Origin of the sequence: Moraxella sp. FZFQ2102, assembly GCF_024137865.1 — a bacterium.
Taxonomy (GTDB): Bacteria; Pseudomonadota; Gammaproteobacteria; order Pseudomonadales; family Moraxellaceae; genus Moraxella.
On record NZ_CP099960.1, the window covers coordinates 749,729 to 807,399 of the forward strand.

Sequence of the window (57,671 nt, forward strand, 5' to 3'; positions counted from 1 at the left end):
TGAGAGCATCGATGCGGTGGCTGCCAAGATGGATGCCGAACTTGAAGCACAGTTTTCGCAAGCCTTTCAAGAAATTGACGCACTTGGTGATGACAGCACCGATGCAATGAGCGTACCAACCTTGCCATCACAGCCTGTGACTTATCAGACCATCAGTACAATGGATCAGCTTGATGAATTATTAGCCAAACTTCATAGCGTACCGTATTTTGCCATCGATACTGAGACCACAAGCATCAACTGGCAACACGCTGAATTGGTCGGCATCAGCATCGCTTACCAGAACTTTGACGCTTATTATATCCCTGTCGGTCATGTCGATGATTTGGGCGTATTACTCGATGGTCAACTACCCAGAGATATGGTGCTTGCCAAATTTAAGCCACTCTTAGAAAACCCAAACATCAGCAAAATCGGTCAGCACATCAAATATGATGCGCATATCTTTGCCAATTATGGCATTGATTTGATTGGAGATATTCACAGCACGCCGAATAATTGGGCATTTGAGACCATGCTTGCCAGCTATGTGATCAACAACACCGCGACGCGTCATAATATGGACGACTTGGCAAGTCACTATCTGGGCGTGACGACCACCACATTTGAAGACATCGCAGGCAAAGGTGCAAAACAGCTCACCTTTGATAGAATCGACATCGACACCGCTGCCCACTATGCTTGCGAAGATGCTGATATTACCTTTAGACTATTTAGTATATTTTCACAATATCTATCCAAAGATAGCACAGCACATCGCCTATTGCACGAGCTTGAGATCCCAACGGCTCAGATTCTAGCACAGATGGAGCATGATGGGATTTTGATTGCGACCGATTTTCTTGGTACACTATCGCACCGCTTTGATACTGAGATTTTGGGGCTTGAACAGCGTGCTGAAGTGCTTGCCGGTGAGCAGTTTAACCTAGCAAGCCCAAAACAGCTTGGCGAGATTTTGTTTGATAAGCTTGGCATACAAGGTGGCAAAAAAACCAAAACTGGGCAATACTCGACATCCGAAGCCATCCTTGCCAAAATCGATCATCCGCTGGTCGATGTCGTGCTTGAGCATCGTAGTCTATCCAAGCTCAAAAGCACCTACACGGATGCACTGGCTCGTGCTGCCGATAAAGATAGCCGAGTGCACACCAGTTACCATCAGGCACTGACCACCACAGGTCGCTTATCATCATCAGATCCAAACTTACAAAATATCCCGATTCGCACCGACACAGGGCGTCTGATCCGTGAAGCCTTTATTGCGCCAAAAGGTCGTGTCATCCTAGCGGCGGACTACTCACAGATTGAGCTGCGTTTGATGGCACATTTTAGCGGTGATGAACGCCTGATTGATGCCTTTCACCGTGGGCTTGACATTCACACCGCCACCGCCAGTGAAATCATGAATAAGCCACTTGATGAAGTGACATCGAACGAACGCCGAGCGGCTAAAGCAGTGAATTTTGGGCTGTTGTACGGCATGAGTGCCTTTGGGCTTGCCAAGCAGCTTGGCGTGGATCGTGCGGTGGCACAGGATTATATCAAACGCTACTTTGCTCGCTACCCTGCCATCCATGACTATATGGAGAACACCAAAGCCCATGCCAAACTACACGGCTATGTACAGACGCTACTGGGTCGTAAGCTATATTCGCCTGACATCAACAGCAGCAATCGTATGATCAAAGAAGCTGCCGAGCGTGCCGCCATCAACGCACCGCTACAAGGCTCAGCCGCTGAGATCATCAAGCTTGCGATGATTGCCGTCGATCAAGTATTGCCAAAAGATCATGCCAAACTGCTACTGCAAGTGCATGATGAGCTGGTGTTTGAAGTGGATCAAGACAAAGCCGATGACATTGCTGCCATCATCAAAGATGCCATGCAATCGGTGCTGGACGACTTTGCAGCAGTGCGTGGCTGGCAGGTGGACTTTGCCGTGCCGCTTGTCGTCGAAGTCGGTATCGGTGACAACTGGGATCAGGCGCATTGATACGCCAATTCTAAATCCATCCCAAAACCGTTCATGTGGTGCATGAGCGGTTTTTTGGCTTGTGACCAGCTGTTATTTCAGACAAAAACAGACAAAAACAGACAAAAAACAACGGGCGATGCCATCAGACACCGCCCGTTGTTTTCCCTGATTTTACCACCGTAAAATCCGTATCCTTACCAACCTTCCTTGAATAGCATGTCATCCTTGCCCTGCTCCATCAGGGTTCTCCGTTGCTATGTGTGTATTATGCATGATTTTTTGCATAATACAAATACGCAAAATGCGTCAATCGTTGTAAGAAATCTCTTACAAACATTGACGCATCCACACGACTTAGCCGCGATTAACGCATCCGCGCGATCAGATTATCCTTGACCACAAACTGATGATACAGCGCGCCAGCGATATGTGCCACGATCAGCGCAAGCAATGCTGTCCACACCACATCTTTGTGCAGCGCTATCATCTGATCTGCCAAATCATAATTCACCGTCGCAAAACCTGCAATCTCAAACAAGCCAAACACGCTCAGCGCCTGCCCTTCTGCCAAAGTGCCAAGCAAACCCGTCACAGGCATGGCAATCATCACCACATACAGCGCCAAATGCACAAGGCTTGCCACCATCGTCTGCAGCTTCGACATCGGCACAGGTGGCGGCGCTTTGGTGATCACACGATTCACAATACGCAAAATCGTCCAAATCAAAAAGCTAAATCCCACCGCCTTATGCAGACCGATGAACGATTCACCCTGCTCAATCAACACCCATGCCGCCACGATTAATAGCGCACCAATCCAGTGAAAAATGCGCGCACCAAGGCTATATTTTTCGACCACAGTCGTCATACTTCAAGCTCCAATCTCTTCAATCATTTCAAGTATATTTGCAAAATTATCAATAAATCGCATTATAACAAAGCATCCTTGATGAAATATACCAATTATGTGATATTTTGTATCTTGGCTACAGACAGACATGATACCAAATTATCAGTTTTGTGCCATTTGCGCCGAAAGCTGGTCAAATTTGATGAAAATGTCATCATTTACTCTTGTAATTTTAGCCCAAAAACATCATCAAGTGATTGTTACTGACAGTTTGCCACCGCGGCATTATTGTGAGTATTGAGTCAAACTTTTTAAAAATAACTACAAATTTATGCTTGCCAAGCTGTGTAAATCTTGGCAAGATATGCTACAAATCATTTGATAGTATTAACATTAGTTTTATAAGGAAAATTTATCATGGTGAATAATAAACAAATCCTACTGATTGAAGACGATCCAGACCTAGCCGAGCTGATCAGCGACTATCTGTCGATGAACTATTATGAAGTGCATCATGCGCCGACAGGTCAAGGTGGTCTTGACATCCTAGAAGCCAAAGAGCGCGACATCAGCCTGATTGTCCTTGATCTGATGCTGCCTGATATGGACGGTATGCAAGTCTGCCAAAAGGTACGCTCATCGAAAAACGCCATGATCAATAAAGTGCCTATCGTCATGCTGACCGCTAAAGGCGACACCACCGACCGTGTGCTTGGTCTTGAGATGGGTGCAGATGACTATATTTCTAAGCCATTTGAGCCGCGTGAACTATTGGCGCGTATTCGTGCGGTCCTGCGCCGTCATGAGACACCGAACCAAGCTGACACCAATTCAGGCAGCTTAACTTTCGGTCGCTTGACTGTTTATCCTGACAGCCACGAAGTCACCATCGACGAAAAACCTGTACGCCTGACCACGCATCAGTTCCAGCTTTTGCACTACTTTGCTACCCATGCTGGTAAAGTATTAAACCGCGAACAGCTGTGGCAAGCGATGCCAAATGACGACAGCTCAGAGAACATTGATCGTGCCATCGATGTGCATATCTCACGCTTGCGTGCTTTGATCGAAGACAATCCACGCCAGCCTAAGCGCATCATCACCGTGCGCGGTGTCGGTTATCAATTCGCCACCGATCAAGTGTAAGTGTTCAAAATTATCCAAAACCATCAAGCGGCTTGTTTGATGGTTTTTGCTGTTTTAGTGACTGATTGGCTTTTATTGACCGATTATTAAACTTATTAACAATCCACCATCAAGATTCATCGTCGTTTACGGAAATTTTATGCATTCGGCTCATCACGGCAAATTTGGCTTTCGTTCGATCTCAGCGCGATTATTCATCAGCGTCTTTTTGGCATTGGTGGGCTTTGCCATTGCTTTTGCTTTGTTATCACAGTTTGCGCACAATAATTCTGACTCAGCGCGCAATCGTGCGGTCGCAAGCCAAATCATGACGCAGATTGAGCCTTTTTTGGCTGAAGCAGAAAATCTTAGCGCACAAAATAATCTATTGCAAGCACGCTTTTCACTGGTGGTAATCAAAAAAAGCTTTGATATTTTTGATGAAAGCTTAAACGCCAAAATCGGTCTGTACGACCCACAAGGCCGCCTAGTATTACAAACCGAAAACACCGAACTGCCGACCGTGCTGCTGCCTGAACCGCCGTGGATCAGTGAGATTTTCTCGCCTGCGCCGCCACACACCATCATCGAAAGCACGCTTGGCTATTCGCTGTGGTACGAAAACCGCACGCCGACACCAGAGCGACCGCTGATGGCGTGGTTCAACTTATTCTCAGGCACAATTTTGCTGCTTGCGATTATGTCGGCGGTACTGTGGTGGATTTCGCACAGCATCACTTGGCGGATTAACCAGATGAGCCGTCAGATGAGTCGTCTTGGCGAAGGGGATTTTAGCGTGCGCGTGTCCGAAGATGGCAATGATGAGATTGCAGTCTTGGCGCATGGTTTTAACCAATCGGCACAAAAAATCGAGCAGCTGATCAATGCCAACAGCCTACTGCTTGCGCACGCATCGCATGAGTTTCGCACACCGATCACGCGCATTCGCCTACAGATTGAGATGATGGATATGCTTGCAGCTCGCCTAGATGATGACACCAAGGCGAAGTTTGACAAGCGAGCGGCTGCGGTGAATCGGGATTTGACTGGGCTTAATGACTTGGTTGAGAGCATTTTGTTGGTTTCACGCCTTGATGCAGGTCATGCCCTACAGGCTGCCGAGCAGGTTGATTTGTACGAACTGACTCGCCAAGAATGTCAGCACTATCCTGAAGCAACACTGATGGCAGAGCCGATTAGCCTGCTTGCTCAGCCTAAGCTATTGACCCATTTGGTGCGAAATCTACTCAACAACGCCATGATTCATGGTGTGCCACCGATTGAAGTATATCTCTACGGTGTGGCTGATGCCAAAGATGCCACCACCATTCCCCAAAGTCTGCTTGATGGCGTCTGCTGCATCGATGAGACTGATGCAGAGATGACTCAGCCGACAGAGATGCTGGATGCCAAAAGCCCCAAAAAGACCAGCGATTTTCTCAAGCGTCTGACTCGCACCAAAGAAAAAGAAAAGGCCAAACCGCAGCCAAATTTTGCTGTGCTTGCCTTTATTGACCAAGGCCTAGGTATTCCTGAAGATAAGCGAGAAGATATTTTTAGCCCCTTTGTCCGCCTAAAACAAGAGAAAAAAGGTTCAGGACTTGGCTTGTCGCTCGTCTCCCAAATTGTCGAAGCACACCAAGGTAAAATCAGCACCGACACTTGGCAGGGTCATACTCGCTTTTTGGTCGTGCTACCACTAAAGCCAAAGGCTGTGGTGAATGCTGATGATAAGGATAAGGACAAAGCCAAAACATAAGTATTAGCACTGCATATTTTCATGATATAATAATCAGTTAATTTGACGATTTGACCGATTTATCATGAATACTCACGCCCCATCCAAAGCGATGATTGAGCTGCATGGCGTCAAGAAGCAGTTCACCATCGAAAAAGACGGCAAGACCAGCACCTTTACCGCTGTACAGCCCACTGATTTGACCATCAATCAAGGTGAAATCTACGGCATCATCGGCTCATCAGGTGCTGGCAAATCCACACTCATCCGCTGTGTCAATCTGCTTGAGCGACCAACCACTGGCCGCGTCATCATCGACGGCATTGAGCTCACTGCATTATCCGAGCAAGATTTGATCATCGAGCGACGCAACATTGGCATGATTTTTCAGCATTTTAACCTGCTACATTCTCGCACGGCATTTGATAATATCGCTTTGCCCCTAGAATTATCAGGCACTCCAAAATCTGTCATCACCACCAAAGTCAATGGACTGCTTGAGCTGGTTGGGCTATCTGACAAAAAAGACGCCTACCCTGCCAACCTATCTGGTGGTCAAAAACAGCGTGTCGCCATCGCTCGTGCTCTAGCTTCTGACCCAAAGGTGTTGCTATGCGACGAAGCCACATCTGCACTAGATCCTGCCACTACGCAGTCGATTCTTAAGCTATTAAAACAAATCAACCAACAGCTTGGCATCACCATCCTGCTCATCACCCATGAGATGGATGTGGTCAAACGCATCTGCGATAAAGTCGCCGTCATTGACCAAGGCGTGCTGATTGAGCAAGGTACGGTCAGTGAGATTTTTGCCAATCCGCAGACTGAGCTTGCCAAAGAATTTATCCGCTCAACTTTCCACATCGGTCTGCCTGATGATTATTTATCAAAGCTACATTCAGAACCATCAGCAGGCTTGCATCCGCTGGTGAAGTTTGAGTTTACGGGCAATTCGGTGGATATGCCATTATTTTCACAAGCCACCAAGCAATTTGGCGTGGAGTTTAGCATTCTGACATCTCAGATGGATTATGCAGGCGGTGTGAAGTTTGGTTTTACCATCGCTGAAGTCATCGGTGATGCAGACAGTCAAAACCATGCAATGGCATACTTAACCGATCATCATGTCAATGTGGAGGTACTCGGCTATGTGGGATAAATTGATCACCGATTTTATGAGTGAAATGCACCCAAAAATGTGGGCAATGGTCGCTCAATCCACTTGGGAAACCATCTACATGGGGCTGGCTGCCACTCTGATTGCTGTGCTGATTGGCTTGCCGATGGGATTTTTGGCATTTTTGACCGACAAAGGTCGTATTCTTGAGCATCGCACCGCCTTTAGCGTGCTTGATGTCATCATCAATATCGGTCGCTCTGTGCCGTTTATTATCCTACTGATTATTTTGATGCCAGTGACGCGTTTTTTGGTGGGGACGACGCTTGGCACAACAGCAGCGATTGTACCTTTGAGCGTGGCGGCGATTCCGTTTTTTGCTCGCTTGACCGCCAATGCCCTGCTTGAAGTACCTACTGGTCTGACCGAAGCAGCCAAATCGATGGGGGCGACGCATTGGCAAGTGGTGAGTAAATATTATTTACCCGAAAGCCTGCCTATTCTCATCAATGCCGTGACGCTCACCTTGGTGTCACTCATCGGCTATTCGGCGATGGCAGGTGTCGTCGGTGGTGGCGGTCTGGGCAATCTTGCCATCAGCTATGGCGAGCACCGCAACATGGTCTATGTCAAATGGATCTCCACCATCATCATCGTGGCGATTGTGATGATTTGCCAAAAAGCTGGTGATGTCTTGGCGGCTAGAGTTGATCACCGCTGATTGCTACAGCCTGAAAGATTAGCGAATACTGCATCAGACGTTTGGCATTATTCGCTTTTTTCACAAGCTTTTGCCCAGATTAACTCGCCCAAACGCTTGTCCTAGCAAGGGTTTTGTGATTTAATATAACAGTTGTAAGACAGTTTTTTATAAGTTTTTGTACCTATTCTAAGGATGAATTATGAATCTTGGTAAATTTTTTGGCATCTGTGCCATCGCATCAGGCATCGCCCTAGCTGGCTGTGGTCAAGACAAAAAAGCAGAACAAGCTGCCGCCCCTGCAGGCGACGCCCCTGCTGCCCAAACCATCAAGGTTGGCGTAATGGCAGGCCCTGAGCAAGCAGTTGCTGAAGTCGCAAGTAAAATCGCGAAAGAAAAATACAACCTAACTGTTGAGCTGGTTGAATTTAACGACTACGCACTGCCAAACACCGCTGTCTCAAAAGGCGATCTAGATGCCAACGCCATGCAACACAAGCCATATCTTGACACTGACAGCAAAGAGAAAAAGCTTGATAATCTTGTGATCGTGGGCAATACTTTTGTCTATCCGCTAGCTGGCTACTCAAAGACCATCAAATCAGTGGAAGAGCTCAAAGATGGCGCAACCATCGCTGTGCCAAACGACCCATCAAACCTAGCTCGTGCGCTAATTTTGCTTGAAAAACAAGGTCTAATCAAGCTAAAAGACAACACCAACCTACTATCAACTTCACTAGATATCGTTGAAAATCCAAAAAATCTAGTGATTAAAGAAGTCGATACTTCAGTTGCTGCTCGTGCGATTGATGATGTGGATCTAGCCGTTGTGAACAACAACTATGCAGGTCAAGCAGGTCTAACCGCTGCCGAAAACGGTGTATTTGTTGAAGACAAAGACTCACCATATGTCAATATCATCGTTGCCCGTACTGACAACAAAGACTCTGAAGCTATCCAAAACTTCGTCAAAGCTTATCAAACTGATGAAGTAGAAGCCAAAGCCAAAGAAGAATTCAAAGGCGCCGTGGTCAAAGGTTGGTAATCTAACCGAACTTCAAATCCCTGTCATCGCTTGATGATGGGGATTTTGCTTTGGAGCAGTCTTTATGAGTCAAGTATCGTTTGCCAAAAAAGTGTTGGTGCTGTTGTTTGCCTTTAACTTAATTCGATTTATCATAAGTCATTGAACTTTAAACAGAGATATGAAATACCGACCAATGACGAGTGCGCAATAAGCTGCAGCACCCAAATCCAATACACCAACAATCGTCATGAGCACTACACCAAACCATCTTTGAGTTTTTAATAGCTCATAGCACAACTTAACACTAAACCCTGCAAACACCAAAGCAATGAGCGTCATTAGTGCCATCAATATCACCATCATAAACTTCCTTTAAAAAAAGCGCATCCATCGATACGCTTTTATGATATTGATCACTTCTGCTCAGTCTGCTCCTGCTCAGCTTCTTTGGCGTTACGCTCATCGATCTCACTCATCGATGTCGCAGGGACAAACTGCCCATTATTGACATCTGTGCCACGAGCGGCGTGCTCGGTCTTGAGCGATTTGGCGACTTCAGGTGGCATATAGTTTTCGTCATGCTTAGCAAGTACTTCACTTGCGACAAATGTACCGTTTTGTAGTTCGCCCGTTGCCACGACGCCTGAATTTTCGGCGAATAAATCAGGTAATACACCACGATAGCTGACTGGCACGGTCGATTTAAAGTCAGTAATCTCAAACTGCACATTGAGCTGATCAGCCGGATCACGCTTGACACTACCTGCCACGACCATGCCGCCAGCACGGATACGCTTGGCTTCAGGTGCTTGACCTGCCGCGATGGCTGTCGGGTCAAAATAATAATCGGTCTGATTGCGGATGGCATACAAAATCAAACTCACCGCCACCACCGCACCGAGTAGCACGGCAATGACCCACATCAGCTTTTTTTGTCTGACTGCATTCATGATGTCACCCTTATCGTTAATAATTCATCAATTAAGATTGTTTGCGTTGTTTATTGGTTAGGCGAGATTGCGCTTGCTGTCTGCCAAGTTTATCTAGCGTCTGTTTGCGTTCATTTTTGGCATAAATAATCAAGCCGATGACTGCCAAAAAAGTCATCGCATAGCACAGCCATACATAAAAGCCATGCCCACCCATCGCCAAAAAATCACCAAAAGTCTTAAAATACGGTGTCATCGCTCGCCCTATTTATCCGAATTAACCAATCGAGTTACCCATGCTTTGTTGGCTTCACGGCTTAAAATCAAAGAATTGGTGCGATAAATCGCCAATGCCGCCACCAAAAAATACATCCCAAGCATCATAATCAGTAATGGCACCCACATCGACGCGCTCATTTTGGGCGCATTGGTCACGGTAAAGGTCGCCCCTTGATGCAAAGTATTCCACCACTCGACCGAATATTTGATGATGGGCAAATTCACCGCACCGACGATGGACAAAATCGCCGCCGCCTTGCCACGATTACTGCTATGCTCAAACGCCGCAAACAACGCCATCACCCCTGCGTACAAAAACGCCAAAATCAGCATCGATGTCAGGCGCGCATCCCACACCCAATAAGTCCCCCAAGTCGGCCGTGCCCAAATTGACCCTGTCAAAAGACTCAGCACACAAAAGATAAAGCCAATCGGTGCAATGGCTTGGGCGACGATGTTGGCGGTCTTGATTTTCCATACCAAAAAAATCACCCCAAGCACACTCATCGCAAAATAAATACTCATCGCAAGGCTTGCCGCTGGCACATGGATAAAGATGATGCGATAGCTGTTACCCTGCAAATAATCAGGCGGTGCAAAACCCAAGCCCCACACCGTGCCAACACCAAGCAAAATCGCTGCGATGGCGGCAAGATATTTTACCCAAGGTGAGAAAATCTGAAAAAATCGCTCGGTGCCGACTGTGGTCAAAAATCCTTGCCAAAGTCGTCCAAAAAAACTGGCTTGGCTCGTGCTATTGGTGGCTTGGCTATTTTTTGGCATTTTTCTACCTAGCTCAAAAGGCTTCTATAAGTTGTAAAAAAAGTTTTGAAGGAAAATCACGCGAATCACTTTGCCAAAATCAGTGGCAAATCTTGATTATTATAGCACAATTCGCCCCACTCTATACAAAATTTGGCAGGCTATCTGGACAATTTTCATCAACAATCCGCCTGCCATCCCTTGTAAAATCGTTGATTTGACTGCATAATGATAGGATAATCGTTGTAAATTCATTACCAAACTGGATACATTGATGACTCAATTGACAAAACCTTCAAAAGCATCTCGCCAAATCTCACTAGTACTGCTCGGTGCAACAGGTCTAGGACTGACTGCCTGCTCGCCTGCCGAAGCACCGCAAACAACCGCACCTGCACCGCAAGAGCAGACACAGCAGTACACCAGTGCTGAAGCACAAGCCCTGCAAGAACAAGCCGCCGCCCTACAAGCCCAAGCTGCTGAGCTTGAAGCGCAGGCTCAAGCTGAACAACAAGCCATTTCACAAGCCGAAAATGGCGAAGCCACCGCTGAAAATGGCAGTGGCGTCGGTACTATGCTGGGTGCCGCCGCCGCTGGTGCTGCCGCAGGTTACTTAGCAAGTAAAGCTGCCAGTGCAGGCAAAGCGCAGACAGCTGCCGCTTCACAAACCGCCCAAACGCCAACCACCACTCAGCAGCCTGTCCAAAACACCCAGCAACAAGCTGCCAACCAAAACCGCCAATCACTAGCACAGGCAACAGCAGATAATAAGACTGGCACAACTCGCCAAGGCTTTGGGGCAACTGGCGGTAGCACGAGCGCCGCATCGTGAGACGCATCAAGGTCGCGCCACGCCCTGATTGGCAAGGTGAGATGGCTCGCATTGGCTTTGATTATCACAGTATCGATGGTAATTATTGGCAAGAAGATGCGTGCTATGTGTTCGATGAACGCCAAATCGATGTCATCGAAACTGCCACCGAAGCACTGCACCAGATGTATCTACAAGCCGTCGCCCATGTCGTCAAAACAGGCGACTATGCACGGCTTGGGCTGTCAGACACTGCTGCACGACTGATTGAGCAAAGCTTCAAAAACCGTGAGCCAAGTCTGTACGGTCGCTTTGATTTGTGCTTTGATGGCACAACTGAGCCTAAGCTGTATGAATACAATGCTGATACACCGACATCACTGTTTGAAGCCAGTGTCGCCCAGTGGTATTGGCTACAGGCTCAAGGCGGTGAGCTGAGTGGTGCTGACCAGTTTAATAGCATTCATGAGCGATTATTGGTAGAGTTTGGGGCGATGAAGCCTGTGATTGGCCAAGATAAGCTGTATTTTACCGCAGTCTCTGCCAGTGTCGAAGACTACACCACCACTCGCTACCTACAAGATGTCGCCATCCAAGCAGGACTTGCCACCGATTATATTGATATCGGTGCGATTGGTCATCGTGCGACCGATGGGCGATTTACGGATCTAAAAGACCATGCCATCAGCCATCTGTTCAAGCTGTATCCATGGGAGTGGCTACTGTCCGAAGCTTTTGGCAGTCATATCGAGCATAGTGGCACGCAGTTTATCGAGCCTGCCTATAAGCTGTTGATGAGCAACAAAGCACTGCTTGCTGTGCTATGGGAGCTGTTCCCAAATCACCCAAACCTACTGCCAGCGAGCCTAAACGCATCTGCCATCGCCTCTGATGTGGTCAAAAAGCCATTTTTCTCTCGAGAAGGGGCGAACATCAGCCTGCATCAAGGCGATATGCACATCGCAACCGATGGCATCTATGGTCAAGAAGGTTATGTTTATCAAGCACTTAAACCGCTGCCAAAGTTCACCAATCATCAAGGTCAAGCCGTCTATACGGTCATCGGTAGCTGGATGATTGGTCATAGCCCTGCAGGGATTGGCGTGCGTGAAGACAGTACGCTGATTACCAAGGACACCAGTCTTTTTGTACCGCACGCCTTTATGTGATGTAGTACATACGCTTATTTTTATAAGCTTTTCAAAGAAAAACCGTTCGCAACGCTAATAAAAGCACGAACGGTTTTTTGTTGGCAAAAAGTTGGATACGCTGAAGTACATAGCAATCCAAATCCATCATACTCGCCCTTTGAGCAGTCGATGCCATGTTTGATAATCAGGCATGACAGCTTGTACACTTGCCCAAAACTCACGGCTGTGATTGGCATGAATCAGATGGCACAATTCATGCACCAAGACATAGTCAGTGCAAGCTTTGGGATAGCTGACCAAATGTGTGGAGAGTGCGATTTTTGCCGTACGGACATTACAACTCCCCCAACGGCTACTCATCGGCTTGATACTGATGTGGCTTGCTGACTTACCCACTTTGGCTTGCCATACTGCCAAAATCTCATCGACATAATTTGCCAATTCATAGCGGTCAATCCAAGCTTTGCAGTCATCAGGTGCAAGCATCGTTAGTCGCTTGAATGTGCGTGCGTGGATTTGCTGCTGATGGCTTGCCAGCCACGCTGCCAAATCAAACGGCTCACCCCACAGATAATGCATCGCTGTCGGCTTTTGCTCATTGGCTTGGATAAGTTTTTGGTGTGCAGATACCGCCCAATCAAAGCGAGCACGAATCACGCCAAGCAATCGAGTATCGCTGATATGCATAGGACAGCTGACCAAAAATTCACCCAGCTTTACTCGAAAGTTGATGTTTTTGATGCGTTTTTTGGTGATGCATAGTCGGATACCTGCTTGAGCAAAGTCATCATGCAAGCTTGCCAATGTGTCTGTTTGATTCATCAAAATTGTCGTGGTTCGTTCTGGTATCAGTGAAAAAACCCAGTAATTGTACCATGCTTGGGCAAATTTAGACCAACAAAAAACGAGCCATCAGCTGATGACTCGTCTTGTAATCAATCGTTGATTACAGGCTTTGTGGTGCGTTGATGGTTAGCTCAACACGACGGTTTTGGGCACGGCCTGCATCGGTAGTGTTTGATGCAACAGGTTGTGCTTCACCATAACCCACAGTACGGATACGGCTTGCATCAACACCTTGACGGATTAGGTAGTTTGCCACAGACGCTGCGCGTTGCTGTGATAGGTTGTAGTTATAAGCATCAGAACCGTTTGAATCCGTGTGACCTGCCACGACGATGGTGGTTTGGTTGTACTCTTTCATGGTTTGTGCCAATTGGTTTAGGCTACCTGTGAACGATGGGTTTAGCGTCGCATCGTCATAAGCAAAAGTGATGTTGCCTGGCATAACTAGGTTGATGTTACCTGTGGTTGGGTCTTGTTGAACTTCAACGCCAGTGCCAGCCATTTGAGTTTCGATTTGCTTAGCTTGCTTTTGCATATAAGCACCCACTGCACCGCCAACGACTGCACCGATTGCTGCATCACGGCCAGTTTTTTCACCGCCAGTCGCTTTTGAGATTGCTGCGCCACCTAGAGCGCCAGCCACAGCACCGATGACTGCTTTATTGATGCCCGTGCCAGTGGTGGTTGTACCTGTGGTACCTGAAGTTGATGCACAGCCTGCCAATGCAACGCTTGCTGCCAATACTGATACGCCTAGAACTTTCATATTTTTCATCGTTATCTCCTTAAATGAGAGCATTGAGTGAGTTTTTGAGCAATTTTCCATAAATCTTAAAAAAGTCCATTACCCAAAAAGTGGTTTTGCTTGAGAGCTATTATGAACCAAAATACTTACCTAATTGTAGCAAGTCTGTATCTTGTTAGTGTAGTTTCTATTATTTTATTCAGGGCAGTTTGCTTGTTTGTCTTGCAAATTGATTAAAATTTGTACAAATTGACCGAAAAATCAGCGAATTTTGTATAATTTTTAGGCAAATTCACCCCATCGGCGCATTTGCTCACAGCTGCTCAGCAACATTTGATGAGCAATATTGTTTCAAAATTTGTCAAACATAAGCCAGATTTATGCATTATTTTGTCATTTTGCACAACCATCCTGTATCAGTCGTGTAAAATTTCACTGCAAGACGCGGTTTTTTGATAAAATAACGATTATTGTGAACACTTGTCGGATATTTGACATATTCTGTAACATTTTTGGCAACCTAGGAAACCACCATGAGCCATGCTGATCGCCCTACGCGCAGAACTTTGCCATTTTTTCAAAAATTGCATGACAACAATCCCAAACTTGCCCAAAAATTATCTTTGGTCGCAAGCACAGGCACGATTGCGGTCAATAGCCTTGCACTTGGCGTGCCAGTGATCAGCGCAGGCGTCACCAAGATGCTGACCAAATCCAAGCTTGCGGACAAGGCGGTGCTTGGCATTACCAATCATTGGCTACATACCAATAATCTGTTGATCGACAAGGTTCTGCCCGAAAAAGACTGGCGCATCACCCTGCCTGACGACCTAAACCCTAATGGCAGATACTTACTCATCTGCAACCATCAGTCATGGGTCGATACCAGTATCATTCAGTACATCAGCGAAAATCGCTTGCCGATTACCCGATTTTTTGCCAAGCATGAGCTGATTTACATTCCTATCGTCGGTCAGACCTTTTATTTTCTTGACTTTCCGATGATGAAACGCCATTCAAAAGAAGCGCTCGCCAAAAATCCTGCACTTGCTGGCCGTGATATCGAAGAAGCCCGCCGCGCTTGTCGGCTATTGACTGGCAAGCCTTTTGTGTTGCTCAACTATCTTGAAGGTACCCGTTTTACCCCTGTCAAACACCAAAAACAAGCGTCACCATATCGACACCTGCTCAAGCCCAAAGCTGGTGGTTTTGCGCTTGCGATTTCAAGCCTTGGCGAAGAGATTGATGGCATCTTGGATATGACCATTGTCTATCCTGATGGCACGCCTGAATATAGCGATTTGTGGTCGGGTAAGCTGACTCGATTGGGTGTCAATATTGAGCATATCAAGCTTGATGATGCGTTATTTGATGCACTCAAGCGTGGCGAGTATCACAGCAATGATGCCATCAAAGCCGAGCTATTTACGGCACTTGATGCGATATGGCAAGCCAAAGATGCCAAGATTGATGAGATGTTGGCTGACTTTGGTGTCAATACTCAGGACAACCAAGCGACTGGCGAACACTGATTTTTACTGCGTGCCTTGCACCTTTTAAGCGATGATTATGCGACAAACCCCTGATTTAGATGATTTTAAACTACCACAGCAACACGAACTACCTGATGATGTGATCCCCATCTATGGCACAGAAAAAGACGAGACACGAGAAGTCAGCACTGCCAAGCTTGCCTATGACATCTTGATGCTGATTTTACTTGTCATTGATTTGACCCTGATTGCGGTGGATAATATTTTGATGAGTGAATTTGCAGGTAGCATCGCAAGCTATCTGGGCGCGCCTGATGCACTGAGTGCTTATCAAAATACGCACCATCTGTCGGTGGCGACGGTGGCAGGCTTTTTCACCATCTTTTGGGTGGCGGATTTGAGCATTCGTTGGTTGATTGCCATCAAAAAACGCACTTATTATCGCTGGTTCTTTTTTCCATTTGTGCATTGGTATGAAGTGCTGGGCTGTTTTCCTGCCTTGCGTGCGTTTCGACTGCTGCGTGCGGTCGTCATCATTCAGCGACTGCACCGTCTGGGCATTCAGGTTATCCCTGCACAGTGGCTAAAATCCGCCAAGTTTTATTATCATGTGCTGCTAGAAGAGCTGTCAGATCGTGTGATTTTAACCGCGATTGATAATTTTCGAGCACAGCTTAGCCATAGTCAAAATCATGGCGAGCTACTGCACCGCACCGTCAGCCAAAACCGCCATGAAATCGAAACGGCACTCTTGACCATGCTACGCACCGAATTAACCCCACGCCTGCAAGCAGCGCTACTTGCCGAACAAGGTGCTAAGCTGTCTGCCGATATCGGTCGCGCTGTCGAAAAAGCACTCATCGACACACCAGAATTGCGTAAATATCTAAAGCTTATCCCGATTGCTGGCGGTATGATTGAATCACAAATCACCAATGTCGGCAAGCATATCGGCGAGAATGTCACCACCGCCATCAATGCCCACCTATTCAATGATGAGACGCTTGACGGGCTGATGCAGTCGGTGGCACATGGTGTAGCGCAGATTGATACTTCACGCCCAGAGGTGCAGATGCTGGTCACTGACATCGTCGAAGATGTGCTGACCGCCTTTGAACAGCAGGTCAAAGAACAGCAGTGGAAACACACTCAGCAGCTGCCGTTATAACCCTTAATATCAAGCCCAAAGCAGAATGTCAGTCATTCTGCTTTTTTATCAAAGCTTTATCCCTAGTACCTGTAAATCTGCTACAATATCACTTTTTTTCTACGATCATCACACCATGCTACTTGACCTAAACCGCTATCAATTCACCACCTACAAAAAAGAGCTGTCCGAGCTGATTACACTTGGCATTCCTATGCTGCTGGCACAGGTTGCTCAAGTCGGCACAAGCTTTGTCGATACGGTGATGGCAGGCGGTGCGGGCAAATCCGATTTGGCAGCGGTGGCACTGGGTAGCAGTGTCTTTGTCACCGTCTATGTGACCTTGATGGGTGTCATGACATCGCTCAATCCAATGATTGCTCAGCTGTTTGGTGCCAAAGGCGGTCATGAAGTGGGCGAGATGGGTCGCCAAGGGTTATGGTATGGTCTTATCATGGGCATCATCGGCATGGTGCTGATGTGGCTTGCGATTACACCATTTAAGCTATGGCTGGATGTCAGTGAGCAGACGCTTGCCATCGCCGAAAATTATCTGTGGTTCATTGGTCTTGCCATGCCTGCTGCGATGATTCATCGTGCTTTGCACGCTTATGCATCAAGCCTGAATCGCCCCAGGCTCATCATGTGGGTCAGCTGGCTGTGTTTTTTAATTAATATTCCTTTGAACTGGATTTTTGTCTATGGCAAATTTGGCATGCCTGCTTTGGGCGGTGCTGGCTGTGGACTTGCGACAGCGATTGTATTTTGGGTGAATGCCATCGCTCTGTGGGTATTGATTATCAAGGATAAGCACTTTGACCAATTTGGTTTGATGGCACGCTTTAGCCTACCCAATCCCAAAGCACTGATTGAGATGACGCGACTTGGTGTGCCGATTGGTTTATCGTTTTTTATCGAAGTCAGCTTGTTCACCTGCATTATGTTTTTGGTCTCAGGACTCAAGGGCAATAGCGAAGATTTTGTTGCCGCTCAGCAGGTAGTGATGAGTTTGACCAGCTTGATTTTTATGATTCCCCAAAGTCTTGGTAGCGCAGCGACGGTGCGTGTCGGTTTTAGCCTAGGGCAAGAGCGGTTTGTGCGAGCACGCTATATCTCAGGCGTGGCGATTGTTTCAGCGATTGTGGCATCGATTGGTACGGCGTTATTTCTCGTGGTATTTCGCTATCCGCTGTCGCAGATGTACACTGATGATATGGCGGTGATTGCGATTGCCAGTTCGCTGATTTTATTTGCTGCAGCATTTCAGCTGGTGGATGCGGTGCAATGCGTGGCAAGCTATGCTTTGCGTGGTTATAAAGTGACGACTGTACCCATGGTGATTCATATCATCGCCTTTTGGGGCTGTGGATTGATTCCAGGCTATGTGATGGCGTTTCATGTTGACATGGGGATTTATGGCTTTTGGACGGCTTTGGTGATTTCGCTTGGCGTGGCTGCGGTGTTTTTGCTTTGGTATCTAGAAGTGCACAGCAAAAAAGTCGCCCTACAAAGTCGCATCAGAGTGATCGGCTAAGCGTATTGATCATCGGTTCAGCGTGGCGAGTAGCTGTCAAGGCTTATCGATCAGACCGCCTTGCCACCATGATGCCCGATCAGCACAGTCCAACGCTTGCAGATTCTCATCCACGACATCCACAAGCATCGCTTGACCATCTTGGGTGACGGATAATTTGGCAAATACCGCCCCTGTATAGCAATCGCCCAGACCTTCGGCAAACAAAAAGCTATCGACTGCAGGATGCCATTGCCAGCCGTTGTATTTGAGTTTTAAGGGCGTACGATGCACGGTGGATGCCTGCCAATCCGCACTCACGATACGCCCATCACCATCAACCTGTACCCATGCTTGACGCCACCGATCATTCTCGGTCACTATCTTGTCAGCATCTACACCAGACAGCTCATAGCCAAGCTGCATATAATCGCCCTGCACAAGCGATCTGGGATCGACAGGTGCAAGCTTGGCATACACCGTTTGACCTTGGGATAACCGCTGTTCATACTGATAAATCAGCACAGCACCCACAGCCACCGTCAGTATGGCAATGATAACTGGTTGCAACTTCATACACCCACCCCCTTAACAGTCTGATGAGATACTTGACGGTCAAGCATAACACCCATCACCAGCACCAACACACCACTGACAAAAATCGTGGCAAACTTCACCAAAAACGGCACTGATAGCTGATAATAAAACAGCCACAACAGCCCAATACCCACCGCCAAAGATAGTGCATACACCAGATAATCTCGACGCAAGGCCGCCACAGCAAGCACCATCAGCACCGCAAGTAGATGCACATAGCCAAATCCTGCTACCACGCCAAGCGCTGATAGCCACAGCATTGCTCTCATCGGCAAGCGAGCAAGCAGTACACCAAATATCACCAATAACGGCAACGCTGCCAACACTTGATGATCAAGCTTAGGCATAGCAACGCCAAAATACACCCCAAATCCCGCTACCACCGATAGCACCAAACAGGCCACCCATCGCCACGACAACTGCATCCGTGTCAGCCATGCTGATTGGGTCAGCAAAAATACAGGCAATAGACCGAGTGCATACAGCACCACCCCTGCTGGGCGTAAATGCTCATAATTCGTCGCCACATCAAACGCCCCAAAGCTTTGCACCACCATCGATAGATATAACGCCATCGTATGCACAAGCAAATACAACCAATGCACACGGCATCGCCACAGTAGCACAAGTACACACGCCTGCACCGCCATCAGCATCCATAGACTGTTTTGCTTGAGCTGATCCAATAGCGTATATGCCACAAGCCCCATACCGACGACCACGAGCGCATAACCCAGATGGCGAGCATAGGCACTGTATTGCCATTTGATCAGCACCCCAAAGCCAAGCAAAAGCACGACGAGCGCATACACGGCATTCACCCACACCGATGACACACCCATCAGCACATCCACCACCAGCCAAATCAAGGCAAATAAGCTACTTAGCCAGCCACCGACAGCAAGCAGTGCCGTTTGGACTTTGGCAAGATTTTGCCCAAAGTGCTGATAAATACCAAAGGCAAGTGCCCCAAACCACACATGAGCCAAGATGGTGATGACGGGCAAAGAGTGTATCTCAAGACCCATCACCACAGCACCAAACACCGCCAACGCCCCACCGACCACACCAATGGCAATGCTTGCCGTCTGCTCAGATGCCGACAGGCGAACCCTTGCCCATAGTGCAAATAACCACGGCGAGATTATCACCATAAGCGTACAAAACAACTGTGCCGCAGACAGCCTAGACCAATCAACACCTGCCGCATAAACCGCAATCATCGACAAACCCAGCGCCACAAGCCACGACAGACGACACCGCCCAAACGCTCGCCACACCCCAAGCAATAACACCATCGCCCACGCAGGATACCAATACTCATCCCATGCCATCTGATCGACCGTCAGCCACAGTGCAATCTGCGACACCACCATCAATAGCACCATCACCCCGTCATTGGCACGGTACAGCCACGGCACAATCAATAGCGACCACAGTACAAACAGCCACAGACTATCTGCGCCCGTCTGATACACCTGACCAATCACCGCAAGCAGCAGCCCCGCCATCAGCGCACACACCGTATGTAGCGCACTCATCCACACGCCTGCCGTACACAGACTCACCACAGCAGACAGCACGAGCACCGCCATCGGAATGGCAATCTTGACCATATTAGGCAGCAGTAGCCAATTTGCCCCCACAAGATACAACAATGACACCGCCACGAGTGCCAAGCCAAATAGCCCAAAATGCGCCGTCATCTGCGGTGAGATGAGTGCGTGTGCGATGGTGGTTGATGGCGTTTTTGCCAGTGTTGTCTTGATGCGTGCCATGTGTTTATTCCAATAAAAAAATACCGCCCATAATCATTATAGGCGGTATTTGCAACTTGGCAATACCAAGCGATTAGATTGCTTCGATTTCTTCAGCTTGTGGGCCTTTTTTGCCTTCGCCTAGAATGAATGATACTTTTTGACCTTCAGCAAGGGTCTTAAAACCAGAACCTTTGATGGCGCTATAATGTGCGAACACATCTTGACCGCCATTGTCTTGAGCGATAAAGCCAAAACCTTTTGATTCATTGAACCACTTAACAGTGCCTAAAACTTTGTTTGACATAATATTTTCCTAATTTGGATGATGAAAAGCGTAAAACACGCAACTTATGCTATTCATGCAAAACTTACAAAACGATCGGGATCACGGGCAAATCACCCTAACTTCTTCACTCATCCAAATAAGAAACTTACTGGTCTTTCTAAAGAACGCTTGATACCACTGCGTCTGTCTGCAGTTATCAAAGTCATTTTGGTCTAGACCAAGAAAATTCTATGCCCTAAACAAATCAAACTCTGGTACATAAATACCATGTGGATTATTATAACAAATTTTTCTCAAAAAGTCTTAAATTATTTATAAAAATATTCACTCGGCGAATGACGCATCACAGTGGCAGATGGATAATGCCATAATGCCAAGCCAGCACCACAGCACACAATAGCAAATAGACAATGCCAAACGACTGACAAAAATTCATATAAGCACTCGGCATGATGATGTCATTGGGGTCATCGGGCAAATCCTTGCCACGCACCAAGCGAAAACTATACACCAAAGTGGCAAACACATAGACAATATACGCCACAGGCACTGCACGCATCAGCCCATCAATCGGCAAAAAATACATCGCCGCAGGCACAACAAAGCCCCAAATGCTCGTCACCATGCTAATCACCATCAGCACAGGCGTATTGGGCAGGCGACCGCCATGCCGGCGTAGTAGTCCATTTTCGATAATAATCATCAGCGCCACAGCTAGGCTTGCCCACAGATAGATGGTGATGAGTAGCGGTTGGTTCATGGTCATCTCAATTGTCAAAATCGCTATTATAGCCAAAGCTGCCCACTTTCGCCACCAACAAAAAAGCCAAATCGACGATGCAACTTGGCTTTTTATGCAATCACAGGGCGACGCAATCAGAACAATACACGCACACGGATGGTCTCAGGTACGGCACGCAGACGAGCCATCGCCTTGTCCGAATCATTATCATCAACATCCATGACCAAATAGCCGACATCGCCTTTGGTCATCAATGACTGAGCGGCAATGTTGATGCCTGCATCAGCAAACGATGCGTTGATTTGTGATAGTACGCCAGGGACGTTGCGATGGATGTGCAATAGGCGGTGCGTACCTTCGGTGAATGGGATAGAGACATTTGGGAAATTGACCGCACTTGTCGTATCGCCTTGATCGGAATAACGAACGAATTTCTCACCCACTTCAAGACCGATGTTCGCCTGTGCTTCTTGGGTTGAGCCGCCCACGTGTGGAGTCAAGATGACATTGTCAAAGGCACGCAGTGGTGATTCAAACACTTCGTCTGCTGATTTTGGCTCTTTTGGGAATACGTCGATGGCAGCGCCCAAGATTTTTTTGCTTTCAAGTGCTGCAGCCAAGGCATCGATATCCACACAGCCACCACGAGCGGCATTGATAAAGAATGCACCATCTTTCATCTGTGCAAATTCTTTGGCAGTCATCATATTGCGAGTGCTTGGCAAATCAGGCACGTGCAAGGTCACGACATCCGCTTTGGCAAGCAGCTCTTCTAAGCTACCGACTTGTACTGCATTGCCAAGTGGCAATTTCGTCACAGCATCATGATAGATGACTTTCATACCCAAGCTTTCGGCAAGTACTGACAGCTGCGAGCCGATAGAACCATAACCAACAATGCCCATCACTTTGCCACGCACTTCATAGCTGTCTTTGGCTGATTTATTCCAGCCACCACGATGGACGACGGCATTTTTTTCAGGAACGCCACGCATCAGCATGATGGTCTCAGCAAGCACAAGTTCAGCCACAGAACGCGTGTTTGAATACGGTGCGTTAAATACAGGAATACCCAGCTCTAGTGCTGCTTCTAGATCAACTTGGTTTGTACCAATGCAGAAGCAACCGATGGCGATCAATTTTTCGGCGCTTTCGAGCACTTTGCGAGTCAGCTGAGTGCGTGAACGAATACCAATAAAGTGTGCATCTTTGATTTTCTCAATCAACTCGGCTTCATCTAGTGCTGATTTGATGTATTCGATATTGGTATAACCAGCATCGTTCAATACCTTTAGGGCATTATCATGTACGCCTTCTAACAACAAAAAGCGAATCTTGTCTTTGTGTAGAGATAAAGTCATGTCGGATTCCTTTGGCGGATAAAATTCAATGTACTGTTATACACTGATTGATAAATATTTGCAAGATTGGGCAAGTAATTAGTTTATAAAATCTTGGAATAACGCACCCAACTCACAAAACTCACAGGATAAAAAACACAAAAGCCCATCAATCATGACAGGCTTTTGGTATTACTGGGCCATTATTCTTGGCTACCCAATTCATCAGCGAAGGCTTTAGCAAAGCTATCTTCGACACTTAGGTCTGCTACAGGCTCAGTGCTTGCTGCAGTCAAGTCGCCCAATAGCTCTTCAACAGGCAACGCTTCTTTGATCGCCTTTTCGGCTTTGCGTTGGCGGTTTTGGTGATAAGCCAAACCAGTACCTGCTGGGATCAAGCGACCCACCACGACGTTCTCTTTTAGACCGCTTAGGTCATCGACTTTACCCATCACCGCAGCTGCTGTCAAGACACGGGTAGTCTCTTGGAACGATGCCGCTGAGATGAAGCTTTCGGTTGCAAGACTTGCTTTAGTGATACCAAGTAGCTGACGCTCATACTGCACTGGGAACTTGTTGTTAGCAGTCAGCTCAGCGTTCAACGCACGAATCTTCGAGTATTCAGCTTGGTCGCCTTTGAAATAGCTTGAATCGCCACCGTCGATAATCTCAACTTTACGCAGCATCTGACGTACAATGACTTCGATGTGCTTATCGTTGATCTTAACACCTTGTAAGCGATAAACTTCTTGGACTTCATTGACAATGTAGTTTGCCAATGCGGTTTCGCCTTTTAGGCGCAAGATATCGTGTGGGTTTTGCGGGCCATCAGAGATGATTTCGCCACGCTCCACCGTTTCGCCTTCAAACACGTTGATTTGACGCCATTTTGGAATCAGCTCTTCATGCACATCGCCATCTTCATTGGTGATGATAAAGCGGTTTTTACCCTTGGTTTCTTTACCAAAGCTCACTACACCACTCATCTCAGCCATGATTGCATGGTCTTTTGGACGACGAGCTTCGAATAGGTCAGCAACGCGTGGCAGACCACCGGTAATATCTTTGGTACCTGAAGTCGCTTGCGGAACACGACCTAGCACCGAACCTGCAGTCACGTGCTCGCCTTCGGCAACACGGATAATGGTGTCGTTTGGTAGGAAATACACCACTTCTTTGCCATCATCAGTATCAAGGATGATCGCAGGACGCAAGTCTTTGGCGATGCTTGGGCGGTCTTTGCTTGCCAAGATTTCAAACGAGCTCACACCGGTCATTTCATCGACCTTCACGGTCGCAGTCATGCCGTCGGTGATGTCGCTAAAGCGCGCTGTACCTGCAAATTCGGTGATAATCGGATGGGTATGCGGATCCCATTTAGCAATCACTTGACCTGCTTCTACCGCATCGCCATCACGCACCAGTACGCTTGAGCCATAAGGCACTTTATAGCGTTCACGCTCACGGCCTTGGGCATCTGCCACGCCGATTTCAGCTGAACGAGAAACAATCACCAGATGACCATCCACGTGCTCTACAGTTTTCATGTTGTGGAAACGAACAGTACCTGTATTACCAACTGATACACTGTTATCCACAGACGCTGCCGATGCTGCACCACCCACGTGGAAGGTACGCATGGTCAACTGAGTACCCGGTTCACCGATTGACTGTGCTGCCATAACGCCCACAGATTCACCGATATTCACCAGATGACCACGAGCTAGGTCACGGCCATAACATTTAGCACACACGCCTTGAGATGCTTCACAGGTGATAACTGAGCGGACATAAACCTCATCAATGGCGTTGGCATCAAGCTGCTCAACCAAACGCTCATCAATCAGCGTGCCTGCAGCCACGACCACTTCACCATCAGCATTCACGACATCTTTGGCAGCGACACGACCAAGTACACGGTCGCCTAGACGTTCAACGATTTCACCACCGTCAATGACTGGTGTCATGCGTTGACCTGCTTCGGTACCACAGTCATCTTGAGTAATCACAAGGTCTTGTGCCACGTCAACCAAACGACGAGTCAAGTAACCTGAGTTCGCAGTTTTCAAGGCGGTATCAGCAAGACCTTTACGCGCACCGTGCGTAGAAATAAAGTACTGCAAAACGGTCAAGCCTTCACGGAAGTTCGCCTTAATTGGCGTCTCGATGATCGAGCCGTCTGGTTTTGCCATCAGACCACGCATACCTGCAAGCTGACGAATCTGTGTCGCACTACCACGAGCACCAGAGTCTGCCATCATGTAGATTGAGTTGAATGATTTTTGGCGTTCAGTTTCACCATCACGGTTCACAACTTCGTCAGTTGACAAGTTTTCCATCATCGCATTAGCGATTTTATCCGATGTACGTGCCCAGATATCAACAACTTTGTTGTATCGCTCACCAGCGGTCACAAAACCTTGCTCAAACTGATGTTCAATATCACGCACTTCTGCATCTGCTGCATCGACGATTTCTTTTTTGGTTGGTGGAATGACCATGTCTTCCATACCAATCGAGATGCCCGATAGCGTCGCTTGTGCAAAACCTAGATACATCAGATGGTCAGCAAACAGTACCGATTCTTTGACACCAAGCTTACGGTAGCAAGAGTTTAGCAGTTTTGAGATGTTTTTCTTGGTCATCTCAGTATTACATTCGCTAAATGCCATACCTTCAGGCATGATGTTCCAAATCAATAGACGACCAGCGACAGTTTCTTTGATTTCGGTACGGCTGGTTTTTTCACCAGTTTTTTCGTCCAAAATGGTTTCTGCCACACGCACTTTGATTTTGGCATTAACTGACAAATCGTCAGAACCAATCGCACGCAACGCTTCGTTCACGGTGCTAAACACCATGCCTTCACCTTTGGCATTGACGCAGGCACGGCTGATATAGTACAGACCCAAAACAACGTCTTGCGATGGTACGATGATTGGCTCACCGTTTGCAGGCGATAGAATGTTGTTGGTTGACATCATTAGTGCACGGGCTTCTAGCTGTGCTTCTAGCGTCAATGGTACGTGTACCGCCATTTGGTCACCGTCGAAGTCGGCGTTAAATGCCGCACAGACCAGTGGGTGTAGCTGAATCGCTTTACCTTCAATCAGTACTGGTTCAAATGCTTGCAGACCCAAACGGTGAAGTGTTGGTGCACGGTTTAGTAGCACTGGATGCTCACGGATGACCATGGCAAGCATATCCCACACCGCAGGCTCTTCACGCTCTACCATCTTCTTGGCAGCTTTGATGGTACTTGCGATGTTGTTTTGTAGCAATTTGGCATAAGTAAATGGCTTAAATAGCTCAAGCGCCATTTTCTTTGGCAGACCACATTGATGTAGGCGTAGTGTCGGACCTACAACGATGACCGAACGGCCAGAGTAATCGACGCGTTTACCCAATAGGTTTTGACGGAAACGACCTTGCTTACCTTTGATCATATCTGCCAAAGATTTCAGCGGACGCTTATTAGAACCAGTGATCGCACGACCACGGCGACCGTTATCAAGCAGTGCATCGACCGCTTCTTGTAGCATACGCTTTTCGTTACGCACGATGATGTCAGGCGCGTTCAGCTCAAGCAGACGCTTCAAACGGTTGTTACGGTTGATCACACGGCGATACAGATCGTTCAGATCCGAAGTCGCAAAACGACCCCCTTCTAGCGGTACAAGTGGACGCAGATCAGGTGGTAGAACTGGCAGAACAGTCATTACCATCCACTCAGGCTTGTTGCCTGATTCGCGGAATGACTCAAGCAGCTGTAGGCGTTTTGCCATTTTTTTCAGCTTGGTTTCTGAGCCAGTTTGTGGAATAGCTTGGCGCAGCTCATCGATTTCGCCATCGACATCGATGTCACGCAGTAGGTCTTGTACCGCTTCAGCACCCATCTTCGCAACGAATTCATCACCATATTGCTCAAGCGCAGTAAAGTATTCTTCATCGTCAAGCAGCTGATATTTTTCAAGGCTGGTCATGCCAGGATCGGTGACGATGTAGCTTTCAAAATATAGCACACGCTCAATATCACGCAAGGTGATGTCAAGCAATAGACCGATGCGGCTTGGCAGTGATTTTAAGAACCAAATGTGCGCAACTGGGCTTGCCAATTCGATATGCCCCATGCGCTCACGGCGAACCTTAGCAGCAGTGACTTCAACGCCACATTTTTCGCAGATGATGCCTTGGAACTTGCGGCGCTTGTATTTGCCACACAAGCACTCAAAGTCTTTGACAGGGCCAAAGATTTTAGCACAAAACAGACCATCACGCTCAGGCTTAAAGGTACGATAGTTAATCGTTTCTGGCTTTTTCACTTCACCGTGTGACCAAGATTTGATCGCTTCAGGCGACGCAAGCGAGATTTGAATGCTGTCAAATTCTCTTGCACCACTGTCAGCAGGGCCTTTCATGATATCTAATAAATCTTTCAAAAGGTTTCTCCATTGTATTCGTCGTAATTCTGACACCTAGCCACCATGTGCGATGGCTAGGCAAATTTTGGTCTTGGCTGACTTATTTCTTTTCTTTTAAGTCAATGTTAATACCCAGCGAGCGAATCTCTTTGGTCAAGACATTGAACGACTCTGGCATACCTGGGTTCATGTATTGTTCACCATCAACGATGTTCTTATACATACGGGTACGGCCTTCGACATCGTCCGACTTGACTGTCAGCATCTCTTGAAGTGTATAAGTTGCGCCATACGCTTCTAGTGCCCAGACTTCCATCTCACCGAAACGCTGACCACCGAACTGCGCTTTACCACCAAGTGGTTGCTGAGTGACTAGCGAGTACGAACCAGTCGAACGCGCGTGCATCTTATCATCTACCAAGTGGTTCAGCTTCAGCATATACATATAGCCGACAGTCACAGGACGGTCAAATTTCTTACCAGTACGGCCGTCATACAAGGTTTGCTGACCTGTGGTCGATAGACCTGCTAGGCTTAGTAGCTCTTTGATTTGGGTTTCTTTAGCACCATCAAAGACCGCAGTACCCATTGGTACGCCTGCGCGCAAGTTTTGAGCCAATGCCAGCAAATCTTCATCAGACAAGCTGTCTAGATCAACTTGCTCACCGCCAACTTTGTTATAGATCTTATCCAAGAAATCACGCAGCTCAGCGATGCTTGCTTGGGCACGTAGCATACCATCAATCTTATCGCCCAAGCCTTTTGCCGCCATACCTAGATGCGTCTCAAGTACCTGACCGATGTTCATACGCGATGGTACGCCCAGTGGGTTTAGTACGATATCCACCGGCTTGCCGTTTTCGTCATAAGGCATATCTTCTACAGGCATGATGCGCGAGACAACACCCTTGTTACCATGACGACCTGCCATCTTATCACCAGGCTGAATGCGACGCTTGACAGCCAAATACACCTTAACGATTTTTTGGACACCATGTGCCAAATCATCGCCTTGGGTCAATTTACGTTTTTTCTCAGCAAATTTGTTGTCGATATCTTTTTGCTTATCGCTTAGGAATTCAGCGATTTGACCCAGACGCTCTGATACTTCTTCTTCAGCAGGCTGAATGTCAAGCAAAGTTTCTAGCGGTAGGTTCTCGATATCAGCAAGTGCCAATACAGTACCTGCCTTAAAGCCTGCACCGCCTGAAACCTTTTTGCCGTCAAGCAGGCTTAGGATACGGCCTTTTGCCGCTGCTTCAAAAATCACCAACTCTTCTTTTAAGTCTTTGCGGTAATTATCCAGCATCGCTTTTTCGATAGACTTAGCACGACTGTCTTTTTCTAGACCATCACGGGTGAAGACTTGTACATCGATGACGGTACCCTTGGTTGATGATGGTACACGCAGTGATGTATCTTTGACATCTGCCGCTTTTTCACCGAAGATTGCACGAAGCAGCTTTTCTTCTGGTGTCAATTGGCTTTCGCCTTTTGGTGTGACTTTACCCACCAAGATATCGCCTGCATCCACTTCAGCACCGATATACACGATACCCGCTTCGTCAAGGTTAGCAAGTGCTGCTTCACCAACGTTTGGAATATCGCCAGTGATTTCTTCAGGGCCGAGCTTGGTATCACGCGCCACACAAGTCAGCTCTTGGATGTGAATGGTAGTGAAACGATCTTCTTGTACCACACGCTCAGATAGCAAGATGGAGTCTTCGAAGTTGTAGCCATTCCAAGGCATGAACGCCACGCGCATATTTTGACCAAGCGCCAACTCGCCTAGGTCAGTCGATGGGCCGTCCGCTAGGATATCGCCACGCGCAATTTGGTCGCCTTCATTGACGATGACGCGTTGGTTGATACAGGTGTTTTGGTTTGAACGAGTGTATTTGATCAAGTTATAGATATCAATACCCGCTTCACCAGCAGTCATCTCACTTTCATTGACACGCACGATGATACGGCTGGCATCAACTTCTTCAATCACACCGCCACGCTTAGCAACCACACACACGCCTGAGTCACGAGCAACATGGCGTTCCATACCAGTACCCACCAATGGCTTGTCTGAACGCAAAGTAGGTACAGCCTGACGCTGCATGTTCGAACCCATCAATGCACGGTTCGCATCGTCATGCTCAAGGAATGGAATCAAGCTTGCTGCCACTGAGACAACTTGGCGTGGCGAAACATCCATATGAGTCACTTTATCCGCGCTCATACGCACCGATTCGCCATGATAACGCACCATGACCATCTCTTCGGTCAGCTCGCCATTTTCGTTCATCGGCGAGTCAGCCTGTGCAATCACCATGCCCACTTCTTCGATCGCTGAGACATAATCAATCTCATCGGTTACGCGACCGTCGATAACGCGGCGATATGGCGTTTCTAGGAAACCGAAGTTATTGGTTTTGGCAAATACCGCCAATGAGTTGATCAAACCAATGTTTGGACCTTCAGGCGTTTCAATCGGACACACACGACCATAATGCGTGGTATGTACGTCACGCACTTCAAAGCCTGCACGCTCACGGGTCAAGCCACCTGGGCCAAGCGCTGATACACGACGCTTATGAGTAATCTCAGACAATGGGTTGTTTTGGTCCATGAACTGAGACAGCTGGCTTGAGCCAAAGAATTCTTTAATGGCTGCCGCAACTGGTTTTGAGTTGATCAAATCTTGTGGCGATAGATTGTCAGAATCTGCTGTCGTTAGGCGCTCTTTTACTGCACGCTCAACACGAGCCAAACCAATGCGGAATTGGTTTTCGGTCATCTCACCCACTGAGCGGATACGGCGGTTACCCAAGTGGTCAATGTCATCGACTTCGCCACGACCGTTGCGAATCTCAATCAGCTCTTTTAGTACATCAACGATGTCGGCATTAGATAGAACGCCTTGCTCACGCTGTACATCGATATCATCAGTATCAACAAAATCACGGCCTAGACGGCGGTTAAACTTCATACGACCGACATTTGATAGATCATAGCGCTCTTGGCTAAAGAACATTGATTCAAATAGCTTTTCAGCGGTTTCTAGCGTTGGTGGCTCACCTGGACGCATAACTTTATAAATTTCAATCAATGCTTCTTCGCGTGTCAAGACAGTGTCCGCGCGCAAAGTATCGGCGATGAATGAACCATGATCGATGTCATTGGTAAATAAGATTTTGAACGACTGAACATTTTTCTCAGCCAATTTCACCAGCGTGTCATGATCGATTAGGCTGTTGGCACGAACGATGACTTCATCATTAACGACGATGTCTTCACCGATGATGCGCTCATACAGGTACTCATCAGGTACAGCAAGCTTGGTCATGCCAGACTCAACGATTTGCTTGATGCGGCGCGCGTTGATACGCTGACCTTGTTCGACGATCACTTTACCATCTGGTGATACGATGTCAAACTGTGCCATCTCACCTTTTAGACGATCAGCAATCAGTTCAATTTCAAATGATTCTGAACCTTTGAACACTTCTACTTTTTCAAAGAATGCATCAAGGATTTGCTGTGTATCCATGCCGATCGCGCGCAGAATGATGGTCGCAAGTAGCTTACGACGGCGGTCGATACGCGCATATACTAGGTCTTTTACATCAAATTCGAAATCTAACCATGAACCACGGTAAGGAATGATGCGTGCATTGTACAGCACTTTACCGCTTGAATGTGATTTACCCTTGTCGTGATCGAAGAACACACCCGGTGAACGATGCAGCTGCGATACGATGACACGCTCAGTACCGTTGATGATGAAAGTGCCGTTGTCAGTCATCAATGGGATTTCGCCCATATAGACGCTTTGTTCGCGGACATCTTTGATGGCGGTTTTATTTTCTTTGTCTTTGATGACAAGGCGAATTTTCACGCGCAATGGTGCTGCGAAAGTCGAGCCACGCATGATGCACTCACGCTCATCGAACTCAGGCTCGCCTAAATAATATTCAACAAACTGCAGCTGCGCATTACCAGAATGGCTTTCGATTGGGAAAATCGAAGAAAACGCCGCTTGCAAGCCGACATTGGCACGCGCCTTAGGCTTTTTGTGCTCTTGCAAAAATTGCTCATAAGAATCCACTTGGATGGCGAGCAGATACGGCACATCCATGACATCAGGGAGCCTTGAAAAACTTTTACGAATGCGTTTCTTTTCGGTATAAGAATATGCCATTAAGATTCCTTAGGTTCGTTACTATTGTGCCGCCAATGGACAAGCACAGCCTAAAACATATGCCCAAACAAGTCAGGCAAACTTTCAATTGCCCAAAAAATTGGACAAACTTTTTTAAATTTTTTGGTAAATCGTTGCAATTTACCTAAATTATGCACCCATTTTGAACTTTTTTAGAAAGGAAAAACGCAAAAAACACAAGGCATCGTGGCAGATATGACAGTCATTGGCAATGAAAACAGCGCCAATGGCATATTGCATAAATCTGATGACGCGCAGACACAACAAAGCGCCAAATACCGATGAGTATTTAGCCCAAATCATCAATTAAGAGTGAGTCAGTCGTTCAGCTTGCATGGGTGCGTTTGTCCTTTTGCGATGTGCAAATCTCTCGCTAGCTGTTGAAAGTTGCACAAAAGGTCAAATACTGAATTATAATAAAAAAAAGCCAACAATGCAATACATTATTGGCTTTTTTGGTTAAATAATTTTGATCTGTTTGGCTTAGGCAGCCAAAGGCAGATTGTCTAAATTATTTAAGTTCAACAGTAGCGCCTGCTTCTTCAAGTTTCTTCTTAAGCTCTTCAGCTTCAGCTTTAGAAGCACCTTCTTTAACAGTTTGTGGAGCGCCTTCAACTAGGTCTTTAGCTTCTTTCAAGCCTAGGCCAGTTACTTCGCGAACAACTTTGATTACAGCTACTTTCTTGTCGCCGCCATTGGTTAGAACAACATTGAAGTCGTCTTTTTCTTCAGCTGCGCCACCAGCGTCGCCGCCAGCTGCTGGAGCTGCTGCTAGAGCTGCTGCAGATACGCCGAATTTTTCTTCCATCGCAGAGATAAGCTCAACGATTTCCATTACTGATTTTGCCGCGATTGCGTCTAGGATTTGTTCGTTAGTTAGTGACATAGCAATTATTCCTAAATAAAGGTATGAGAGTAAATAAGTTTAATAAAAAACGGTAAATTAAGCCGCTTCTGCTTCCATCTTGTCGCGAAGTGCAGCTAGAGTGCGAGCAAGTTTGCCTGCTGCTGCTTCTTTCATAGTACCCATTAGGCGAGCGATAGCTTCGTCGTAAGTAGGTAGGGTTGCTAGGCGATCGATAGATTTTGCGTCGATAAATTCACCTTCAAAAGCTGCGCCTTTGATTTCGAACTTGTCATTGGCCTTTGCAAATTCTTTGAACAAGCGTGCTGCTGCACCTGGGTGTTCGTTAGAGAATGCGATTAGAGTAGGACCAACGAATACATCGTTCATGCACTCGAAAGAAGTGTCAGCTAGGGCACGACGCAACAAAGTGTTACGCACGATACGCATATCAACACCTGCTTCACGAGCAGCTTTACGAAGTTCGGTCATCTTTGCTACTGTAACACCGCGTGAATCGGCAACTACAGCAGAGAGCGCACCTTTGGCAGCTTCATTTACTTCAGCAACAATTGCTTGTTTGTCTTGAAGATTTAGTGCCATGGGTTGTCTCCAAATTTATTGCTTGGCAAAAACTACACAAACAATAAGCTAATTTCACAAAGCATCTGGCAATGCGCCAAACCTTTGCACCATTACGGGGACATAAGTCTCACCGTCTGCGTAGGCAGGTTTCCCAATTAGACTCAAAAGAGCACCTACGGTCTTAGACAGCACAACCCGGTGTGCTGAGCTAAATTTTAAAATTCATAATTCATCATCGAGCAAAGCATATGCTTTTCGGGTCGCCCGATGATGAAATTCGCACTATTATAAGGCAATTTATTTCAAAATCAAGTTAAAACTTGTATCTAACTTAATTTTAAGGATAAATTACTTGTTCGCGCGATGTGGAACTGGATCGATTGCAATACCAGGACCCATAGTGCTAGATAGTGTGATCTTCTTGATGTAGATACCTTTAGAAGTCGCAGGCTTAGCACGCTTAAGGTCGTTTAGTAGCGCAGTTGCGTTTTGCTCGATTTGTTCTGCAGTGAAGCCAACTTGACCGATTGATGCATGGATGATACCCGCTTTATCAACACGGTATTGAGCCTGACCAGCTTTGGTATTCTTAACAGCAGTTGCAACATCAGCAGTTACTGTGCCAACTTTTGGGTTTGGCATAAGACCACGTGGGCCTAGGATAGTACCTAGCTGACCAACAACACGCATTGCGTCTGGAGATGCGATAACCACATCGAAGTCCATGTTGCCAGCTTTGATGCTTTCTGCTAGGTCTTCAAAACCGACCACATCCGCACCAGCTTCTTTTGCTGCATCAGCAGCTGCGCCTTGTGCAAATACAGCAACACGCTTAGTTTTACCAGTACCTGCAGGTAAGTTGGTTGCACCACGAACAACTTGGTCTGATTTACGCGGATCAACACCTAGGTTGATAGCGATGTCGATAGACTCTTTGAATTTCGCTGCTGGTAGATCGTTTAGGATTGCTACCGCTTCTTCGATGGTGTATAGCTTGTTGCTATCTACACGATCTTTGATTAGCTGTTGACGCTTAGTTAGCTTTGCCATGTTACACACCCTCCACAGTGATACCCATTGAGCGTGCAGTACCAGCGATGGTACGAACAGCCGCATCAAGGTCAGCAGCGGTTAGGTCTGCTTGTTTGGTTTTTACGATTTCTTCAAGTTGTGCACGAGTTACAGTACCAACTTTTGCGCTGTGTGGTGTGCTAGAACCTTTAGCAATACCTGCTGCTTTACGCAGTAGAACTGCCGCTGGTGGCGACTTCATCACGAAAGTGAATGATTTGTCGTTGAATACAGTGATAACCACTGGGATTGGCAGACCTGGTTCAATGTTTGCAGATGCAGCGTTGAACTCTTTACAGAATGCCATGATATTCACGCCTTTTTGACCCAATGCAGGACCAATCGGTGGTGAAGGATTTGCTTTACCAGCAGGCACTTGTAGCTTGATGTAGCCATCAATCTTCTTTGCCATGAGATTCTCTCCAATGATGGGTGATAACGCTAAAATAGCTCCCCAAGTTAATAACAAGCCCTAGGCAAATCGCCTAGAGCCCAAAACCGCATATTATACGGCAATCAGTTAATCTTTTCAACCTTTGTGAACTCAAGTTCTACATCAGTTGGACGATTAAATACGCTAACAGTCAGATGAAGTTTTGATTTGTCGTAATCGACTTTTTTCACCAAACCTTTGAAATCTGTAAATGGACCGTCAATGACCAATACTTCTTCACCTGGCTCGAACAAGGTCTTCGGACGCGGCGCATCACCTGTTTTATTGATACGATTTAGGATACGATCCGCTTCAGCCTTGGTAATCGGTGCTGGATGTTCTGGAGTTCCACCGATGAAACCTGAGATATTTGGGCAGTTTTTCACCACATGCCAAGTATCTTCGTTCATTTCCATATTAATCAAGACATAGCCCGGGAACAGCTTTTGTTGCACGGTGCGTTTTTTGCCATCGCGCATTTCGATGACTTCTTCGGTCGGTACCAAAACATCGCCAAATTTATCAGCAAAATCGCTGCGCTTAATACGCTCAATCAACGAACGCTGAACTTGATTTTCATAGCCTGAGAATGCTTGAATGATATACCAACGCATGAGTTATTCCACTGTCTGATTAAATGATAAAACCAACAACATAACTAAAGAACATATCGAGTAACCACACCATCAAACCGACAATGATCATGACTAAGATCACTTGCCAAGTGTATTTGATGGTTTCGTCTTTACTCGGCCAAGTCACACGGCGCAGTTCAATGCCTGCATCTTTTAGCAAGGTCTTAAATGCACGACCTTGATGCGTTAATGCCAAGCAAGCGAATGCAAAGACGACAAGCGAAACGGTAATACCGATCTGCGTCCAAATGTCATTCGCTTGTGCCCAATATCGTGGCAAATACTCACCAACCAAGGTTGATGCAATCAATGCCAAAATCGCCAATACCCAAAGCACAGAATCTAAGCCTGTATGAGTTTTTGCAACTTCTACAACGCTTTCTTTAGAAATGGTGATGGGTTTTTTTGACGAGATAGTATTCGAAGATTGGGTATCCAATGTGTCTTTATTCTTGCTCATGCAGTGACTTGCCTTGGAGTGACCAATTTTATACTAGAATGTGTAAAAGAAGATGGCAGGCGATGAGGGACTCGAACCCCCAACCCTCGAATTTGGAGTCCGATGCTCTACCAATTGAGCCAATCGCCTAGGGTTAGTTATGGGTTGCTATTATAGCAAGGTTTTTTATTTTTGCAAGTCTTTTTATTTAAAAATTGCACTTTTTTCATACTTACAAACAAAAAGACAAACCCTTTTCAGGTTTGCCTTTTTGTTTTATGGTTGGTTTGTGACTGTTTAACGATTAGTCTTTAACAGTAGCAACAACACCAGCACCTACGGTACGGCCGCCTTCACGGATCGCGAAGCGAAGACCTTTGTCCATAGCGATTGGGTGGATTAGCTCAACGCTCATCTCAACGTTATCGCCTGGCATAACCATTTCAGTGCCTTCTTGTAGAGTGATTGCACCAGTTACGTCAGTAGTACGGAAGTAGAACTGTGGGCGATAGCCATTTAGGAATGGCGTGTGACGACCACCTTCTTCTTTTGATAGTACGTATACTTCTGCGTCGAACTTGGTGTGTGGGGTGATTGAACCTGGCTTAGCAAGTACTTGACCGCGTTGAACTTCTTCACGCTTAGTACCACGAAGTAGGATACCACAGTTCTCACCTGCACGACCTTCGTCTAGCAGCTTACGGAACATTTCAACACCAGTACAGGTAGTTTTTTGAGTTGGTTTGATACCAACGATTTCGATCTCTTCACCAACTTTGATGACGCCTGATTCAACACGACCAGTTACAACAGTACCACGACCTGAGATTGAGAATACGTCTTCGATTGGCATCAAGAATGCTTTATCTACAGCACGCTCTGGCTCTGGGATGTAAGTATCTAGAGTGTCTAGTAGTTCTAGAACTGCTGGCTCACCGTACTTGCTGTCAGCGCCGTTTAGTGCTTCTAGTGCAGAACCTTTGATGATTGGGGTATCATCACCTGGGAAGTCGTAGTCAGATAGAAGTTCACGAACTTCCATTTCAACTAGCTCTAGTAGTTCTTCGTCATCAACCATGTCGCACTTGTTCATGAATACCATGATGTATGGTACACCAACCTGACGAGATAGTAGGATGTGCTCACGAGTTTGTGGCATTGGGCCGTCAGTTGCAGATACAACTAGGATCGCGCCGTCCATCTGTGCAGCACCAGTGATCATGTTTTTAACATAGTCAGCGTGGCCTGGGCAGTCAACGTGTGCGTAGTGACGGTTTGCAGTGTCGTACTCGATGTGAGAAGTGTTAATGGTAATACCACGCGCTTTTTCTTCAGGAGCTGAGTCAATTGCAGCGTAGTCTTTTGCTTCACCGCCGTGGTGCTTAGCAGCAACAGTAGCGATCGCAGCAGTTAGAGTGGTTTTACCATGGTCAACGTGACCGATGGTACCAACGTTTACGTGTGGCTTGTTACGTTCAAACTTGGCCTTTGCCATGATGGTTTCCTCGATTGTTAATTAAACGCCATGGTCGGCTCTCGAGCAACGCCCAAAAACCATGACCATATCCTGATGTATTATACCATAGTGAAATTAGTATTTGAATACATTTGGGTGGATTATTTTGTCATTGAATAACTTTTTAATGAACCAAAATCTAATATCGCGACATTTTAATCCCTTGATAAAATGGTTGAACACATCACCAATCATTTGCTCCGCAGGATAAATTTAAAAAATCCAATAGGGTTTTCTAATATCGTCTGATAGGTGATCTTGTCATAAAATTTAAATAAATCAACTGCCTTTTGGACACTGCAGACAAATTGAGACTTTGCTAATGGCTTAACTGAGCCTACAAAATGTATCAAATCTGGTGATGTATTTTCAGCATTAACGCTGCCTGACAAAAAATGCTCCGGTTGGCAGTTATAACGCCAGTCGATAGCAAACCACTGCTCATGAAAATAAACATTTAAGACATCTTGATCGCCATAAACCAGTGTCTCTTGTAATTTTTCAGTTAAATGTATCAGCTGCTCTGTGGTACCCGCCCATCGATCTGCATTGATATACAATACACCAGCGTTAAAATAATCACCTTGACGAAATCTATGCTGTGCCAAATTGCTCACAAATGGATCTTGCACCGCACCTAGTGAAAACTGCGAAAACCGTTTATCTTCAAAAGGCCGAAAAATATCGCCGTTGATGACAATATCACAATCTAAATACAGCCATCGATTCGATTGACTGCATGCAAATAGTTCGGCGATGTAGTATCGAAGATAGGTCGCCTGCGTGATATAGTCGCTTTGGCGGTATCGCTGAAGCTCATTTTGATTGATATATGCTGAGTATAAGCTTGACTGCCTTTGGGCAAAAAACTGCTGGCGTTCCTCCATCCACTCTGGACTGATATCGCCTGTGTTCAGGATAAATACATTAAATGATTGATGATGTGCCAACAATGATTTGAGCACAATATCCAAGTAGTTTAGATAATTTTTATCACTGGCAACAACAATATTTGTTGTGAGCGTATCAGTCGTCATATGATGCTCTTTAAAACTCAATTGGACAAAATTACGTCATTTGATTATAGCATAGCCCACAAGAATATACAGTTTAATTTATCTACCAAAACAACTTAATCAACCAATAGATCAGTGCCAATCTTTAGCATTGCGGTCAAATTGCCTAAGCATCTTTTTGGCTTGGTATCGCGACTTGCGATGCTTGGCGGTTGGTTTTTCGCTTTCAAACCTCCCACCTTTTTGCATGAGTGGTGATAAACTTGCCAAATTGCGTGCCTTAGTTGATTTTGGTAATTGGATAGTGTATTTTGCCATTATTTTCTCGTCTTTTATAAACTGAATTGGCGTCCCAATGGCGTAAATGAATAATTATTGATATTCAAAAAAACAAAAAAGCCTAACCAAATGTCAGGCTAAAAAACATTTGGACGCACTCAAATTGCTTGATATGCGTCCGATGACATCATGCCAAGCAAATACCTAAAGTCAATGATGGTAAGCTGTGGTGTTGCATGATGCCTCCTTATACATCGTCAAAGTGTCGGAAAATAAAAAACCCTTAAAACGAAGCGTCTTAAGGATAATTTGAATATGGAGCTCTTGACGAGAATTGAACTCGTGACCTCTCCCTTACCAAGGGAGTGCTCTACCCCTGAGCTACAAGAGCGAAATTATGGAGCGGGTGGCGGGAATCGAACCCGCACCATCAGCTTGGAAGGCTGAGGTTCTACCACTAAACTACACCCGCAGGGTAGTAACCAAGGTAGGAAGAATGGTGGTGGGGGAAGGATTCGAACCTTCGAAGCTTTCGCGACAGAGTTACAGTCTGTTGGGTTTGACCGCTCCCCAACCCCACCAAATTGGCTAGATATCTCTTTTACTGGTCTTTGTAAAAGATTAAGCCCAAATATGGGCTTTACCTAATATTTTCTTAGGAATGGTGCCGGCTGCCGGAATCGAACTGGCGACCTACTGATTACAAGTCAGTTGCTCTACCAACTGAGCTAAGCCGGCGGTGTATTTCCTAAGTGGTGCGTATAATATCATACTTGCCGATTTGTGCAAGCACTTTTTTTGATAAAGTTCAAAATAGTTTATAAGTTATTGATTTATTTGATATTTTAAAATTTATCAATTTCGTTCCGTTATCTCCAATCATAAAAAAAATCAGCCAGCTGTTTCACAACTGGCTGATTACACTTATCCGATCCGATGATTAGAATGGTTGTTTCTATACCACTTAGGAATGTAAATTATAAAATGCTTTAAAATCAATAAATTAAATATTAACTTGTTAAAATTGAAGTGTGAATACGTAAAAATAAAGAATAAAAAGACTAGATTTCAGATTTTATTTTTACACAATGTACTTACTATAAAATACCAAACAGATAATATTTGTCCATAAATTCATTGGGTTGATTATGCCATTTTTACACTTATTGACTAATCACGATTAAATCCACCTCATCAGTCAGTAACTTTTCAAAATTTGACACAATATCAATGTTGGGAAACCATGCTAATGCCCGAGTGGTTGAACGCTCAATAAATTTTATCACGTTAAACCGAAAAAAGGGAACATGGAAAATACGGGTAGAATACCCACTCCTCACAATGGCAACATTAATTTTCTTCATATTTGGCTATCCTTAATTAATAAAATTGTGGCGAGTATAAGATCGTTTCTATCTATCCGCCATTTAGGTTATTTATACAGAATATCTAAATAGATTTAACTTTTGACATTTTTTTTCCTCTTGAATTGTCAAACCAAGTGCAACGATTTTTTGAAGTAAACTTCATAAGGTGTTTTCCAACCTAAACATTTACGTGGTCGTAAATTCAGTTTATTGATCACCTGTTGAATATCAACTTCGCTCCACTGATTGATGTCTTGGTGCTTCGGGAAATATTCACGAAGTAACCCATTTGTGTTTTCATTCGTTCCCCGTGTCCATGGTTGATGTGGCTCGGGGAAGTAAAATTCTACACCCAGTGCTTCTGTTACCAAACGATGTTGGGCAAATTCTTTACCACGGTCTGGCGTAATTGACCGCAATATATGTGAATCCAGCAATTCAATCATGGCTTTTTGGACTGCTTCGGCTTTTTTGGCAGGAATTTTCTTCACCAACTCAAAACGACTTTTGCGTTCCGTCAGCGTCAGCAAACAAGCTCCACCCGCTTTACCCAGTACGGTATCGGCTTCCCAATGTCCAAAGCGACTGCGATTTTGCGCCGAAATGGGACGGTCGTTCAAATGGTTGGATATCTGAATTTTGCCACGTTTTTCATGATGATTTTTTGTATGCCGTGTTTTGCCTTTGTGGCGCAGTTTGCGACTGGCTTTGCGTTCGCCTATATCAAACAACCCTGAATAAATACCACGATAAATGGTTGAATAACTAATGGATAATTCAGATTTTTACAATTTTAATCGTGCGCTGATTTGTGACCAGTTTTGCGTTAGGAACTTTTCTTGCACCAAATTGAAATATTCAGGCTGCTCTAATTTGCGCTGCGCTTTACTGTTTTGACGATGCTTCAAGTAGCTGTTTTGTGCGTTCGTTGCACTGTAGCTTTCTAGAGCGTGTCGTTTCAGTTCGCGAGAAATGGTGCTGGAACTACGTCCCAATGCTTTGGCAATTTCTGCTGGTTTTTTGCCCTGTGCGAGTAAAATCATTATCTTTTCTCGCTCGTTTATTGTAAGATGTTGATAGGAAGTACTCATCATTTGGAAGTGGTTTTTGTGTGGAAACAAAATTATATTCTAGTTGATGGGTACTTCTTTTTTTGTTGCACTTGGATTGTAAATTCAGCCAATGGAATGGCGCTGAAGAAGTGCAATCTTCATCAGGCATTATTGTATCAACAGGATTGGGATCAACGGGGTGGTTTCAATCTATTCTTGCTGGTGCGATGGCAATTACAGGAGAAGCTTCGCACCCTCTATTACAAGGCTTTAGCTGGAGTGATCGAAAGCTACAATTTAGTGTAAGAGAGCCATTTCCAAGTAGAACAACAGGTGTTGCACTGACTTTTGGCACTATTGAGCCTGACTCACCACTGCAATTAGGATCTTTGATGCCAGAGAATGGCGTAATTTTCTCTGATGGCATCGAAGATGACTATTTACAATTTAATGCAGGTTGTATTGCTCACATTGGTATCGCTGACATACAAGGGCAACTAATTAGCCAAAAAGGGCGTCAGCGAATTTAGATTTATTTAGTGCTCTTTAATACTGTTTCAAGTCCAGAGATCATCACATCAAGGACAAACAAAAATGCAGCATCACCATTATCACTATCCATAATTGCAACGGCTTGGGTTAATAATGGCGGATAGGCAACAGTATCCGTCTCTACTTTTTCACGCTCTTTTTGGCTTTCTTGATGCTCTTGAGTTTCCAGTACGGAGCCTAATGTAAAATGCGCAATAGAGCTTAATACATACACGGCTTGAGATAGACTAAACCCAGCATCACACAAAAACTGTAGTTGCTGTTCTGATGTCTCAAATTGACTTTCAGAGGGGCGTGTTCCCGCATGAATTTTGCCACCATCACGATACATTAATAAGGCTTGGCGGAAGCTTTTCGCGTTATTTCGCAAAAAGTCCTGCCATGTTTCATTCGGCAATGGCAAAACATGATGATGGTGCTTTTGCAAAATAGTTTCTGCTAATGCATCTAACAAAGCGCGTTTATTTTTTACATGCCAATACAATGTGGGTTGTTCCACACCTATTTTTTGCGCCAGCTTACGCGTTGTTAATCCTTCAATACCAACTTCATTAAGTAAAATCAACGCATTATCAATAACTTGTTCTTTATCTAGCTTTCCCATTACCTACCTCAAAATAAAATAGCCTTGACAATCTATCACTGATAGTGATATTTTACAACCACTCTATCACTGATAGATTTTTAGGATCTCAATGAATAAATCAATTATTATTATACTGCTGATCACCGTATTAGATGCCATTGGTATCGGGCTTATCATGCCAGTACTCCCTACTCTATTAAATGAATTTGTCAGTGAAAATTCACTGGCAACCCATTACGGTGTGCTATTAGCGCTCTATGCTACCATGCAGGTTATTTTTGCTCCTATTCTAGGACGACTGTCTGATAAATACGGCAGAAAACCCATCTTGCTGTTTTCCCTTTTAGGCGCGGCACTCGACTATCTTTTAATGGCATTCTCAACCACACTTTGGATGCTCTATATTGGGCGCATCATTGCGGGGATCACAGGCGCAACAGGTGCCGTATGTGCATCAGCGATGAGTGATGTGACTCCCGCTAAAAATCGAACTCGCTATTTTGGTTTCTTAGGTGGTGCTTTTGGTGTTGGCCTTATTATCGGCCCAATGCTAGGGGGATTATTAGGTGATATCAGTGCTCATATGCCATTTATTTTTGCCGCTATTTCACACTCGATATTATTAATACTCTCTTTGCTCTTTTTCCGAGAAACACAAAAAAGAGAAGCGCTTGTTGCCAATAGGACACCTGAAAACCAAACTGCCTCAAATACAGTCACTGTTTTTTTTAAGAAAAGCCTCTACTTTTGGTTAGCAACCTATTTTATTATCCAGCTTATCGGGCAAATTCCTGCCACCATCTGGGTGCTGTTTACACAATATCGTTTTGATTGGAACACAACTTCTATCGGTATGTCTTTGGCGGTTCTGGGTGTATTAAATATTTTCTTTCAGGCGATTGTCGCTGGGAAATTGGCACAAAAATGGGGCGAAAAAACCACCATTATGATCAGTATGTCTATTGATATGATGGGCTGTTTATTATTAGCGTGGATAGGCCACGTTTGGGTCATCTTACCAGCATTAATTTGCTTAGCGGCAGGAGGTATGGGGCAACCCGCATTACAAGGTTATTTATCAAAATCTGTCGATGATAATGCGCAAGGGAAATTACAAGGTACTCTGGTGAGCCTAACCAATATTACCGGGATCATTGGTCCCCTTTTATTTGCCTTTATTTATAGTTATAGCGTCGCTTATTGGGATGGTCTGTTATGGCTGATGGGGGCAATACTTTATGCTATGTTGCTTATTACCGCTTATTTTCACCCTTGAATTGTCAAACCAAGTGCAACGTTTTTTTGAAGTAAACTTCATAAGGTGTTTTCCAACCCAAACATTTACGCGGTCGTAGTACCCCCCATGTTCTTCGCCCAATTTTTATCCCACTCAAGCCAAACCAAAATATGGGCTCTGCCCAAACCCGCAAGCTGTGTCAGCTTGACCCCATAAATGAGCGGGAGCACCCGCTCAAACTCACCCCGCACTCGCCGTGGGGCAGGCAAAAAAAGCAGGTGTGCTCTTCTTTGCATGCGCAAAAGTGTTTTCCCGTTTATCTTTCCTTCTGGCCAAATAAAAAAAGAGTAGCCGTAGCCACTCTTAATTTTACTTATTCAACAATCGCGCCCGATTGCGGCATACTTAAAAATAATCTCAATATTTTTTTGATCTTCTATTCCTCGATTATTCCATATCCTTCTGGTGCAGGAATCCCATGTTCTGCAGAACGACTGACTGATTCCCACTCTTTCCATGTAGATATACGTTTTTCTGCATTTTCAACAGCTAAATCATAAACAAGGCTTCCTAGAATCAATCGGAGAGGCGGATTCTCACTATTAACCAGTTTCATTATAGCTTCGGCAGCCAACTTAGGGTCACTATCAACTGATTCGGTTGAGTTTTGTTGAGCCAACTTCTCACGTAATGAATCATACTCTTTGTTCTGTGTGGTAAAACTCATTTTTAAGTATAGATTCGTCCAATAGCCTCCGGGTTCAACGATAGATACCTTTACACCAAAATGTGCAGCTTCTTGTGCTAATGCCTCGCTAAATCCTTCTAAAGCAAATTTGCTAGCACTATAGATTCCCGACATTGGACCAGTAATCAGTCCACCAATACTAGATATCTGTATAATATGACCTGATCCTTGTGTCCGTAAGTACGGCATAGCTGCTTGACAAATCCAAATTGCACCATAGAAATTAGTCTCCATTTGACTTCTAACTTCATCTTCACTAAATTCTTCAATCATTCCCAATACCATATTTCCTGCATTGTTAATGACAATATCGATCCTTCCAAAATGTTTAATGGCAGTTTCCACTGTAGTAAAAACAGCACTTCTATCAGTAACATCAAGACTTAACGGAAGTAACATTCCTTCAAACTGGTATTTTAACTCATTAAGTTTTTCAATATTTCTAGCAACACCAACAACCTTATCTCCTGACTCTAGTACTTTTTTAGTGAACTCGTATCCTAGTCCACTGCTCGCTCCTGTAATAAACCATACTCGTGTATTTTCTACGTTACTAAATGTCATAAATAATTTCCTCCATTAATCATGTAATATTTAGGTAGCATTTGATACCTATTAGAAAAGTAGGCGATTTCGAAGTGCCAAATTTTCGGTTAAGCACAAAGTATAATACGAGCCAAAAGCCTTGAATTTACTACTGTTTCGCCTATTTTTTATATACATTGTTAGCGGGTCGTTGTTTTTGTTTATCAGTCATTTATGTGTTTTTCTATTCCATCAATAATTGATTTCCAATCATCAACGTGTAATTCGTGTCCTGTACCTTCAAGGGTGATTAGATTTGAACCTTTTATTTTTTCTAGTAAAAAACCTGCATTCTTATAATGCCAAATTTTGTCGTCTGTTCCGTGGATAATTAAGGTGGGTTGTTTGATTTCGTTTAATCTGTTCCAATATTCTTCACCACCACCACCTTGCGATGCAGCGTGATTGAACATACTTATATAATTGTTGGCTCTATTGAACTCAGCTCTTATCAGTTTTTCACTTCTTTGTTTGTCAAATTGTTTCTTGCCACTCATTAATTCTGCACCCTGAATTAAATAGTTTACCACACTGTCTTCATTTGTCCAATTGACTGTACCTGCTTTACTATGGAAATCTAAAATACTCGTGTCCATTTCAGGTATAGTTGGGTCTGAGTCTCCCCAAGGGCCTGATGACATAAGAGTTAAGGAGTTAACTCTGTCGGCAAACTTTATTGATGCTATTTGAGAAATTAGTCCGCCCAAAGAAATCCCCACAAAATGTGCTTTGTCAATCTTGTAGCCATCCAATATTGAAATAGCGTCATTAGTTAAGTCAACAATATCGTATGGAGTAGAACCTGGTTCATAATTAGTGGATTTTCCTACATCTCTGTTGTCGTAACGAATAACAAAAAATCCTTTTTCAGATAATTGTTGGCAAAATTCAGTGTCCCAATACAGCATTGATACGGTTGCACCTGCTACCAAAAGGATTGCTGGATTTTTCTTATTTCCAAAACTTTCCGTACAGAGTTCAATGCCGTTTGTTTTAATTATTTTCTCTTTCATTTCTGTTTTCCTTTGTTTGCAACTGATTATTATCAGTCCTAAAATTAATATCCAAAGTAGTTTTTTTTTCATTTATCAATGTTTAACTGTTATGCTGGTATCTTTCACAATGCCCGCTAACGGTTCGCGGCTTTGCGTTCGGGCGGGATTTTTAGCACTGCACTTGATACGAAGAACCACAGTTCAAATTTAGCACAAATTTTCATACGGAGAACGTCCCCCCGCCTGACGCAAAATCGATGTTAGCGGCTGTACTTTTGTCAGAGTTGAATTGTCCGTTCTATGTTTGTCTGCTCTAAAAAGGTTTCATCGTGCGAAACCACAATCAATGTCCCCCGATATTCGTTAATAGCTCTTGTCAAGATTTCAATGTTTTGTATGTCCAGATTGTTGGTTGGCTCGTCCAAAATAATAATGTCAGGCGATTGATTATTGATTGTTAAACAACACAACATTAACCGCATTCTTTCTCCGCCACTCAATGTATGACAAGGCTTATCCCAATCATCTTTTGAAAATAAAAAACGGTCTAATCTGATTTTTACTTCGTGTTCCTGAAGGCCGGTTTGATTAAATTCTTGAGCTTGTTCATAAATCTGTAAATGATTATTGATTAAAGAATAATCTTGGTCAATATAAACAGAATGACTTTCAGCAATAAACATTTTTCCTTCCGTTGGTTTAAGTTTTCCGAGTATTATTTGGATAAGTGTGGTTTTTCCTGTTCCATTTTTTCCGTTGATAGCAATTCGTTCACCGCTGACAATTTGAATGTTTAGAGGTTTCTCCCATAATAAACCTCCTGTTTTATATGCGAAATTGATATTTTCTGCTATAAACAGATTTTTACCTTTATGAAGATTTGAAGAATCAAATTCAAATTTCATTTGTTCTATATCAGAAACGGAAAGCCTCAAATCTTGAAGTTCTTCTTTTATACCATTAATTTTATCTGAATGAACTCCGGCAATTTTTGCTGAGCTTCTTTCAGCATTATTCTTCCAAGCACCTGATACTATCTTGGGAAGTCCAGCTTTTCCTAAATTCTTTTTTGCTCGAACATCTAATTTTTGTTGTCGTTCAATTGTTTTTCGCTCCTTTTCTTTCGCCTTTCTAAGTGCTTTTTCTTTGCTCTGAATATCTTGACTTAAGGCGTTTTGTTCAATTTCTTTTTGCTCTTTATAAAATTCATAGTTTCCGCCATAAACTTTAATTTCATTTCTGTTGAGCTCACAAATAGGATTTAATAACTGAAGTAACTCTCGGTCGTGGCTAACGATTATAAAAGTTGCTCTAGAGGTTTGAATAAAATCGTATAGTAAGTCTCTACTGGATTTGTCAAGATGATTACTGGGTTCATCTAATAAAACAAATGATGGTTGATGAATAAATATACCTGCGAGAAAGACTTTTGTTTTTTGTCCTCCACTTAATTCGCTCAATTTTTGAGATAGTGATAAATCAGAAATATCCCAATAGCTTAGGGCTTCTTGACATTTTTCTTCTATCGTCCAATCGTCATTTAAAAGGCTATAATTCTTTTCATCTACACTTCCGTTTAAAATTTCGTGTAAAGCATTGAGTTTGGTTTCAACTTGTAAGGCTTGGGCAATTGTCAAATCATTAAACTGACCGAAAATTTGAGGAATATAATAGGGTTTGGTTTCGGAGGAAATTTGTCCGTCATCAGGTTCTAATTCCTTGGCTATAAGTTTGAGTAAAGTAGATTTTCCAACACCATTATTGCCAATTAATGCAATTTTATCGGAATGGTTTACTGTCATACTTAAATTAGTAAACAGCGTATTTTTATTGGGATGTGAATAGGATAAATTTTGAATCGTAAGCATAATTAATTTCTTTTTGAGTTTAACAAAAGTGGGAACGGTTAGTATATGAAAAGTAGGCGATTTCGAAGTGCCAAATTTTCGGTTAAGCACAAAGTATAATACGAGCCAAAAGCCTTGAATTTACTACTGTTTCGCCTATTTTTTATATACATTGTTAGCGGGTCGTTGTTTTTGTTTATCAGTCATTTATGTGTTTTTCTATTCCATCAATAATTGATTTCCAATCATCAACGTGTAATTCGTGTCCTGTACCTTCAAGGGTGATTAGATTTGAACCTTTTATTTTTTCTAGTAAAAAACCTGCATTCTTATAATGCCAAATTTTGTCGTCTGTTCCGTGGATAATTAAGGTGGGTTGTTTGATTTCGTTTAATCTGTTCCAATATTCTTCACCACCACCACCTTGCGATGCAGCGTGATTGAACATACTTATATAATTGTTGGCTCTATTGAACTCAGCTCTTATCAGTTTTTCACTTCTTTGTTTGTCAAATTGTTTCTTGCCACTCATTAATTCTGCACCCTGAATTAAATAGTTTACCACACTGTCTTCATTTGTCCAATTGACTGTACCTGCTTTACTATGGAAATCTAAAATACTCGTGTCCATTTCAGGTATAGTTGGGTCTGAGTCTCCCCAAGGGCCTGATGACATAAGAGTTAAGGAGTTAACTCTGTCGGCAAACTTTATTGATGCTATTTGAGAAATTAGTCCGCCCAAAGAAATCCCCACAAAATGTGCTTTGTCAATCTTGTAGCCATCCAATATTGAAATAGCGTCATTAGTTAAGTCAACAATATCGTATGGAGTAGAACCTGGTTCATAATTAGTGGATTTTCCTACATCTCTGTTGTCGTAACGAATAACAAAAAATCCTTTTTCAGATAATTGTTGGCAAAATTCAGTGTCCCAATACAGCATTGATACGGTTGCACCTGCTACCAAAAGGATTGCTGGATTTTTCTTATTTCCAAAACTTTCCGTACAGAGTTCAATGCCGTTTGTTTTAATTATTTTCTCTTTCATTTCTGTTTTCCTTATTTGTTAGTTGAGCTGTAAAGTATGAAATACTTGCTTTGCTGCATCTTCTACTAATTTATTGTTGAATTTGGCTTCTTCGGTAAATTGCGTACTCATGATTGCCATCACAATCGGTTTGCGATTTGGTATGCGAACCACCGCAATATCATTGCGTACACCATATTTTTTACCCGCCCCGCTTTTATCGTACACTTTCCACGATGTTGGCGTAGCAGCGCGAATCAATGGATTGCCTGTTGCGTTATTGTCCAACCAATTCCACAAAATCGTTTTTTGCGATTCGGTTAATGTGTTGCCCAATAAATACGCATTTAAATTCATCGCCATTTGTTTGGGTGTACTCGTATCACGAATATCGTTGGGTTTGGCTTGATTTAAATCGGGTTCTAGCCGATTGGCATGGGTTACGTTATCGCCTAATTGTCGCAAAATACGTTGATATTGTTCCACGCCACCCAATTCTTTGAGCAGCAAATTGGTCGCGGTGTTGTCGCTAAACCGCACGGCTGCTTCACATAATTGGGCAATCGTCATGCCTTTGCCAACGTATTTTTGGGTTTCGGGAGAATAAATAACCAAATCTTTTTGGCTATATGAAATGGTACGATTTAAATCTTTTTCAGGCAGCGATTGCAACACCGCCCCAGCCAACAACGCCTTGAAAGTGGACGCATAAGCAAAGCGTTCATCTGCACGATAAGACAAAGAATGTCCCGTTTCTGTATCCCATACATAAACGCCAATTCGGGCTTGATACTGCTGTTCCAAATTCGCCAAAGCCTGTTGAAAGGTGGCTTGTGTGGCTGATTGTTGCACAGGCGCACTAGCAGGCTGCGGATTAGACGTTACCGAATGAACAGAATTGGGCGAACAAGCCGTTAATGAAGCCGTTAATGTCAGCAATAATAATGTGCCGATTTTTAACTTATTTAACATAAATTATCCTTTGATTTTACTAAATAAATTTCTTTTCAGGCAGCCTGAAACGTACATTATAGCACTTAATACCGTCTATTTTGCCACTCTCAAGCAATTCAACGGCATAATTCAATAATTCAGGGTTGGTAGGTTGATAATCTTTCATTCTGTTGCTCCTTCGGCTTCTCTTAATCTACGAATTACAGTAGCTCTTGAGATTTTTAGTGTTTTTTTGATTATTTTTTCATCAAATGAAAACAAAAACCTATTTTCAATTTTTTTTTACTATAAATAGAAAAAATAAACACATAAAAAAATAAATTTTTTGAGGTTCAAGTGCAATGAAAACGTAAAGAAAAAACGGAGGAATTTTTTTACTATGCAAAAAAAGCGAAATATCAAAATAACGGTGCGTTATTCTGATGAAGAATTGGAGCAAGCCCAAGCAAATTCCCAAGGTGTTTTTGCTTCTTGGCTTCGCTCGCTTTCATTGAATGAAAAAACAAAAAAGATAAAGCCTGTTGATCCTCAGCTTTTGTATGAGCTAAACCACCTATCAAAGTCGTTGTATTTCAATCTTTCCCGATAAGCCCAAAATCTTAAGCCGTCAAATAAGGTTACGTTTCTGCCTTCGCCTACTGCTGTTTCTCTTTTCAATCTAAGCGGTAAATCAGCGTCTAAACCGTCCCTAAGCTCGTCTAGGGTAAAGGGTTCACTTCTACCCCATATTGTGCGGTGTTTGTCGTGTGCGGGCGTTTTAGTGAGGAAATGGGCGTAACCTGCATCAGCTTCTAGCTGTTCTGTCATGGCTTGCTGAATACGGGCAAGGTAGCGTTGTGGCGTTCCTCTGGCTTTTAACGTGCGAGAAACAGGCGTTTTAAGCATGTAACCATAGTGCGCATGACCATTTAACGGGTTTTGACAAATCCAGTTGGGCATGGCGATGTTGTTATCCAGCCATGAAGCCCCTGCGTCTGGTTTATCAATGTCAAACAGCAAGCAGTTGATGAAAGAACTGTTATTTGGTGCGATATACGGCTTTGTAATGGCTTTTTCTTTGGGTAGCCTAACCACGTTGCCCAAGTCGTCAGAACACGCTAAATAGTGGGCTATGCTTGATGTAAAGAGGTCTAATTGATATAATGTCCTCATAATTTGTTTACCTGCTTTTCAAATGGTTTAGGTAAATATCAGCCCTGAATGACTGCAATCATTCGGGGCTTTTTCTTATCTGAAAATAATACCTTTTTCCGTTCATGTGGTCAAGTACGACTATACCATATCAGATAATAGGGGTTTTTCTTATGAAAATCCCCTTCGATTTATATCTGATGATTGTTGTTTAAACCTGTGGAGCTTGTGGGCAAAGTTCTGTGGCTGTGTGCAATCCCTGTGCGTTAAATTGATGGGCAGCTTGCTGTCCATCAATTTATCCATCAGGGTTGTGCATAGCCTTTAAAGAACGGTCGGCTTTAGCCGATTGTAAAATACAATAAAAAGCGCTACTATCAGACAATAATCTGAGACTTTATGATTTCTTTTACAAGTAATTATTCAACTTATTACAAAATTAGACTCTAATAGCTTGCATACTAAACAGCTTCAGCTATTGCAGCTTCGTCGTCACGCTAGACCGGATGTAGTTCAGAAGTTCCGCTGCAGCTTCGTCGTCACGCTAGACCGGATGTAGTTCAGAAGTTCCGCCCGCTCTTGTGGATAGGCTGCCAGATCGACTGTTCCCAGTCCAAGATACCCATCTCTTGCGGCAATAACGATGTGCTTGTTCTCGCTGGGCAGACGCTGAAGAGCCCAATCAGCAGCGGCATCCTTAGACGCAATATCTCCGGTCATCGCAGTGTACCAAATACGTACTAAGGCAAGAACTATGTTTCTTTCATCTCCCTCCCAATCTGCCTCTGTAGTCCAGAGCGCCAACGTTTCCAGCAGTGAACGTTGCACATCAATAGCAGGAATCTCATCGAAAAACTCTTGAGCTGCTGGACCATACAAAGCTAGGCTATGCAGCCTCACCTTCGTCAACAAGATAGCTAGGTCGTGGTCCGTCATTGCCGGCTCAAAAATACCTGCATTGATATCGTGACGCAACCATTCACCAAATTGCATTTGCCGTCTCGCCGGATATCGCCACGGCACCACGTCTTTTTGTGCCAATATAGTCACCTCAAGTGCACGGCGCTTAGCATCGGTGCCTGGAAAAGCTGATACCAACAGCAGGTCGGACATCAATGCCACCCTAGTTGATTCGCCTAAAGGAGTACTCACAGTGATCAACAGGTCTATATCACTAAATGGTTTTAAACCGCCATCAACTGCAGAACCAAACAGATGAACCGCCTGAATAGTTTCACCAAGATGGTTTTCTAAAATTGATAGCGTATCGGATAATTGGTCTGCTATCGATTCTGGAAGTTTAGTAGTCATGGTTAATATGGTATCTAGTTTAGTAGTCATGGTTAATATGGTATCTAGTTTAGTAGTCATGGTTAATATGGTATCTAGTTTAGTAGTCATGGCTTGAATTGTCAAACCAAGTGCAACGATTTTTTGAAGTAAACTTCATAAGGTGTTTTCCAACCTAAACATTTACGTGGTCGTAAATTCAGTTTATTGATCACCTGTTGAATATCAACTTCGCTCCACTGATTGATGTCTTGGTGCTTCGGGAAATATTCACGAAGTAACCCATTTGTGTTTTCATTCGTTCCCCGTGTCCATGGTTGATGTGGCTCGGGGAAGTAAAATTCTACACCCAGTGCTTCTGTTACCAAACGATGTTGGGCAAATTCTTTACCACGGTCTGGCGTAATTGACCGCAATATATGTGAATCCAGCAATTCAATCATGGCTTTTTGGACTGCTTCGGCTTTTTTGGCAGGAATTTTCTTCACCAACTCAAAACGACTTTTGCGTTCCGTCAGCGTCAGCAAACAAGCTCCACCCGCTTTACCCAGTACGGTATCGGCTTCCCAATGTCCAAAGCGACTGCGATTTTGCGCCGAAATGGGACGGTCGTTCAAATGGTTGGATATCTGAATTTTGCCACGTTTTTCATGATGATTTTTTGTATGCCGTGTTTTGCCTTTGTGGCGCAGTTTGCGACTGGCTTTGCGTTCGCCTATATCAAACAACCCTGAATAAATACCACGATAAATGGTTGAATAACTAATGGATAATTCAGATTTTTACAATTTTAATCGTGCGCTGATTTGTGACCAGTTTTGCGTTAGGAACTTTTCTTGCACCAAATTGAAATATTCAGGCTGCTCTAATTTGCGCTGTGCTTTGCTATTTTGACGATGCTTCAAATAGCTGTTTTGTGCGTTCGTTGCACTGTAGCTTTCTAGAGCGTGTCGTTTCAGCTCGCGAGAAATGGTGCTGGAGCTACGTCCAGTGCTTTGGCAATTTCTGCTTGTTTTTTGCCCTGTGCGAGTAAAATCATTATCTTTTCTCGCTCGTTTATTGTAAGATGTCGGTAGGAAGTACTCATCATTTGGAAGTGGTTTTTGTGTAGAAACAAAATTATATTCTAGTTGATGAGTACTTCTTTTTTTGTTGCACTTGGATTGTAAATTCAGCCTAAATAAAAAATACCAAACCCAAAACCTTGTGCTGTAAGCCAGTGCAATTAAAATCGCAGAAAAGTCAAAATAAAAGACCGCTTGTGGTTCATCATAATTGAAATAGGCAAAATCCACTTTCAGCAATAAATAGGGCAACAACTCTCGTTGCACAAAAACGAAAATACCATAAGCGGCAATAATCAGCTAACAAGCTGGAATAAGCCTGCGTGCAAGCCAATGTTCAAGATCTAAACGGTAGCCATTTGCGAATAAATTAGCAATAGGTTTCCAATGTAACCCCAAATGTACACCCACTAAAATTTGCAACCAATGGGTGTTGGTCATATGAATTTTTCGCATTAAATCTGTGGTAGAGTGGAATAGCATTTCCACCAATAGATGTTTAGAAAGCATAATGCCACTGATACAAGCGGTTAAAAATAACAAAAAAGTTGCAAAATTGACCGCACTTTGCAAAATGCGATAGCTGTTATAACTGCCTGAAAAGGTCTTTTTGAGCCACCAGGTATTCAGTGAAAGATGTGAGATAATCAAAGCAAAAAAAGACCAAGCCGAGCCATTCGTGCGTGATTTCTTCGTAAAGATGATAGTCAAAAAGAGAAAGCAATATTGCCGTTAGAACCAAATCTTGAGCGAGTTGGAAGAGATATTTTTTCTTCATAAAATTGAAATTTAAATGGTAGAGACATACGCTGTGTGTCCCTACATTTTTATTTTGTATAACCATTTTCGGTTAAGAACTTCGCCAACCGTTTTTCTACTTCAGGCTCTGCTCTGACCGTTTTATGCAAATACGCCTCAAAACCGTTTTTCACGTTGGCTTGTGGTTGAAGTTGCTGAATATCTTTATCCGTTCCACCCAAACGACTGCCACCGTGACCAACCACCGGCACAATATTTTTCCCACTAAAGTCTACTTGCTCGAGCAAAGAATAAAGCGCCATTGGCATTTTGTACCACCAAATCGGATAGACCAAAAATACCGTATCTACATCGGTTATCATGCCAAGACAAGTGAAATCATGGCATTTGTTTGGGGCAAACGTGATTTGCAAACCGCTTTGGCTTTAAAGCAGCGTTTAAAAGCACTCAAAGTAAGCTATGAACGTATTGCCGGCGATAATTGGGATGCTTTTGTAAATGCGTTTTCTGATACCGGTGACCAATGGGTGGGTAAGCAACATACTAAAGCGATTGAGGGTAATAACTGTCGGATTCGGCACAGATTAAGTAGAGCCGTCAGGCGCAGTTGCTGTTTTTCCAAATCAATGTTTTATCATGTTAAATCTTTTAATATTGGATTTTAGGCAATCAATCATCCCAAACAAATTTAACCCAGCACACTTTTCAGGACACCACCAATGTTTTAAATAAATAAGGAAATATGCAAATGAATAAATTAACAGCAGGTCGCCCAAGCGCAACTAAAAGCAAACTTTCTGTTGCTGATGTCAGCGAGCAAGAGCGTATTAAGCGGATTAGCTTTGATATGACAGAAGCCAATCATCGTGAACTAAAAAAATATGCGGCGGAACAGGGCGTAACCATTCGGGAAGTGCTGAATGGTTTAATTGATGAGTTATTGGCGAAAAAGAAAAAATAATTGAAAGCAGTGTTGATGGGTAACAACACAGCTTAAAAATTTTACAATATAAAACAATGTTATATGAATAATTTGTAAAAAATCTTCAAAATTATGCAGGATTTGGGTGTTTGCAAATTAAAATAACTTATTTTGCCTTCAATTTTTAACCAGTCAAATTTACCATTTTTGCGCCGTAAAGCCCCGTTCTTCAGGTTGGGGATATAGCTTTTTTGACTTTTTCTCTTGCCCACTCTTCGTATTGGGAAGTTTGATTTTTAACTGGTTTTAAATTCATTTTGCTATGATATTCTGTTTAAGGTTTTTATTATTATACCTAATGAATGTTTAAATTGGGGTGTTCACGCAAAAACACATTGACTGCTTTAAATCCGTATGTGGTACTGTGGTGATGGTTATTTTATTTTTTGATATTTCAAAAGCTTGCGGCTCTATTGTCCAGACAAGTGATTGGGGATGGAATGTGTGCATTATTACTCCTGAGTAATGAGACTGTATTATAGTAAAGATTTCATACATATTGAAAAACAAGCGGTAGGATTTTGAGAAAAATTTGCAAATTATTTTTTCAAATCCCTTGACCTTAACCCTAGGTTAAGCTTTAACATGATGTCCATTCAATCTCAATAAAAATAAGGACATCTTATGAAATTACATAAATTCCCCCGCTCATTGTTGCTTTTAAGTTTAGGCATAACCGCGTTGCTTTTAAGTTTAGGCATAACCACTTTTGCTCAACCACAAACACTTTCTATGGAAGTGTGGAAAAGCCCGACTTGTGGCTGTTGTAATGAATGGATCAGCTATATGCAGAAAAACGGTTTTGAGGTTAAAGTCAACGAAACAGGCAATTATGATGCTCATAAGCGCTTTAACATTAAATATGAACATGCTTCTTGCCACACAGCCGTGATTGATGGCTATGTGATTGAAGGACATGTACCTGCTGAGGATATCAAACGTTTACTCGCAGAAAAACCCGATGCAATAGGCTTGTCTGCACCGGGAATGCCAATTGGTTCACCAGGTATGGACGGTGAAGCATACGGCGGACGCAAAGATCCTTATGATGTTGTTTTGATTAAGAAAAACGGTGAAAGTGAAGTGTTTAAATCCTATAACCAATAGGGGGGAGGAAAGAATGAAACGTCGAGATTTTTTACGTTATGGAATTGGAATTAGCTTAGCCAGTAGCTCGCTTTATAGCCTTGCGAATATGATGAACCACGCACAACATGGCAATATGGCGATGATGCATTCAGTACCTACTGGCCTAATGCCAACTGAGGCAATGCCTTCAGGTTTATCGCTTAATGGGATGTTGCCAAAACTTGCTAATCAATCGACTCAAGCTGGGCTATTCAAAGCCACTTTAAAAGCAGAGCCAATTAAAATTCGCCTCGCAGACAATAAAGAAACGGAATTTTGGGCTTATAACGGACAACTACCAGGGCCACAAATTGAAGTATTTGAAGGCGACACCGTAGAAATTGAATTTATCAATCACCTACCACAACCCTCAACAGTACATTGGCACGGCTTAGATGTACCAAATGAAGCGGATGGTAACCCGATGGATATGGTTGAACCGCAAAGGAAAAAAGTCTATCGCTTTACGCTATCTCAAGGCAGTGCTGGGACATATTGGTACCACCCTCATCCACATGACCATGTTTCCGAACAAGTCTATAAAGGCTTAGCAGGCACTTTCGTTGTTAAAGCGAAAAATGATCCGCTTGCACACCTTCCTGAACAACATTGGGTGATTTCCGATCTGCGTTTAAATGCCGATGGCACCATTCCAGCAAACACGATGTTAGATTGGATGAACGGTCGTGAGGGTGAATTTGTGTTAATCAACGGTCAATATCAGCCCCAGATTCAAGTGAAAACGAATGAACGAATCCGTCTTTGGAATGCCACTAGCGCTCGTTATTTTCGTTTAAACATTCCAGGGGTGAAATGGATTGTGGTGGGTACCGAAGGTGGTTTACTTGAAAAACCTCGCTCGCCTGTTGATGAACTGCTACTTACACCAGCCGAACGCGTTGAAGTGATTATGGTGGGTGAAACGCAAGGAACAGTCAATTTACAAAGCGGTTATTATGATCGCCGTAAGATGATGGTTCAAGAACAGCCTAAAGATCTCACTTTAGCCACAATTCAGGTGAAATCAGAACCTGTTCAGTTACCTGAAAGCTTAAGGTCCTTGCCTAACTGGGATGAGCCAAAGCAGGTTCGCCAAATTCGCTTTAGTGAAAAAATGATGAACCATACGAATATGCCAATGATGAATCACGGTACACATCACGCTACTACAACACCAACGGACAACCCTATTCCACCAATGATGAATGGTATGTTCTTAATCAACGGTCAAACCTTTGATATGAACCGTATTGATTTTGTTACCAAATTGAATGATGTAGGACGGATTTTGCGGACATTCAAAATAAAAAAGAATGTGGAGGTAACAGACAATGGCAAAATCATTATTTGAGGAACTGGGCGGCAAATACGAAAGGCAAGGGGATTATTTGATACCGTGCTTAACTGTACCCGCCGAAGAAGAACAGGCAATAGGCATCTGGGGGCAACGGCATTTAGATTATCTAAAACAGTACCGTAAAGTTACATACACCAATCTTCTTACAAGCGGCAGGCTAAACGCCTACCTTGCCGACATTGACAGACAGGCACAGGAACGCTTTGAAAGGCTCATAGAGGGTATGAAACAGGCACAGGGCATAACGGAACAGCTAAAGGCAGAAAACGCCTTAGAATGGACAGGATGCCTCAATAACATAAGGGCTTGTGCGAGGGAGATTGTGGAAAAGGAAATTATTTTTGCATAAACAGATGATTAGTGGCAGAGGGAAATCCTGCCGCTTTTTCTGCTTTAGTTTGTCAGCTTGACAAATAAAGGGTTAAGGAATATAATTAGATTCAGTATTATACAAGGAGTTAATAAATATGCGGCAAGGTATTCTTAAATAAACTGTCAATTTGATAGTGGGAACAAAAAGTAGCAGTCCCGTTTCACTTTTAATATGGGGCTTAGTTTTTTGTACCCAGTTTAAGAATACTTTTATCATGTAATTTTATATGCCCGAAAACATATAAGTGTTTTG

The 57,671-nt window shown here is 44.1% G+C and carries 52 protein-coding genes, 5 tRNA genes and 2 pseudogenes (1 of these 59 cut by a window edge); 18 read left to right on the top strand and 41 right to left on the bottom strand.

Annotated elements, in window-relative coordinates:
* Positions 1-1,993, top strand: the 3' portion of a protein-coding gene (polA, locus tag NGM44_RS03585) for a DNA polymerase I (protein WP_253224283.1). 965 nt of this gene lie to the left of the window's left edge; 1,993 of the gene's 2,958 nt are visible here — the last part of the coding sequence; its start codon lies beyond the left edge, outside the window; its stop codon occupies positions 1,991-1,993.
* Positions 1,994-2,339: 346 nt separating this feature from the next.
* Here polA and NGM44_RS03590 read toward each other — a convergent pair whose 3' ends face one another.
* On the bottom strand, positions 2,340-2,843 hold the full coding sequence (locus tag NGM44_RS03590; protein WP_253224284.1) for a cytochrome b: 504 nt from the start codon (positions 2,841-2,843) through the stop codon (positions 2,340-2,342).
* Between the two features lie 399 nt (positions 2,844-3,242).
* On the opposite strand from NGM44_RS03590, the gene NGM44_RS03595 reads away from it, so the two are divergent.
* The 5 genes from NGM44_RS03595 (at position 3,243) to NGM44_RS03615 (ending at position 8,550) form a co-directional block, all read left to right on the top strand.
* Entirely contained in the window at positions 3,243-3,971 is a 729-nt protein-coding gene (locus NGM44_RS03595; RefSeq protein WP_253224285.1) for a response regulator transcription factor, read from the top strand.
* Positions 3,972-4,110: 139 nt separating this feature from the next.
* Positions 4,111-5,709: an ATP-binding protein gene (locus tag NGM44_RS03600; RefSeq protein ID WP_253224286.1), complete on the top strand. Its 1,599-nt coding sequence runs from the start codon at positions 4,111-4,113 to the stop codon at positions 5,707-5,709.
* A 91-nt stretch (positions 5,710-5,800) separates the two neighbouring features.
* The gene (gene metN, locus NGM44_RS03605) at positions 5,801-6,847 is read left to right on the top strand and encodes a methionine ABC transporter ATP-binding protein MetN (protein ID WP_253224619.1); all 1,047 of its coding nucleotides are present in this window, start codon (positions 5,801-5,803) and stop codon (positions 6,845-6,847) included.
* Positions 6,837-7,526, top strand: coding sequence for a methionine ABC transporter permease (locus NGM44_RS03610; RefSeq protein ID WP_253224287.1), 690 nt, complete (start codon positions 6,837-6,839; stop codon positions 7,524-7,526). Before metN ends, NGM44_RS03610 begins: the two co-directional genes overlap by 11 nt.
* Before the next feature lie 181 nt (positions 7,527-7,707).
* The gene (locus NGM44_RS03615) at positions 7,708-8,550 is read left to right on the top strand and encodes a MetQ/NlpA family lipoprotein (protein WP_253224288.1); all 843 of its coding nucleotides are present in this window, start codon (positions 7,708-7,710) and stop codon (positions 8,548-8,550) included.
* Between the two features lie 138 nt (positions 8,551-8,688).
* Here the strand turns inward: NGM44_RS03615 and NGM44_RS03620 are convergent, their stop codons facing one another.
* The 4 genes from NGM44_RS03620 to NGM44_RS03635 form a co-directional block, all read right to left on the bottom strand.
* Positions 8,689-8,880, bottom strand: a complete 192-nt coding sequence (locus tag NGM44_RS03620) for a hypothetical protein (RefSeq protein WP_253224289.1) — start codon at positions 8,878-8,880, stop codon at positions 8,689-8,691.
* Between the two features lie 65 nt (positions 8,881-8,945).
* Positions 8,946-9,482, bottom strand: a complete 537-nt coding sequence (gene ccmE, locus NGM44_RS03625; protein ID WP_253224290.1) for a cytochrome c maturation protein CcmE — start codon at positions 9,480-9,482, stop codon at positions 8,946-8,948.
* Between the two features lie 31 nt (positions 9,483-9,513).
* Positions 9,514-9,717: a heme exporter protein CcmD gene (gene ccmD / locus NGM44_RS03630; RefSeq protein ID WP_078317928.1), complete on the bottom strand. Its 204-nt coding sequence runs from the start codon at positions 9,715-9,717 to the stop codon at positions 9,514-9,516.
* A gap of 8 nt (positions 9,718-9,725) precedes the next feature.
* Positions 9,726-10,523 (bottom strand): heme ABC transporter permease, encoded by a 798-nt coding sequence (locus NGM44_RS03635; RefSeq protein WP_253224291.1) that lies wholly within the window; start codon positions 10,521-10,523, stop codon positions 9,726-9,728.
* Positions 10,524-10,776: 253 nt separating this feature from the next.
* Between NGM44_RS03635 and NGM44_RS03640 the strand changes: the two genes are divergently transcribed.
* Both NGM44_RS03640 and NGM44_RS03645 read left to right on the top strand, forming a co-directional pair.
* On the top strand, positions 10,777-11,334 hold the full coding sequence (locus NGM44_RS03640; RefSeq protein WP_253224292.1) for a hypothetical protein: 558 nt from the start codon (positions 10,777-10,779) through the stop codon (positions 11,332-11,334).
* Positions 11,331-12,482, top strand: coding sequence for a glutathionylspermidine synthase family protein (locus NGM44_RS03645; RefSeq protein ID WP_253224293.1), 1,152 nt, complete (start codon positions 11,331-11,333; stop codon positions 12,480-12,482). The genes NGM44_RS03640 and NGM44_RS03645 overlap by 4 nt, the downstream gene beginning before the upstream one ends.
* Positions 12,483-12,608: 126 nt before the next feature.
* Here the strand turns inward: NGM44_RS03645 and NGM44_RS03650 are convergent, their stop codons facing one another.
* Both NGM44_RS03650 and NGM44_RS03655 read right to left on the bottom strand, forming a co-directional pair.
* Complete coding sequence (locus NGM44_RS03650) at positions 12,609-13,286, bottom strand: M48 family metallopeptidase (protein ID WP_253224294.1); 678 nt, start codon at positions 13,284-13,286, stop codon at positions 12,609-12,611.
* 124 nt (positions 13,287-13,410) lie between these two features.
* Entirely contained in the window at positions 13,411-14,085 is a 675-nt protein-coding gene (locus tag NGM44_RS03655) for an OmpA family protein (protein WP_253224295.1), read from the bottom strand.
* A 503-nt stretch (positions 14,086-14,588) separates the two neighbouring features.
* Between NGM44_RS03655 and NGM44_RS03660 the strand changes: the two genes are divergently transcribed.
* The 3 genes from NGM44_RS03660 to NGM44_RS03670 all read left to right on the top strand — a co-directional run bounded on the left by NGM44_RS03660 (position 14,589) and on the right by NGM44_RS03670 (position 18,229).
* Complete coding sequence (locus NGM44_RS03660) at positions 14,589-15,587, top strand: acyltransferase (protein ID WP_253224296.1); 999 nt, start codon at positions 14,589-14,591, stop codon at positions 15,585-15,587.
* A 37-nt stretch (positions 15,588-15,624) separates the two neighbouring features.
* Positions 15,625-16,716: a hypothetical protein gene (locus tag NGM44_RS03665; protein ID WP_253224297.1), complete on the top strand. Its 1,092-nt coding sequence runs from the start codon at positions 15,625-15,627 to the stop codon at positions 16,714-16,716.
* A 115-nt stretch (positions 16,717-16,831) separates the two neighbouring features.
* On the top strand, positions 16,832-18,229 hold the full coding sequence (locus NGM44_RS03670) for an MATE family efflux transporter (RefSeq protein WP_253224298.1): 1,398 nt from the start codon (positions 16,832-16,834) through the stop codon (positions 18,227-18,229).
* Positions 18,230-18,265: 36 nt separating this feature from the next.
* On the opposite strand, the gene NGM44_RS03675 is transcribed toward NGM44_RS03670, so the two are convergent.
* From NGM44_RS03675 to NGM44_RS03780, 22 genes and pseudogenes are all read right to left on the bottom strand, one after another.
* A complete protein-coding gene (locus tag NGM44_RS03675) occupies positions 18,266-18,784 on the bottom strand; it encodes a GDYXXLXY domain-containing protein (RefSeq protein WP_253224299.1) in 519 nt (172 codons plus the stop codon).
* On the bottom strand, positions 18,781-20,583 hold the full coding sequence (locus NGM44_RS03680) for a DUF2157 domain-containing protein (RefSeq protein ID WP_253224300.1): 1,803 nt from the start codon (positions 20,581-20,583) through the stop codon (positions 18,781-18,783). Before NGM44_RS03680 ends, NGM44_RS03675 begins: the two co-directional genes overlap by 4 nt.
* A gap of 73 nt (positions 20,584-20,656) precedes the next feature.
* On the bottom strand, positions 20,657-20,869 hold the full coding sequence (locus NGM44_RS03685; RefSeq protein WP_078254876.1) for a cold-shock protein: 213 nt from the start codon (positions 20,867-20,869) through the stop codon (positions 20,657-20,659).
* 325 nt (positions 20,870-21,194) lie between these two features.
* Positions 21,195-21,611: a hypothetical protein gene (locus NGM44_RS03690; RefSeq protein ID WP_253224301.1), complete on the bottom strand. Its 417-nt coding sequence runs from the start codon at positions 21,609-21,611 to the stop codon at positions 21,195-21,197.
* Positions 21,612-21,727: 116 nt separating this feature from the next.
* Positions 21,728-22,954 carry a phosphoglycerate dehydrogenase gene (gene serA, locus NGM44_RS03695; protein ID WP_078318068.1) on the bottom strand — a complete coding sequence of 409 codons (1,227 nt, stop codon included), beginning with the start codon at positions 22,952-22,954 and terminating at the stop codon, positions 21,728-21,730.
* A gap of 182 nt (positions 22,955-23,136) precedes the next feature.
* A complete protein-coding gene (gene rpoC, locus NGM44_RS03700) occupies positions 23,137-27,372 on the bottom strand; it encodes a DNA-directed RNA polymerase subunit beta' (protein WP_253224302.1) in 4,236 nt (1,411 codons plus the stop codon).
* A gap of 82 nt (positions 27,373-27,454) precedes the next feature.
* Complete coding sequence (gene rpoB / locus NGM44_RS03705) at positions 27,455-31,546, bottom strand: DNA-directed RNA polymerase subunit beta (RefSeq protein WP_253224303.1); 4,092 nt, start codon at positions 31,544-31,546, stop codon at positions 27,455-27,457.
* A 532-nt stretch (positions 31,547-32,078) separates the two neighbouring features.
* Positions 32,079-32,453, bottom strand: a complete 375-nt coding sequence (gene rplL, locus NGM44_RS03710) for a 50S ribosomal protein L7/L12 (RefSeq protein ID WP_253224304.1) — start codon at positions 32,451-32,453, stop codon at positions 32,079-32,081.
* Positions 32,454-32,510: 57 nt separating this feature from the next.
* Positions 32,511-33,014 carry a 50S ribosomal protein L10 gene (gene rplJ, locus NGM44_RS03715; protein WP_253224305.1) on the bottom strand — a complete coding sequence of 168 codons (504 nt, stop codon included), beginning with the start codon at positions 33,012-33,014 and terminating at the stop codon, positions 32,511-32,513.
* Positions 33,015-33,344: 330 nt separating this feature from the next.
* The gene (gene rplA / locus NGM44_RS03720) at positions 33,345-34,046 is read right to left on the bottom strand and encodes a 50S ribosomal protein L1 (protein ID WP_253224306.1); all 702 of its coding nucleotides are present in this window, start codon (positions 34,044-34,046) and stop codon (positions 33,345-33,347) included.
* 1 nt (position 34,047) lies between these two features.
* On the bottom strand, positions 34,048-34,479 hold the full coding sequence (gene rplK, locus NGM44_RS03725; RefSeq protein ID WP_253224307.1) for a 50S ribosomal protein L11: 432 nt from the start codon (positions 34,477-34,479) through the stop codon (positions 34,048-34,050).
* Positions 34,480-34,583: 104 nt separating this feature from the next.
* On the bottom strand, positions 34,584-35,114 hold the full coding sequence (gene nusG / locus NGM44_RS03730; protein WP_253224308.1) for a transcription termination/antitermination protein NusG: 531 nt from the start codon (positions 35,112-35,114) through the stop codon (positions 34,584-34,586).
* A gap of 19 nt (positions 35,115-35,133) precedes the next feature.
* Entirely contained in the window at positions 35,134-35,595 is a 462-nt protein-coding gene (gene secE, locus NGM44_RS03735; protein ID WP_253224309.1) for a preprotein translocase subunit SecE, read from the bottom strand.
* Positions 35,596-35,648: 53 nt separating this feature from the next.
* A tRNA-Trp gene (locus NGM44_RS03740) sits at positions 35,649-35,724 on the bottom strand.
* Positions 35,725-35,878: 154 nt separating this feature from the next.
* A complete protein-coding gene (gene tuf / locus NGM44_RS03745; protein ID WP_253222969.1) occupies positions 35,879-37,069 on the bottom strand; it encodes an elongation factor Tu in 1,191 nt (396 codons plus the stop codon).
* A 212-nt stretch (positions 37,070-37,281) separates the two neighbouring features.
* Positions 37,282-38,127, bottom strand: a complete 846-nt coding sequence (locus NGM44_RS03750; RefSeq protein WP_253224310.1) for a glycosyltransferase family 8 protein — start codon at positions 38,125-38,127, stop codon at positions 37,282-37,284.
* 111 nt (positions 38,128-38,238) lie between these two features.
* The gene (locus NGM44_RS03755; RefSeq protein ID WP_253224311.1) at positions 38,239-38,424 is read right to left on the bottom strand and encodes a hypothetical protein; all 186 of its coding nucleotides are present in this window, start codon (positions 38,422-38,424) and stop codon (positions 38,239-38,241) included.
* 277 nt (positions 38,425-38,701) lie between these two features.
* Positions 38,702-38,776, bottom strand: a tRNA-Thr gene (locus NGM44_RS03760).
* A 7-nt stretch (positions 38,777-38,783) separates the two neighbouring features.
* Positions 38,784-38,857, bottom strand: a tRNA-Gly gene (locus NGM44_RS03765).
* A gap of 25 nt (positions 38,858-38,882) precedes the next feature.
* Positions 38,883-38,966 (bottom strand) — tRNA-Tyr (locus NGM44_RS03770).
* An 81-nt stretch (positions 38,967-39,047) separates the two neighbouring features.
* Positions 39,048-39,123 (bottom strand) — tRNA-Thr (locus NGM44_RS03775).
* Between the two features lie 754 nt (positions 39,124-39,877).
* Positions 39,878-40,846, bottom strand: a pseudogene (locus NGM44_RS03780) (IS30-like element ISApl1 family transposase).
* Between the two features lie 107 nt (positions 40,847-40,953).
* Between NGM44_RS03780 and NGM44_RS03785 the strand changes: the two are divergent.
* The gene (locus NGM44_RS03785) at positions 40,954-41,334 is read left to right on the top strand and encodes a hypothetical protein (protein WP_253224312.1); all 381 of its coding nucleotides are present in this window, start codon (positions 40,954-40,956) and stop codon (positions 41,332-41,334) included.
* A gap of 2 nt (positions 41,335-41,336) precedes the next feature.
* On the opposite strand, the gene tetR(H) is transcribed toward NGM44_RS03785, so the two are convergent.
* A complete protein-coding gene (gene tetR(H) / locus NGM44_RS03790; protein WP_253224313.1) occupies positions 41,337-41,960 on the bottom strand; it encodes a tetracycline resistance transcriptional repressor TetR(H) in 624 nt (207 codons plus the stop codon).
* 91 nt (positions 41,961-42,051) lie between these two features.
* On the opposite strand from tetR(H), the gene tet(H) reads away from it, so the two are divergent.
* Positions 42,052-43,218, top strand: a complete 1,167-nt coding sequence (tet(H), locus tag NGM44_RS03795) for a tetracycline efflux MFS transporter Tet(H) (protein WP_253224314.1) — start codon at positions 42,052-42,054, stop codon at positions 43,216-43,218.
* A gap of 397 nt (positions 43,219-43,615) precedes the next feature.
* Here the strand turns inward: tet(H) and NGM44_RS03800 are convergent, their stop codons facing one another.
* The 11 genes and pseudogenes from NGM44_RS03800 to NGM44_RS03845 form a co-directional block, all read right to left on the bottom strand.
* Positions 43,616-44,491, bottom strand: a complete 876-nt coding sequence (locus tag NGM44_RS03800; protein WP_012478242.1) for an SDR family oxidoreductase — start codon at positions 44,489-44,491, stop codon at positions 43,616-43,618.
* A 185-nt stretch (positions 44,492-44,676) separates the two neighbouring features.
* The gene (gene estT, locus NGM44_RS03805; protein ID WP_046701559.1) at positions 44,677-45,597 is read right to left on the bottom strand and encodes a macrolide hydrolase EstT; all 921 of its coding nucleotides are present in this window, start codon (positions 45,595-45,597) and stop codon (positions 44,677-44,679) included.
* Between the two features lie 188 nt (positions 45,598-45,785).
* On the bottom strand, positions 45,786-47,375 hold the full coding sequence (gene abc-f, locus NGM44_RS03810) for a ribosomal protection-like ABC-F family protein (protein ID WP_253224315.1): 1,590 nt from the start codon (positions 47,373-47,375) through the stop codon (positions 45,786-45,788).
* A gap of 178 nt (positions 47,376-47,553) precedes the next feature.
* Positions 47,554-48,402: a macrolide hydrolase EstT gene (gene estT / locus NGM44_RS03815; protein ID WP_185148407.1), complete on the bottom strand. Its 849-nt coding sequence runs from the start codon at positions 48,400-48,402 to the stop codon at positions 47,554-47,556.
* A gap of 18 nt (positions 48,403-48,420) precedes the next feature.
* Positions 48,421-49,353: an ROB family class A beta-lactamase gene (gene blaROB, locus NGM44_RS03820; protein ID WP_253224316.1), complete on the bottom strand. Its 933-nt coding sequence runs from the start codon at positions 49,351-49,353 to the stop codon at positions 48,421-48,423.
* Between the two features lie 19 nt (positions 49,354-49,372).
* Entirely contained in the window at positions 49,373-49,501 is a 129-nt protein-coding gene (locus tag NGM44_RS10855; protein WP_011270137.1) for a hypothetical protein, read from the bottom strand.
* A 362-nt stretch (positions 49,502-49,863) separates the two neighbouring features.
* Positions 49,864-50,487: a replication initiation protein gene (locus tag NGM44_RS03825; protein WP_253224317.1), complete on the bottom strand. Its 624-nt coding sequence runs from the start codon at positions 50,485-50,487 to the stop codon at positions 49,864-49,866.
* A 492-nt stretch (positions 50,488-50,979) separates the two neighbouring features.
* Positions 50,980-51,777 (bottom strand): AadA family aminoglycoside 3''-O-nucleotidyltransferase, encoded by a 798-nt coding sequence (locus tag NGM44_RS03830; protein WP_253224620.1) that lies wholly within the window; start codon positions 51,775-51,777, stop codon positions 50,980-50,982.
* A gap of 101 nt (positions 51,778-51,878) precedes the next feature.
* Positions 51,879-52,846: pseudogene (locus NGM44_RS03835) on the bottom strand (IS30-like element ISApl1 family transposase).
* Between the two features lie 274 nt (positions 52,847-53,120).
* Entirely contained in the window at positions 53,121-53,531 is a 411-nt protein-coding gene (locus tag NGM44_RS03840) for a DUF4405 domain-containing protein (protein WP_253224318.1), read from the bottom strand.
* Between the two features lie 116 nt (positions 53,532-53,647).
* On the bottom strand, positions 53,648-53,887 hold the full coding sequence (locus NGM44_RS03845) for a flavodoxin (protein WP_253224319.1): 240 nt from the start codon (positions 53,885-53,887) through the stop codon (positions 53,648-53,650).
* On the opposite strand from NGM44_RS03845, the gene NGM44_RS03850 reads away from it, so the two are divergent.
* From NGM44_RS03850 to NGM44_RS03870, 5 genes are all read left to right on the top strand, one after another.
* Positions 53,813-54,244 (top strand): IS1 family transposase, encoded by a 432-nt coding sequence (locus NGM44_RS03850; protein ID WP_141561827.1) that lies wholly within the window; start codon positions 53,813-53,815, stop codon positions 54,242-54,244. The two genes, NGM44_RS03845 and NGM44_RS03850, sit on opposite strands and share 75 nt — an antisense overlap.
* Before the next feature lie 83 nt (positions 54,245-54,327).
* Positions 54,328-54,540: a hypothetical protein gene (locus NGM44_RS03855; RefSeq protein ID WP_005653483.1), complete on the top strand. Its 213-nt coding sequence runs from the start codon at positions 54,328-54,330 to the stop codon at positions 54,538-54,540.
* A 645-nt stretch (positions 54,541-55,185) separates the two neighbouring features.
* The gene (locus NGM44_RS03860; protein WP_253224320.1) at positions 55,186-55,668 is read left to right on the top strand and encodes a DUF411 domain-containing protein; all 483 of its coding nucleotides are present in this window, start codon (positions 55,186-55,188) and stop codon (positions 55,666-55,668) included.
* Positions 55,669-55,681: 13 nt separating this feature from the next.
* Positions 55,682-57,040, top strand: a complete 1,359-nt coding sequence (locus NGM44_RS03865; RefSeq protein ID WP_253224321.1) for a multicopper oxidase family protein — start codon at positions 55,682-55,684, stop codon at positions 57,038-57,040.
* Positions 57,021-57,395 carry a TnpV protein gene (locus tag NGM44_RS03870; RefSeq protein WP_024399226.1) on the top strand — a complete coding sequence of 125 codons (375 nt, stop codon included), beginning with the start codon at positions 57,021-57,023 and terminating at the stop codon, positions 57,393-57,395. The genes NGM44_RS03865 and NGM44_RS03870 overlap by 20 nt, the downstream gene beginning before the upstream one ends.
* Positions 57,396-57,671 lie beyond the last annotated feature (276 nt).

Bases quoted from the DNA above. Each gene is read 5' to 3' on its own strand.
- NGM44_RS03635 (WP_253224291.1), bottom strand. From the start codon at position 10,523: ATGCCAAAAAATAGCCAAGCCACCAATAGCACGAGCCAAGCCAGTTTT.
- NGM44_RS03660 (WP_253224296.1), top strand. From the start codon at position 14,589: ATGAGCCATGCTGATCGCCCTACGCGCAGAACTTTGCCATTTTTTCAA.
- tuf (WP_253222969.1), bottom strand. From the start codon at position 37,069: ATGGCAAAGGCCAAGTTTGAACGTAACAAGCCACACGTAAACGTTGGT.
- NGM44_RS03870 (WP_024399226.1), top strand. From the start codon at position 57,021: ATGGCAAAATCATTATTTGAGGAACTGGGCGGCAAATACGAAAGGCAA.
- NGM44_RS03665 (WP_253224297.1), top strand. From the start codon at position 15,625: ATGCGACAAACCCCTGATTTAGATGATTTTAAACTACCACAGCAACAC.
- NGM44_RS03680 (WP_253224300.1), bottom strand. From the start codon at position 20,583: ATGGCACGCATCAAGACAACACTGGCAAAAACGCCATCAACCACCATC.
- NGM44_RS03590 (WP_253224284.1), bottom strand. From the start codon at position 2,843: ATGACGACTGTGGTCGAAAAATATAGCCTTGGTGCGCGCATTTTTCAC.
- ccmE (WP_253224290.1), bottom strand. From the start codon at position 9,482: ATGAATGCAGTCAGACAAAAAAAGCTGATGTGGGTCATTGCCGTGCTA.
- NGM44_RS03675 (WP_253224299.1), bottom strand. From the start codon at position 18,784: ATGAAGTTGCAACCAGTTATCATTGCCATACTGACGGTGGCTGTGGGT.
- NGM44_RS03595 (WP_253224285.1), top strand. From the start codon at position 3,243: ATGGTGAATAATAAACAAATCCTACTGATTGAAGACGATCCAGACCTA.
- blaROB (WP_253224316.1), bottom strand. From the start codon at position 49,353: ATGTTAAATAAGTTAAAAATCGGCACATTATTATTGCTGACATTAACG.
- NGM44_RS03615 (WP_253224288.1), top strand. From the start codon at position 7,708: ATGAATCTTGGTAAATTTTTTGGCATCTGTGCCATCGCATCAGGCATC.
- NGM44_RS03685 (WP_078254876.1), bottom strand. From the start codon at position 20,869: ATGTCAAACAAAGTTTTAGGCACTGTTAAGTGGTTCAATGAATCAAAA.
- estT (WP_046701559.1), bottom strand. From the start codon at position 45,597: ATGAAAAAAAAACTACTTTGGATATTAATTTTAGGACTGATAATAATC.
- metN (WP_253224619.1), top strand. From the start codon at position 5,801: ATGATTGAGCTGCATGGCGTCAAGAAGCAGTTCACCATCGAAAAAGAC.
- NGM44_RS03650 (WP_253224294.1), bottom strand. From the start codon at position 13,286: ATGAATCAAACAGACACATTGGCAAGCTTGCATGATGACTTTGCTCAA.
- NGM44_RS03655 (WP_253224295.1), bottom strand. From the start codon at position 14,085: ATGAAAAATATGAAAGTTCTAGGCGTATCAGTATTGGCAGCAAGCGTT.
- rplJ (WP_253224305.1), bottom strand. From the start codon at position 33,014: ATGGCACTAAATCTTCAAGACAAACAAGCAATTGTTGCTGAAGTAAAT.
- NGM44_RS03750 (WP_253224310.1), bottom strand. From the start codon at position 38,127: ATGACGACTGATACGCTCACAACAAATATTGTTGTTGCCAGTGATAAA.
- NGM44_RS03690 (WP_253224301.1), bottom strand. From the start codon at position 21,611: ATGAACCAACCGCTACTCATCACCATCTATCTGTGGGCAAGCCTAGCT.
- secE (WP_253224309.1), bottom strand. From the start codon at position 35,595: ATGAGCAAGAATAAAGACACATTGGATACCCAATCTTCGAATACTATC.
- rpoB (WP_253224303.1), bottom strand. From the start codon at position 31,546: ATGGCATATTCTTATACCGAAAAGAAACGCATTCGTAAAAGTTTTTCA.
- rplL (WP_253224304.1), bottom strand. From the start codon at position 32,453: ATGTCACTAACTAACGAACAAATCCTAGACGCAATCGCGGCAAAATCA.
- abc-f (WP_253224315.1), bottom strand. From the start codon at position 47,375: ATGCTTACGATTCAAAATTTATCCTATTCACATCCCAATAAAAATACG.
- NGM44_RS03610 (WP_253224287.1), top strand. From the start codon at position 6,837: ATGTGGGATAAATTGATCACCGATTTTATGAGTGAAATGCACCCAAAA.
- NGM44_RS03640 (WP_253224292.1), top strand. From the start codon at position 10,777: ATGACTCAATTGACAAAACCTTCAAAAGCATCTCGCCAAATCTCACTA.
- ccmD (WP_078317928.1), bottom strand. From the start codon at position 9,717: ATGACACCGTATTTTAAGACTTTTGGTGATTTTTTGGCGATGGGTGGG.
- serA (WP_078318068.1), bottom strand. From the start codon at position 22,954: ATGACTTTATCTCTACACAAAGACAAGATTCGCTTTTTGTTGTTAGAA.
- nusG (WP_253224308.1), bottom strand. From the start codon at position 35,114: ATGCGTTGGTATATCATTCAAGCATTCTCAGGCTATGAAAATCAAGTT.
- NGM44_RS03830 (WP_253224620.1), bottom strand. From the start codon at position 51,777: ATGACTACTAAACTTCCAGAATCGATAGCAGACCAATTATCCGATACG.
- NGM44_RS03800 (WP_012478242.1), bottom strand. From the start codon at position 44,491: ATGACATTTAGTAACGTAGAAAATACACGAGTATGGTTTATTACAGGA.
- NGM44_RS03855 (WP_005653483.1), top strand. From the start codon at position 54,328: ATGAATAAATTAACAGCAGGTCGCCCAAGCGCAACTAAAAGCAAACTT.
- rplA (WP_253224306.1), bottom strand. From the start codon at position 34,046: ATGGCAAAGCTAACTAAGCGTCAACAGCTAATCAAAGATCGTGTAGAT.
- NGM44_RS03755 (WP_253224311.1), bottom strand. From the start codon at position 38,424: ATGGCAAAATACACTATCCAATTACCAAAATCAACTAAGGCACGCAAT.
- NGM44_RS03620 (WP_253224289.1), bottom strand. From the start codon at position 8,880: ATGGCACTAATGACGCTCATTGCTTTGGTGTTTGCAGGGTTTAGTGTT.
- estT (WP_185148407.1), bottom strand. From the start codon at position 48,402: ATGAAAGAGAAAATAATTAAAACAAACGGCATTGAACTCTGTACGGAA.
- NGM44_RS03670 (WP_253224298.1), top strand. From the start codon at position 16,832: ATGCTACTTGACCTAAACCGCTATCAATTCACCACCTACAAAAAAGAG.
- NGM44_RS10855 (WP_011270137.1), bottom strand. From the start codon at position 49,501: ATGAAAGATTATCAACCTACCAACCCTGAATTATTGAATTATGCCGTT.
- NGM44_RS03860 (WP_253224320.1), top strand. From the start codon at position 55,186: ATGAAATTACATAAATTCCCCCGCTCATTGTTGCTTTTAAGTTTAGGC.
- NGM44_RS03865 (WP_253224321.1), top strand. From the start codon at position 55,682: ATGAAACGTCGAGATTTTTTACGTTATGGAATTGGAATTAGCTTAGCC.
- rplK (WP_253224307.1), bottom strand. From the start codon at position 34,479: ATGGCAAAGAAGATTGATGGCTACATCAAGCTACAAGTGCCTGCTGGT.
- NGM44_RS03825 (WP_253224317.1), bottom strand. From the start codon at position 50,487: ATGAGGACATTATATCAATTAGACCTCTTTACATCAAGCATAGCCCAC.
- NGM44_RS03600 (WP_253224286.1), top strand. From the start codon at position 4,111: ATGCATTCGGCTCATCACGGCAAATTTGGCTTTCGTTCGATCTCAGCG.
- NGM44_RS03845 (WP_253224319.1), bottom strand. From the start codon at position 53,887: ATGCCAATGGCGCTTTATTCTTTGCTCGAGCAAGTAGACTTTAGTGGG.